The 41,514-nt window shown below is 73.0% G+C and carries 30 protein-coding genes, 1 tRNA gene and 1 pseudogene; 9 read left to right on the top strand and 23 right to left on the bottom strand.

The window, feature by feature from the left end:
* On the bottom strand, positions 1-3,097 hold a 3,097-nt coding region (locus AB0O82_RS29825; RefSeq protein ID WP_363587014.1), incomplete at its 3' end, for an SdrD B-like domain-containing protein.
* Between the two features lie 461 nt (positions 3,098-3,558).
* Here AB0O82_RS29825 and AB0O82_RS29820 point away from each other — a divergent pair.
* Positions 3,559-3,787 (top strand): annotated as a pseudogene (locus AB0O82_RS29820) (transposase); the annotation flags it as partial.
* A gap of 671 nt (positions 3,788-4,458) precedes the next feature.
* On the opposite strand, the gene AB0O82_RS29815 reads toward AB0O82_RS29820, so the two are convergent.
* A complete protein-coding gene (locus AB0O82_RS29815) occupies positions 4,459-4,803 on the bottom strand; it encodes a hypothetical protein (RefSeq protein WP_363587013.1) in 345 nt (114 codons plus the stop codon).
* Positions 4,804-5,171: 368 nt separating this feature from the next.
* On the opposite strand from AB0O82_RS29815, the gene AB0O82_RS29810 reads away from it, so the two are divergent.
* Entirely contained in the window at positions 5,172-6,332 is a 1,161-nt protein-coding gene (locus tag AB0O82_RS29810) for a hypothetical protein (RefSeq protein WP_363587012.1), read from the top strand.
* A gap of 622 nt (positions 6,333-6,954) precedes the next feature.
* Positions 6,955-8,205, top strand: coding sequence for a tyrosine-type recombinase/integrase (locus AB0O82_RS29805; RefSeq protein WP_363587011.1), 1,251 nt, complete (start codon positions 6,955-6,957; stop codon positions 8,203-8,205).
* A 391-nt stretch (positions 8,206-8,596) separates the two neighbouring features.
* Here AB0O82_RS29805 and AB0O82_RS29800 read toward each other — a convergent pair.
* The 7 genes from AB0O82_RS29800 to AB0O82_RS29770 all read right to left on the bottom strand — a co-directional run bounded on the left by AB0O82_RS29800 (position 8,597) and on the right by AB0O82_RS29770 (position 14,800).
* Positions 8,597-8,670, bottom strand: a tRNA-Pro gene (locus AB0O82_RS29800).
* A gap of 156 nt (positions 8,671-8,826) precedes the next feature.
* Positions 8,827-10,023 carry an MFS transporter gene (locus tag AB0O82_RS29795; RefSeq protein ID WP_363587033.1) on the bottom strand — a complete coding sequence of 399 codons (1,197 nt, stop codon included), beginning with the start codon at positions 10,021-10,023 and terminating at the stop codon, positions 8,827-8,829.
* Between the two features lie 275 nt (positions 10,024-10,298).
* Positions 10,299-11,090 carry a DUF1684 domain-containing protein gene (locus tag AB0O82_RS29790; RefSeq protein ID WP_363587010.1) on the bottom strand — a complete coding sequence of 264 codons (792 nt, stop codon included), beginning with the start codon at positions 11,088-11,090 and terminating at the stop codon, positions 10,299-10,301.
* Positions 11,091-11,358: 268 nt separating this feature from the next.
* Entirely contained in the window at positions 11,359-12,225 is an 867-nt protein-coding gene (locus AB0O82_RS29785) for an acyl-CoA thioesterase II (protein WP_363587009.1), read from the bottom strand.
* Between the two features lie 235 nt (positions 12,226-12,460).
* Positions 12,461-13,159, bottom strand: a complete 699-nt coding sequence (locus AB0O82_RS29780) for an alpha-ketoglutarate-dependent dioxygenase AlkB (RefSeq protein WP_363587032.1) — start codon at positions 13,157-13,159, stop codon at positions 12,461-12,463.
* 106 nt (positions 13,160-13,265) lie between these two features.
* Positions 13,266-13,670, bottom strand: a complete 405-nt coding sequence (locus AB0O82_RS29775) for a transglycosylase family protein (RefSeq protein ID WP_363587008.1) — start codon at positions 13,668-13,670, stop codon at positions 13,266-13,268.
* A 332-nt stretch (positions 13,671-14,002) separates the two neighbouring features.
* Positions 14,003-14,800 carry a transglycosylase family protein gene (locus AB0O82_RS29770; protein WP_363587007.1) on the bottom strand — a complete coding sequence of 266 codons (798 nt, stop codon included), beginning with the start codon at positions 14,798-14,800 and terminating at the stop codon, positions 14,003-14,005.
* 606 nt (positions 14,801-15,406) lie between these two features.
* Here AB0O82_RS29770 and AB0O82_RS29765 point away from each other — a divergent pair.
* Positions 15,407-16,240, top strand: a complete 834-nt coding sequence (locus tag AB0O82_RS29765) for a hypothetical protein (RefSeq protein ID WP_363587031.1) — start codon at positions 15,407-15,409, stop codon at positions 16,238-16,240.
* A gap of 223 nt (positions 16,241-16,463) precedes the next feature.
* Positions 16,464-17,219, top strand: a complete 756-nt coding sequence (locus tag AB0O82_RS29760; protein ID WP_363587006.1) for a hypothetical protein — start codon at positions 16,464-16,466, stop codon at positions 17,217-17,219.
* Positions 17,220-17,368: 149 nt separating this feature from the next.
* On the opposite strand, the gene der is transcribed toward AB0O82_RS29760, so the two are convergent.
* The 4 genes from der to AB0O82_RS29740 all read right to left on the bottom strand — a co-directional run bounded on the left by der (position 17,369) and on the right by AB0O82_RS29740 (position 22,218).
* Positions 17,369-18,823: a ribosome biogenesis GTPase Der gene (gene der, locus AB0O82_RS29755; protein WP_363587005.1), complete on the bottom strand. Its 1,455-nt coding sequence runs from the start codon at positions 18,821-18,823 to the stop codon at positions 17,369-17,371.
* Positions 18,824-19,054: 231 nt separating this feature from the next.
* Complete coding sequence (gene cmk, locus AB0O82_RS29750) at positions 19,055-19,768, bottom strand: (d)CMP kinase (protein ID WP_363587004.1); 714 nt, start codon at positions 19,766-19,768, stop codon at positions 19,055-19,057.
* 190 nt (positions 19,769-19,958) lie between these two features.
* Positions 19,959-21,053, bottom strand: a complete 1,095-nt coding sequence (locus AB0O82_RS29745; protein WP_363587003.1) for a DUF4419 domain-containing protein — start codon at positions 21,051-21,053, stop codon at positions 19,959-19,961.
* Between the two features lie 79 nt (positions 21,054-21,132).
* Positions 21,133-22,218: a prephenate dehydrogenase gene (locus AB0O82_RS29740; protein WP_363587002.1), complete on the bottom strand. Its 1,086-nt coding sequence runs from the start codon at positions 22,216-22,218 to the stop codon at positions 21,133-21,135.
* A 397-nt stretch (positions 22,219-22,615) separates the two neighbouring features.
* Between AB0O82_RS29740 and AB0O82_RS29735 the strand changes: the two genes are divergently transcribed.
* From AB0O82_RS29735 to AB0O82_RS29725, 3 genes are all read left to right on the top strand, one after another.
* Positions 22,616-25,024: a DUF4139 domain-containing protein gene (locus tag AB0O82_RS29735; RefSeq protein WP_363587001.1), complete on the top strand. Its 2,409-nt coding sequence runs from the start codon at positions 22,616-22,618 to the stop codon at positions 25,022-25,024.
* 3 nt (positions 25,025-25,027) lie between these two features.
* Positions 25,028-26,575 (top strand): mucoidy inhibitor MuiA family protein, encoded by a 1,548-nt coding sequence (locus AB0O82_RS29730; protein ID WP_363587000.1) that lies wholly within the window; start codon positions 25,028-25,030, stop codon positions 26,573-26,575.
* A 79-nt stretch (positions 26,576-26,654) separates the two neighbouring features.
* Positions 26,655-27,017, top strand: a complete 363-nt coding sequence (locus AB0O82_RS29725; protein ID WP_350883713.1) for a DUF952 domain-containing protein — start codon at positions 26,655-26,657, stop codon at positions 27,015-27,017.
* 47 nt (positions 27,018-27,064) lie between these two features.
* Here the strand turns inward: AB0O82_RS29725 and AB0O82_RS29720 are convergent, their stop codons facing one another.
* The 10 genes from AB0O82_RS29720 to AB0O82_RS29675 all read right to left on the bottom strand — a co-directional run bounded on the left by AB0O82_RS29720 (position 27,065) and on the right by AB0O82_RS29675 (position 40,138).
* On the bottom strand, positions 27,065-28,048 hold the full coding sequence (locus AB0O82_RS29720) for a helix-turn-helix domain-containing protein (protein WP_159398525.1): 984 nt from the start codon (positions 28,046-28,048) through the stop codon (positions 27,065-27,067).
* A gap of 315 nt (positions 28,049-28,363) precedes the next feature.
* Positions 28,364-29,710 carry a pseudouridine synthase gene (locus AB0O82_RS29715; RefSeq protein WP_363586999.1) on the bottom strand — a complete coding sequence of 449 codons (1,347 nt, stop codon included), beginning with the start codon at positions 29,708-29,710 and terminating at the stop codon, positions 28,364-28,366.
* A gap of 63 nt (positions 29,711-29,773) precedes the next feature.
* Complete coding sequence (scpB, locus tag AB0O82_RS29710) at positions 29,774-30,394, bottom strand: SMC-Scp complex subunit ScpB (RefSeq protein WP_363587030.1); 621 nt, start codon at positions 30,392-30,394, stop codon at positions 29,774-29,776.
* Between the two features lie 323 nt (positions 30,395-30,717).
* The gene (locus tag AB0O82_RS29705) at positions 30,718-31,584 is read right to left on the bottom strand and encodes a segregation/condensation protein A (RefSeq protein ID WP_363586998.1); all 867 of its coding nucleotides are present in this window, start codon (positions 31,582-31,584) and stop codon (positions 30,718-30,720) included.
* Positions 31,585-31,817: 233 nt separating this feature from the next.
* Entirely contained in the window at positions 31,818-32,405 is a 588-nt protein-coding gene (locus AB0O82_RS29700; RefSeq protein WP_363586997.1) for a hypothetical protein, read from the bottom strand.
* Positions 32,402-33,568 (bottom strand): ParA family protein, encoded by a 1,167-nt coding sequence (locus tag AB0O82_RS29695; protein WP_350883705.1) that lies wholly within the window; start codon positions 33,566-33,568, stop codon positions 32,402-32,404. Before AB0O82_RS29695 ends, AB0O82_RS29700 begins: the two co-directional genes overlap by 4 nt.
* 398 nt (positions 33,569-33,966) lie before the next feature.
* Positions 33,967-35,082, bottom strand: coding sequence for an alanine dehydrogenase (gene ald, locus AB0O82_RS29690; protein ID WP_363586996.1), 1,116 nt, complete (start codon positions 35,080-35,082; stop codon positions 33,967-33,969).
* A 261-nt stretch (positions 35,083-35,343) separates the two neighbouring features.
* The gene (locus AB0O82_RS29685) at positions 35,344-37,542 is read right to left on the bottom strand and encodes an AAA family ATPase (protein ID WP_363586995.1); all 2,199 of its coding nucleotides are present in this window, start codon (positions 37,540-37,542) and stop codon (positions 35,344-35,346) included.
* Between the two features lie 175 nt (positions 37,543-37,717).
* A complete protein-coding gene (locus AB0O82_RS29680; protein ID WP_363586994.1) occupies positions 37,718-38,365 on the bottom strand; it encodes an NUDIX hydrolase in 648 nt (215 codons plus the stop codon).
* Positions 38,366-38,458: 93 nt separating this feature from the next.
* On the bottom strand, positions 38,459-40,138 hold the full coding sequence (locus tag AB0O82_RS29675) for a CTP synthase (protein WP_363586993.1): 1,680 nt from the start codon (positions 40,136-40,138) through the stop codon (positions 38,459-38,461).
* Between the two features lie 759 nt (positions 40,139-40,897).
* Between AB0O82_RS29675 and AB0O82_RS29670 the strand changes: the two genes are divergently transcribed.
* Positions 40,898-41,514, top strand: a 617-nt coding sequence (locus AB0O82_RS29670) for a trehalase-like domain-containing protein (RefSeq protein ID WP_363587029.1), incomplete at its 3' end; no start/stop codon positions are given.

The following is a 41,514-nucleotide window of genomic DNA, read 5'->3' as shown; positions in this document are numbered from 1 at the left end:
AACCCGTTGGAGACGGCGAGTCGGTCGGAGTCGGCGTAGGAGTCGGCGAACCCGTTGGAGACGGCGAGTCGGTCGGAGTCGGCGTAGGAGTCGGCGAACCCGTTGGAGACGGCGAGTCGGTCGGAGTCGGCGTAGGAGTCGGCGTGGGAGTAGGAGTCGGCTCCTCCGCCGTCACCAGTCCCATGTCGAGGTCCAGGTTCCGTGTGCCGCCCGTCAGCTTGACGTTCTGGGTGACACCCGTCTGCGGGTCCGCCTCGGAGTCCAGGGCGCGGTCCGTCCCGGCCCCGCGGATGGTGACCTTGGTGCCCTTGGGGATCGTCGCCAGGTAGAAGTGGACGGCGTACTCGCCGTTCGGCAGTCGGTCGAACAGGTAGTGCCCGGTGGCGTCCGTCACGGTCTCGACGGGCTTGCCCTCCTTGTCCCGGACGACCCGTCCGGACGCGTCGAGCAGTTCGACGCGCACGCCCGGCACCCCGGGTTCGCCGGGCTGCTGGATGCCGTCCTTGTTGAGGTCGTTCCAGACGAAGTCGCCGAGCGCGTTGTCCGGCGCGGTGGGCCACTTCACGCCGACGCCGACCTTGGCGGGCTCGGCGGGCAGCAGCGGGTGGCCGGTGGCGTCGGTGGCGGTGTAGGCGAAGCTGTTCCAGGCGAAGTCGGACTCACCGGCGTCGATCGAGGCGACCGTCGGCCAGGTCAGCGTGAACAGCCCGCCCGACGGCAGGGTGCCCGGTCGGCTGACCCGGAACCAGGTGGCGGCCCCTGGCCCGGGGAAGTCCGTGCTCCACGTCGCGTTCTTGTCGCAGGGCCCGGGCGAGGCCAGCTCGCCGGGCAGGCACGGTTTGGCCGCGGTGGTGTACTCGATCTTCACGGTCGGGTCGCTGGAGACCAGCGGCTTCACCAACGAGGGCCGCCAGGCGGAACCACGCGCGATGTCCGGCCGCAGCACGTACGCGTCGCCGCGCACCGGCATCCTGTCGTACGCGACGAACTCGGTGACGGGGTCGGGCGAGTCGTTGCGCACGGTCATCCGGTAGGAGACGTCACCGCCCGGGGTGGCCGAACCGATGCTGACGTACTCCTTGTCGAGGTCGCCCTTGACCTCCTTGAAGGAGCGCAGCACGGCCGGGACCTGCACCTCGACCTTGGAGGAGGCGTGGCACATGGTCTCGGTAATGTCGCCGTTGCCGTTGAGGTCCCGGTCGTCCTTCACGCCGCTGTCGGAGCCGTAGTAGAAGCAGGAGACCGGGTCGCCCTTGCCCTCGGCCGTCACGTAGACGTCGTTGGTGAGCGTGCCGGGCCGGGCGCTTCCGGCCACCTGGACGTCGATCAGGGTGCGGTAGGACAGGTCGTCGTGCAGGTACGTCATGTCGGGGCTGCCGACCGGCCAGGTCAGCTTGAGCAGCTGGCGGCCGTCCGGGCCGGGCAGCACCTGGACGGACTGCGGGGCGGGGGCGTGCGGCGGGCTCGGGTCGGGGCGGGCGCTGCCGTCGACGTAGACCATGCCGGGCGGCAGCAGGTCGTAGAGGACCAGCGGGCGGTCGAGCGTGCGGCCGGTGCGGTTGAACGGGGTGACCTGGAAGGTCGCGACCGCGCCGGGCGCGAGGACGGCTCCGGAGGTGGTGGTCTTTTTGGCGCCCAGGTTGGTGGTGGCCTTGACGGTCGTGTCGGCGCAGGCGGAGGCCGAGGCCTGGCCCCGGGCGTCGGTGCCGAGCACGTTGACGCAGTTGTGCAGCGGCGCCGGGGCCGGGCGGCCGTCGTGGCCGGTGGCGAGAACCTGGGTGCTCAGCAGGACGGCGTTGCCCGGGCTCCAGCCGGTGGGGATCGGACCGGTCCAGATGAAGCGCAGCCCGTCGAGCCGGCGGCCCTTCGGGATGCCGAGGACGTCATTGGCCGGGTCGCCCCTGCCCTCGGCGAAGGTGATCCGCCGCGGGGTGGAGCCGTTGAGCGGCTTGCCCGGGGTGAAGGTGTACCAGGACTGGTCGTCGAGCCGGTAATCCAGGCGCAGGTTGATCCAGGTCGGGTTCCACGGCTCCAGCTGGATGGCCTGCGGGGCGAGCCAGTTGTAGAGGCCGGGGGTGGTGCCGTCGCCGGGCTCGGTCATCATCAGGCTGGTGGCGGGGCCGGCGGTGTTGCCGGCGTGGAGGGCGATCGTGGCCACGTCGCCGGAGGCGGTGCTCTGCTGCCACAGCTTGGAGGCGGCGACCTTGATGCCGGTGGTGGGCGGCTGGAAGACGGGGCTCTCGGTGGTGGCGGTGGAGAGGTCGCGCATCGGGTCGGGGCCGAGCGGGTCGCCCTGGAGGACGACGCTGTTGGGTGACTTGGTGCCGTTGGGGAACGAGGCCTGCGGGTAGTCGACGACGAGGACGCCGGGGTTGCGGCAGCCGGCCTGGTGGTTGCCGGCACGGAAGGCGCCGATGTCGTAGACCCAGGTGGTGGAGCCGGGCGGGTTCTGGGCCCAGCCGGGCGAGCGGCCGGTGTCGACGACGGCGCCGGGTGGCAGGGTGTCGACCAGCCTGGCGGCGTCCAGGTCGACGTTGGGCACGCCGTCCTTGGAACAGGCGCTGAACTGGTACGTCACCTTGCGGCCGTCCTGACTGCTGGTCTGCACGCCCTTGGTGACGGTGTAGTCGGGCTGGACGACGGCGGTGGTGTCGGCGGTGCCGGTCTGCGGTTTCTCGCCGTCGGCCGTCAGGACGGCCTTGTTGGTGCTCTTCGTCCCGTTGGCCGTGGTGAAGTTGGGGTAGTTCAGGACGACTTTGGCGGTGGCGGTGGTGCCGGGAGTGAGGTCGAGCAGCTTGACGGTGAGGGTCTTGCCGACGCTGCCGACGGCCGGCACGGTCGAGCCCGCGACGTCGACGGTCGAGGGGTCGGGGGTCCAGCCGACGAACTCCATCCCGTCCGGGAGGGTGTCGGTGATCAGCCCTCCGGCACAGTCGGTGACCGAACAGGTGTAGCGCAGGCTGTAGGTGACGCGCTCGCCGGGCGCCGGATTCGCCTTGTCCACCGTCTTGGTGAAGCTGACGGCGGCTTGGGCTGACGGCGCGGCGAGGGTGCCCGTCAGCAGGGTGCCGCCGAGCAGGCTCAGGGCGACCGCCATGCGTGGCAGGCGTGAGGGTAGGTGAAGCTTCCACATGCCCGAATTTAATCGTTTTCTTATACTTTTCCGCCAATCGGGGGTAATAGTCAGCCAACTGCCACCCGCCCGAGCCGTACGGTCGACCCCGGCAGCAGCCTTCGTGGATGACATGTGATCACGTCATGTGCAAGCCGGGGAGCAAGGTGTCGAACCCACGCACGGTGTCGAGTGGCATGGGTTTGATGCTCCCCATTCCGCGCTCGGGGCCGGATCGACCGCACGAAGCCGAGCTGGTGCTGATCACGATGGCGGATGCCCGGGGAAGCTCCTGATCCTTCGAGCCGCCGGCCATGCCCCCCGGTTACCTTCTTTGCGGCCCCCAAAACGGGGCTCCTGACCTCGGGCCCGGCATGACTGTTCGCCTGTTCCGGGGTGAGCGATGTCACCGGGAGGCCGACGGTACGACCTCGTGAGGGATCAGCATGATCGACACCGGCGATGTGGACATCTTCCTCGACCTGGACGTCGGCAAGGGCGAGCACCACGGCACCGCCGCACCCCGGACCGGCAAGCGGGCCATCGATAAGCGACTGCCGAACAGCGAACCCACGATGCGACCGTGCTGGACAAGCTCACCGCCAAGCACGGCACCGTCCCGGTCGTGGTCAACCAGCCCGCCTCATCGGCACCCCGCCCCTCGCCGTCGCCCGCCTGCTGCCGCGCCGCCTGCACGCCCCGCTCGCCGAACTCGACATCCACTGAGCGCGGCGACTGCTGCGGCGGTACCCCCCAGCACACCCGGGCAAGCCACAGCGATCCACCGGATCAGAAGCACGAGGATTCGGCGAGGCGCCGTCATCAGCGATGTCCTGATCGCCGCAATGACCCCCTCTGGACGGACGCGCCTGCAATCACGTCCCCACTGGACGGTTTGCACGTCTGGACCCACGCCCGGACGGGCATTCCGCCATCACCCTGCCGACGGGCCCGGCCGAGACTCCCCCACGAGTTCAACCGGGCCTCCGGCCGGCGACCGGGCCCGGACGCGACTCCCCCCACGGAGCGGCAACCGGGCCCGCATGGCGTTCAACCAGCGACACGCAGAGTACATGCCACATCCACCCAGCGCTACCTCACGGGGAAGTCCGAGCCCGCTGCCGCGACGGGCCCGACCGCCCGCCACAGGCGCCGCAGCCGAAGCGAACTCCCCCACCAGCCCCGGCCCCAGCGGCCTCGCCGGTCCGGTGTCGATGCCGGTGTGGATACGCGCGCCGATGCCCATCGTGACGACCAGACCGGTGGAGTAGTCGGAGGTCTCGGCCGGGATCTGCCCGTCGTCGAGGATTCCGAAGAAGTGGTCGACGACGCGGACGTCGGTCCATTCACTTGACACGGTGCCACCTTCCCCATCCGGCGTTGATGTACTGACCACGGTGATCGTCATGCATTCGCGGCGGGTCGCGGGCCGGTGGCTCGCCGAGCACATGCGTGCCGGCCTGGTTGTCGACGCGGCCAAGCTCACCGACGTCCTCCATGCTCCCGCTGTCCGGGGGCAGGCTCATCGAGCGGACGAGCCGCCCGTCCTCCCACACTCCGAAGGCCAGCCAGGCGGCAGTGCCGTGCATGTGGTGGAGCACCATCCGCCGGCCGCGGCCCGCCGCGACCAGCTCGTCCGGGAGCCGGGATGGGAGGTCGATCATGACCCGGTGATCGCAGATCAGCTCCACCCCGGGCCAAATCCCCGCATAGGCAAGGCCCTTCGGGGGGGTAGACCCCGTCCTACAGGTCGGACTCGGCGGCCGCGTCGACTGCCCAGCCCGGGTACAGGCACCGCCTCATCTTCACCGTCCGCTCCCGGTCCGGTGCGCCGACCTGCTCCAGCAGACCCCGGCACCGCCGCGTCGGCGTACACAAGCAGACCGGTCCTGGCCCCCACGGCTTCCCCTCACGGCGAAAGCCCACGGCGTGATCGCAAGCCACTCGTCGGCACCGGCACAGGACCCGCAACCGAGCTTCCCGAAATGGCGACACCCGGCGGTGCGTCAGAATGTTGTACGGACCGACGATGTGCCGGCGCAGCCAGAGGCAGGGCTCCATGACCCGCTACAGCATCGACCCCGAACGACACGAGCTGATCGCAGCCTGGGGAACCGGCGAAGGCGATCTCGCCACCCGTATCGCCGCCCTCCCGGCCGGCACGGACACGGACGCACTGATGCGCCTGGCCCGCGCCCTCACCCACCTGTCCGAGGCCGCGTGGCGCACCTACACCCACCCGGCCAGCGCCGCCGCCTCCCCGGCCCCCAGCTCCGAGGGCTGGCGCCGCGCGGAGGAGCGCAAGGCGTTCGACGAGGTCCCCGGCGCTATCACGCGGCCCAACCTCTCCCAGGACGGCATGCTCGACGTCGAATACAGTCCCCTGGTCGAATCCGCGCACCGCGCCGGCCGCGCCCTGCACGCCCTCGGCAACGCGGACCTCACCGACGCCGTCCTCACCGAAGTCGGCACCGAGCTCGCGGCGGTGGAGAACGCCGAACTCGGCGACCTCACCGGCCGCGCCCGCCAGGCCGTCCTCCTCAGCCGCGAGGGCGCCTCCCCCGTCCAGGTCGCCGCCGCCGACCATCTCCTCGAACAGGACCCCTTGGGCCCCGCAGCACTGTTCACCGAGATCGACCCCACCGCCGCCGTCGCCGCAGCCCACTGGCTCGCAGCCGCAGCCGCAGCCGCAGCCGCAGCCGAGGTCGCCGCCGTAGCCTCCGGGCACTCCCCCTGCGCCGTGCTCTTCGAAGCCGACAACATCGAAGCCCTCCCCCACGAGACCCCCACCCTCGTCCTCGGTCTCCTCGAAGACGGCGCCTCCCCCTACGACGCCGTCACCGGCCTCGTGCGCCACGCCCTCCACATCACCGACGGCCTCCGCCCCGACCCCGCCGGGCTGCGCGAACAACTCGAAGACATCGACGACGACCTCGCCAAGCACACCGGCCCGGACACCGACCCCGAGGACACCGGCCTGCGCCTGACTCCGCTCGACCCCAAACGACCCGCTCCCGACCTCCTCGAAGACCTCCTCGCCGGCATCCACGGCTGCCGGCTCCTCCACGAGGAATACGACGAACTCGACGACGAAGACACCTTCGGCGAAGACGAGGACCGGGACGACGACGAGCACACCGGACAGCCCGGCATCGACCGCAGCCGATTCGCCCACCTCGTCCGCGAAGCCGCAGCCGCCAACCGCGACCGGCTCGTCTGACCGTCCGGCCCGGCCGCACGAGGAGCCGGTCCGGCCCGCCCGTAACCTCCACAAGGGCACATCCGGACACGGGCCAGCCGATGGGATGCTCCCCGACGTCGGCACGCCCACCCTCCTCGACCTGGAGCCGGCAGCGACCCGTCCGAACCGATTTTCAGTAACACTGCGTAACCAAATCGAGGCCATGGAACACCCGGCCTGCAGGCCGAACAGGCCCCCAGAGGGCCGGATTCCATTATCACTTACATGAGCTTCCGTCAATAGAAAGTGAGCCGCCCCTTCTCACGCGGTCGCCGCTTCAGACCCCTCTCCGGGGCCCGCTTCGGGGCCCGCTTCGGGGCCCGCTTCGGGGCCCGCTTCGGGGCCCGCTTCGGGGCCCGCTTCGGGGCTCATGGTTACGCACCGTAGTAATTTCCGGGTACTCGCACCGTCCCGTCCGAGGTAGCGCGACGGTCCTCCCGTGTTTTGGCACGCCCAGGTGCGGGTCCTCACCACAAGCCGCAGGTCAGGGGCCTGATCCGGCATTGGTGATCGCATGGTGGTCGCAGACGACCATCCGGGCGGTCGTGCCGGTAGCCTCCGCGAGTCGATCAAGAACCGATGACCGCTGGAGGAACAAGAAGTGCGCAAGTCAGGACGGCCGGGCCGGGTCTACCGCCGTTGCGGATGCCGGGACGCCGACCGGCGCCAGCTCGGGGCGTCATGCCCGCGCCTGGCCGAGGAAGGGCACGGCACGTGGACGTTCGCCGTCGACATCCCCTCACCCACGGGCCGCAGGCGCACCGTACGCCGCGGCGGCTTCGAGGACGACTTCGCCGCCGAGACCGCGCTGCGGCGCTTCCTCGAAGGCCGGCGGCTGGGGTTCGACGCCGACCCGCACGAGACGGTGGCCGCCTACCTCACCAAGTGGCTCAAGGGCATGGAGTTCCTGCTCAAGCCCACCACCTACGCCCGCTACCGCACCTACGTGCTCTGCGAGTTGATACCCGTCTTCGGCAAGCTGCGCCTCGAAGAACTCGCCCACGACCACATCGCCGCCTACACACACGAGCAGCTCGAAGCAGGCCGCGGACGCCAGGCCGTCTACCACTGCCTCGCAACCCTCTCCAGCGCCCTGGGCACAGCCGTCCGCACCCACCGCCTGCCCTTCAACGCCGCCCAGCCCCTGCCCATGCGCCGACCCCGCCCCGACGAACGCGTCCCCTGGACCGCGGAACAGGCCGTCGCCTTCCTGAGTCACTGCCGCAACGTCGACCCCGCCTTCGCCGACCTCTTCGAGGTCATCACCGGCACCGGCCTGCGCAAGGGCGAGGCACTCGGCCTCCAGCGCCCGTGCGTGCGGCTCGACGACCGCGTCATGTACATCCGCCACACCTTGTCCGCGGTCGACAACCACGAACTCGTCCTGACCGCGCCGAAGACCAGGAAGAGTCGCAACTGGGTGCCCCTGTCGGAGCGCGTCGCCGCCGCCCTCCAGCGTGCGATGGACCGCAGCACCGCCACCGTCAACGGCCACGTCTTCCAGGGCCCCGACGGCCAGCCCCTCCACCCGGCCGCGGTCCGCCGACGCTTCCACGAGCTGCGCGAACAGGCCGCGCTGCCCCACGTCACCATCCACGACCTGCGCCACCTCGCCGCCACCCTCGCCCTGGAGGGCAACGTCTCCATGGCCGTCATCTCCAAGACCCTGCGGCACTCCACGCTGTCGACCACCGCGAACATCTACAGCCACCTGACCTGGGACGTCGCCAGGGCCGCCGTGAACACCATCGAGGCCAGGCTCCACCTCGTCGAAGCCCGCACCGGGCACGACCCGGACGCTCCCGTCCACGACGTCGGCTTGCCGAACCCGCTGTTCAGTCACGCGGCCTGACGGCCGCACCGCTGAAGCCGGCTCGGCGCTCCCAGCCGCTCCGGCCACCAGGACCGACAAGCAGCCGGGATTCCCGGCTCACAGCTGACACCCGATAAACGTGCGGACCGTCGAAGCAGATGACGCCGCAGGTTCTGTCGGCATGCCCATTTCCCGCGAATCCGGGCCCGTTTCGGCGCCGAAGAGGCAACTAGTCCGCGATCGACGGCACGCGGATTCCCGGATGAATGAACAAATGCCCCGTCACGGCCAGGTCGGAGGGGCTCAGCCTGCGGAAACACGCTCAGCAAGGCGATGTGAACGAGCGTTCACGACCACCTTGCGACCACCAAAGGAAAAGGCCGCTCCTATCATCTCGATAAGAACGGCCTCCGACCTGCAGAAATGCCGGTCGGGACGACAGGATTTGAACCTGCGACCCCTTGACCCCCAGTCAAGTGCGCTACCAAGCTGCGCCACGTCCCGTGGTCTCGGTGCCCGGTAGCGGGGCCTGGGGGGCTCTGCTGTGGGCTTCTCGACCTTGTCTCCGGTTGTCCCGGCGACGTGGAAAACAATACAGCACGTGGAGGGGTGCTCGCTGCCGGGTTGGGGGTGGGCGGGTCAGGGGCGGGTCGGGGTGGGTCAGGGGGTGGGGTGGCGGGCGTCGTAGGTGAGGAAGGCGGGGCGGCGGGCGGCGAGGAGGACGACGGCGGCGACGCAGGCGAGGCCGCCGGTGATCACGGAGGTGGCGGGGTTGGTGAGGGCGGCGACGGCGCCGGACTCGAAGTCGCCGAGGCGGGGGCCGCCGGCGACGACGACGATGAAGATGCCCTGGAGGCGGCCGCGCATCTCGTCGGGGGCGGCGACCTGCATCATCGTGTTGCGGAAGATCATGCTGACGGTGTCGGCGCAGCCGGCGACCGCGAGCAGGAGGAGGCCGAGCCAGAGGTTGTGGAGGGCGCCGAAGGCCGCGATGGCGAGGCCCCAGGCGGCGACGGCGACGAGGACGGCGGCGCCCTGGCGGTGGATGCGGCCGACCCAGCCGGAGAAGAGGGCGCCGGTGAGGGCACCGACGGCGGGGGCGGCGACCAGGAGGCCGACGGTGCGGGCGTCGCCGCCGTAGAAGGTGACCGCGATGGCGGGGAAGAGGGCGCGCGGCATGCCGAAGATCATCGCGGCCAGGTCGGCGAGGAAGCTGGTGCGCAGGTTGGGCTGCTCGCGCAGGAAGCGGAGGCCGTCGAGGACGGAGGCGCGGCCCTTGCGGTCGCCGAGCGGGCGCATGGCGGGCAGGCGCCACATCGCGTAGAGGGTGCCGGCGAAGGCGACGGTGTCGACCAGGTAGGCGGCCTGGGTTCCGTAGGCGCCGATGAGGACGCCGCCGATCATGGGTCCGACGGTGAGGCCGAGGTTCATGCTGACGGTGTTCAGCGCGTTCGCCGCGGGGAGCTGGTGGCTGGGGACCAGCCGGGGGATCATCGCGGAGCGGGCGGGCGAGCTGAGGGCGAAGAAGCCGGCCTGGGCGGCGACGGCGGCGTAGAGGACGGCGACCTGGCCGAGGCCCGCCAGTGCCTGCACTGCGAGGACGGCGGAGACGGCGGCGAGCCCGGCCGAACCGATCAGGCCGAGCTTGCGCCGGTCGACGGTGTCGGCGATCGCGCCGCCGTAGAGGCCGAAGGCGACGAGCGGGAAGAAGGAGAAGAGGCCGACCAGGCCGGTCGCGAAGGCGGAGCCGGTCTCGTCGTAGACCTGGACGGAGACGGCGACGGCCGTCATCTGCTGGCCTATGGAGGAGACCGCCTGCCCGAACCAGACCCGGCGGTAGTCGGGGTGGTCGCGCAGTGGGCTGAGGTCGGCGAAGGCCCGTCGGTACCAGGGGAGGGCCTCGGTTCCGGCCGGCGGAGAGGAGGCGTCGGAGGGTGGCTCCTCCGCCGGAACACCGGCGGTGGCCGGGGCGGCCTCGAACGCCGCGGCAGGGGTGGGCGCCGGGGCAGAGGCAGGCGTCGGGGCGGGATCGGACGCCGGGGCGGGATTGGCAGGATGATTGGTCGACACAACCCTCCATGGTCCGCCCCGGCCTCCCCGCTCCCCGCACCGGGGCCGGGCAGCGGCCCGTCCTACCTGGTCAGGACCTGCTTCTCCCCTGCCTCCACCGCGAAGTCGAGCCGGTTGCCCGGCGGCGGGAACGGGCAGATGAAGTGGTCCGCGAAGGCGCACGGCGGCAGGTAGGCCCGGTTGAGGTCGAGGACGGTGCGGCCGTCCGCGTCCGGGGCGGGGAGGGTGATGAAGCGGAACCGGTAGGTGTCGATGCCGCTGGTCGCGTCCGCGATGACGCCGGTGAGGCGGTCGCCGGAGCGGCTGACGGTCAGCTCGCGGTGCTCGCCGGCGACGGTGAAGGCGATCTGTCCGGTGACGGCGAGCGGGCGCTCCTTGCCGTCCGCGTTGGGGACGAGCACGGACTGGGCGCCGTCCTGCTCGAACGGGGTGAAGACGGCGGGGACGGCCCACTCCGGCGAGTACGGGTAGGCGGAGATGCCCGCGAAGGCCGTCCGGCGCGGCGCGGCCGGGTCGAAGACCCGCAGGGCGAGCTCGCCCTCGCGCTCGATCGGGACGAGCAGGACGTCGCCGAGGGTGGCGGTGTCGGCGGCCGGATCGGTGTCGGGGCGGAGCAGCGCCTCGCCGTCGACCGGGCCGTCGGCGCCGCCGACGGTGATGCCGTCCGCGGCCGCCGCCCGGACCCGGACGCCCTCGGCGTCGGCCCACCAGCGCCCGGGCAAGCCGACGATCTCGGCGGGTTCGGGCTCCAACCAGTGCGTGCCGGTGAGTGCGAGCTGGCCGTGTGGCGCGCTCACCGACGCCGCCCGGCCGTCACTCCAGTGCTTCCAGTCCTCCGCGGCCGTCGCCGTCATCGGTACACCCTCCCACTGCGGTCCTCGGACGGCCCGCCGTTCGGGCCGTCCAACTCGGTCACCCACCACAACGCCGCGCACCCGGACGGATCATTCCCGCCTGCCGGAACCGCCACAGGGCGGCCACCGGACGGCAACACGGCGTCACGACGGCAACACCCCGGACACGACGCCCGCCAGGACGACGGCCGGCCCGCTCGGCCGACGCCCGGCACCCGGCACCCGGCACCCGGCACCCGGCCGCCGACGCACCCACGCGCCCGCCCCGTCAGCTGCCGGCGCCCAGCGGCCGGAACAGCCCCTCCTGCACCACCGACACCACCAGCCGCCCGCTCCGGTCGAAGATCTGCCCGCGCGCGAGGCCGCGCGCGCCGTGGGCGATCGGGGACTCCTGCTGGTACAGCAGCCAGTCGTCCGTACGGAACGGGCGGTGGAACCACATCGCGTGGTCCAGCGAGGCCATGTCGAAATGCCGGGTGCCCCAGAGCGGCTCGACGGGGGCGCGGACGGCGTCGAGCAGCGTCATGTCGCTGGCGTAGGTGAGGGCACAGACGTGGATCAGCGGGTCGTCCGGCAGCGGGCCGTCCGTCCGCAGCCAGACGCCGCTGCGCGCCTCGACCCCGGCCAGCTCCTCCTTCGTCCAGCGCAGCCGGTCAACGTAGCGGATGTCGAAGGGCTGGCGGCGGCTGATGAACGGGGGGAGTTCGCCGAGTCGGGAGCCGACCTCCTCCAGAGCGCTGGGCAGGTCCTCGGGCGCGGGGACGTCCGGTATGGGGTGCTGGTGCTCGATGCCGCCCTCTTCGGGGCGGTGGAAGTCGGCGGTGAGGGCGAAGATCGACCGACCGCCCTGGATGGCGAGCACCCGGCGCGTGGTGAAGGAGCGGCCGTCGCGGATCCGGTCGACCTGGTAGACGATCGGCACGCCGGGCACCCCGGGGCGCAGGAAGTAGGCGTGCAGCGAGTGGACCGGACGGTCGCCGTCCACCGTGCGCCCGGCCGCGACCAGCGCCTGCCCGGCGACCTGGCCGCCGAACGTCCGCTGCAGCGCCTCCTCGGGGCTGCGCCCGCGGAAGATGTTCAGTTCGATCTGCTCCAGGTCGAGCAGGTCGACAAGGTCATCGACGGGGGTACCCATGCGTGCGCTTCCTCTCCAGGCCCACGGCCCCGGCGGAGGTCTTCCGCCCGGCTCCGGTGCCCGTCCTGATCGAATTCTCCAACCCACTCGAATTCTCCGGCGACCGGGGTCATTCCCGCCCACCGGGCCGAAGGAGCCGATTCACTCGAACGAGTAAGCGAGCGGCGAGCAAGCAGTAGGGGGAGAGCGGACGAGCGGCCGCCAGGCGGACGGACGAACGAACGCCCACCCGGACTCAGGCCTCCCCCGCCGCCAGCCCCGACTGCCGCACGGTGATGTTGAGTCGGCCGACCAGACCCAGCGCCGGATCCGCCGTGCCGGGCAGCGTGCGCACCACGCCGTGGTAAGCGAACCGGGCCGGGCCGCCGAACACCAGCAGGTCCCCGCTGCGCAGCTCCAGGTCGGTCCACGGGCGGGTCCGGGTCTCGGTGTTCCCGAGCCGGAACACGCAGGCGTCGCCGAGTGAGAGCGAGACCACGGGCGCGTCGGTCCGCTCGTCGCGGTCCTGGTGGAGGCCCATCTTCGCGCCGTGCGGGTAGTGGTTGACGATCGCGATGTCGGGTTCGTACGACGCGGCGCCGGCGATCTGCCGGGCGTCCGTCCCGTAGGCGTCGGCGACGGCCCGGCGGGCGAGGCGGTCGAGTTCGGGCGGGAACGGCTTGACGGGCGTGCCGTCCTCCGCGTCCCTCCGATAACCGTACGGATACCAGTGCCATCCGAGGCTGACCATCCGTACGGACATCATTCTGCCGGTGGGCATCCGCACGGCGTGCAGGCCGGCCGGTGGGCGGGCCCACTCCCGGCAGGCGGCGACCAGGCGCAGCTGGGCATCGGCGTCCAGCCAGCCGGGGAGGAGGACGGCACCGGGGGCGGGCTCGGCGCGCCCGCGCGCGGCAGCGGACCCCGACCGGCCGGCCGGGACGGCACCGGGCAGGTCACCGAACAGTTCGCCCTGGATCACCCCACCATCCTCCCGCACCGCCACGGCCGAAGCCCGGCCGGCCTCAGAATCCCTGTCGGCCTCACAAACCCGGCCAGCCTCAGAAACCCGGCCGGTCTCGGGAGCCCGGACCGCCACCGGGGGGCGGGCTGCCGCCGGGGGCCGGCGATCCGCCGATCAGCCCCAGCTCCCGCGCGCAGTCCGGCCACGCCTCCCAGCCCTGCCGTCGGAGGATCTCCTCGCCGACCGTCGTCTGCTCCCGGCGGCTCGCGTGGTCCGGCCGGTCGGCGAAGCGCAAGCCTCCGGCGACCTCCCAGGTGGGCGGCCAGATCTGCAGGCCGCCGTAGTAGCCGTTGCCGGTGTCGGCCTGCCAGTCGCCGCCGCTCTCGCACTCGGCGAGGCCGTCCCACACGACGTCCGCGACCCGGACCGCCGCACCGGCCCGCTCCCAGGGGATCGCCGCCGACCCCGCCAGCAGCACCACGGCGACGCCCAGCCGAAGCACGACCCGGCACATACGCTCGTCACACGGAGGCAGCACAGCAGCCGACCCTAGGCTGGTCGCCGCACGACCCTCCCCAACGACACTCCGAACGCGCCGAACGCGCCAGAAACACCAGAGACGCCAGAAGCACCGGAAACGCCAACGGCCGCTCCCCCGCACAGCGGAGAAGCGGCCGTGGTGTCAGCACAGCGCCGGGGCCGGGAGGCCCGCTGAACCGAGCTCAGGCCGGGGACGTCGGACACCCGACATCAGGCGGCAGACCCCGGAGAGCCGGTGTCAAACGCTCAGCTACTCAAACACTCAGAGGCTCAGAGGCTCAGAGGCTCAACTGATCAGACGCTCAGGGTCTGGCCCGGGAGGATCAGGTCGGGGTTGCCACCGATGACCTTGGCGTTGTTCTTGTACAGGTCGTGCCAGTCCAGGCCCTGCGCGGCGGCGATCGAGCTCAGGGTGTCACCGGACTTGACGGTGTAGCTGTCGCCCTTGGCCGGCTTGGCGTCGTTCGAGCCGGTCCAGCCCTTGGCGCCCTTGGCGGCGTCGTTCTTCGGCGCGGCCTTCGGCGCGACGTCAGCCTTCGGCGCAGCGGCGGCCTTCGGGGCGGCGGCCTTCGGCGCGACATCGGCCTTCGGGGCAGCGGCGGCCTTCGGGGCCTGGGTCTGCGCCGGCTTGGCGGCCGGGGCAGCCGGCTTGGCGGCGGTCGAACCGGCCGAGGTGTCGACGGCCGCCGGGGCGCCGCCCTTGGTCAGGCCGGCCTTGACGGAGCACACGGGCCAGGCGCCCGGGCCCTGCGAGGCGAGGACCTTCTCGGCGACGGCGATCTGCTGCGCCTTGGTGGCCTGGTTGGCCTGCGAGGCGTAGGCGGTGCCGCCGAAGGCGGCCCAGGTGCTGGAGGTGAACTGCAGTCCGCCGTAGAAACCGTTGCCGGTGTTGATGGCCCAGTTGCCGCCGCTCTCGCACTGGGCGACGGAGTCCCAGGTGGAGACGGAGGCGGCGGAGGCCGAGGTGGCCGTGACGAGGCCGGCCACCGGCAGGGCCGCGACAGCGGCGCCCGCCACGACAGCCATCCGGACGCGGTTGCGCTTGGTGGCCGTGGAGGTGGTGGCAGCGGCGGTCTCGTGACGGAAGGTCATGGGGTTCCTCTCGAAAGCCCCGGGCGGGCATGCGGAACCAGGCCCTGGAGAGGGCCGCGTTCACTTGCCGCGTCCATCGGGCGACCGTGCACGTGTCGGACGTGCCGCTTGCCGCCCCGGCCACCCAGCCGCTCACCGGCGACCTGTTCGAGCGATCGCGTCGGCGGGCACCTGCCGCATCCGGCGGGAAGCCGGAGGGGCGGTGCGTCGGGGGTGAACCCGGGTGGCGCTCGTTGCGCCGCCAATGAAGCTACGAGCCGGTCGGCGGGGAAACCAAAACTCCACCGGTCTGCCCAGCTCAGCCAAGGGTTACCGGCGGTAATGACCGCACAATCTTGCCCGAAATGCCCGTTTTAGCCGTCGATTCGTAGATCAAACATCACGGCGGCGTGACTCACCTCACGGTTTCATTCCGGCAGGCCTGCCACCGACATCGACACATTGCGACCACGAGAACACGCGGCGCGGTCGGATCAGAGGCAATTCCCGTCAGCCTCGTCGACCACCCGTGACGCCTGACACAAGGGCCCGTTGGTCATGGCGACCTCCCCGTACCCGCCCCCCGACCGCCAACCGCACCCACCAAGAGGAGAACCCGTGCCGCGCATGCTCGACGTCAGCGACGAGGTCCGGTCCGAGATCGGCGACGACGAGGCGGACCGCCTCCTCGGCGGCGACCGCGCACCCGACAGCTACGAATGCACCTCCTGCCGCACCTCCGGCGACACCCACGCGGAGCCCACCAGCACCGTCCTGTTCGTCGGCGAGGAGACCGCCGTACTCGCCTTCGCCCACGCCCGCTGCATCCCGTCCCAGGTGGTGCCGGTGGCCGAGGAGCAACTGGTCGGCGCCGTCCGCAGCATCAGCCAGGCCCAGACCGGCGCCCCGGCCGCGCCCGCGCACCCGCTGGTGCCCATTCCCGCGCCGACCCCGGCGACCGCCCCCACCCCCCAGCCCAGCGCGCCGGGCCAGGCCGCCATCCTCGGCATCACCTGCGGGCTGGTGCTGCACGGCAAGGTCGGGCACGCCTCGCTGGTCGTCGAGCCGACCGGCCCGGTCGGACGCCCCGGCAGCACCTCGGGCGAGGACGAGTTCCTCGACCTGCTCCAGGACGCCGGCTTCCAGGCCATCACCGACCTCGACGAGACCCCGGACCAACTGGGCGGCTGGTCGGTCCTGGTGGCGATGGGCAAGCTGCACGCGATCCTGCAGCCCGCTGCCGCCGGCGGCAGCACCGGCTGGTGGCAGGCGCACCAGCCGCTCCAGGTCACCGACGCCTGGCGGATGGCCGCGAGCCAGCTCTCCGAGGTCACCATGTACGCCGTCCCGGCCGGGATGGTGGGCCGTCAGCCGCGCGAGGACCTGCTCCGCCAGGCGCTGGAACGGGCGGTGGCACTGGGCCAGGTGGTCGCCGCCTCCCTCCCCCTCGCCGGCACCTGAGCCCCTCGGCACCCAGCCCCAGCAGCGCGCGCCCGACCCAGCCGCGCCCCCGCCCCAGCAGCACCCAGCCCCAGCCCCAGCCGCGCCCCAACCCGCCGGCACCCGGGCTCCACGCCCGGGCTCCGCACCCGCCGGAAGGCGGCCTCCCCCTCGGCACAAGCCGCCTTCCGGCCGGGCCCCGGCAACCCCGCATCCCTGTGCCCCCTCACTCGTTGGCCCCTGTGTGTACAGCTACGACGTCTCCGCGTCCCCCGGCCGGTCCACCACCGCCCCCCGCTCGATCCCCGGCATGCGCCCGTCGTACGACGCGGAGCACCCGCACTCGACGACGCCGATCTACGACGAGCTGTACTCCGAGTACCGGCGGCTGTTCCGCGCGCTCCCGGGCGACCGCTCGGGCGAGGAGGACCTGAAGTTCACCGGCTTCGCGGTCCGCGACGGTTACCCGGTGCTCGGCGAACCGCGCCCGTACCCGCCCCAGCACCAGGCCTTCCACAGCTACGGGGGACAGGCGCCCGGCCTGCCGCAGTACATGCCGAGCCAGCAGCACGGCCACTCCGCAGGGCACGCCGCCAACCACGGCGTCACCGGGCACTCCGGCCACGGCGCCACGAGCCACACCCACCACAACGCCACCGGCCACACCCATCACGGCGCGATGGGCCACACCGGCCACAGCGCCCCTCAGCCGCACCCGCACGCCGAGCCCGCCGCCCCGACCAGCGACGGCTTCGGCCAGGCCGCCCCGGCGGCCACCGCCCCTCAGCACACCCCGCCCCCGCCGCCCCAGTTCACCAACGGCCAGGGCTGGGTGGCCGCCGGCTACCTCGGCCCGATCCCGCACGCGATGCCCGCGCCGCCCCCGGCCCCCGCCCCGGCCATGGGCACCGCCACCGGCGTCGCCACCGCCGCACCCACCGGCGGCCGCCACCGCCAGATGCTCTCCCTCCCCCCGGGCCGCAACGGCGACCACCACTGAACCGCCCGCCTGCGCACCACCCCCACGGCGCCCGCACAGCGCCCGCACGACCCCGTACACGCGACGAGGGCCCCGCCACCACCGTGACGGGGCCCTCGCCCACACCTGCTGCCGGCACCCACCGACTACTGCCGGTGGATCACGACGTCCTACTTCCTCTTGCGCTTCTCCCGGACCCGCACCGAGATCGAGATCGGCGTCCCGACGAAGCCGAACTCCTCACGCAGCCGGCGCTCGATGAAGCGCCGGTAGCCGGCCTCCAGGAAGCCCGAGGCGAACAGCACGAACCGCGGCGGACGGATGCCCGCCTGGGTGCCGAACAGGACGCGCGGCTGCTTGCCACCGCGGATCGGGTGCGGGTGGGCGGCCACCAGCTCGCCGAGGAAGGCGTTCAGCCGCGCGGTCGGGATGCGGGTCTCCCAGCCCTCCAGCGCGGTCTCGATCGCCGGGACGAGCTTCTCCATGTGCCGGCCGGTCTTGGCCGAGACGTTGACCCGGGGGGCCCACTGCACCTGGACGAGGTCGCGCTCGATCTCGCGCTCCAGGTAGAAGCGGCGCTCCTCGTCCATCTGGTCCCACTTGTTGTAGGCGATGACGACGGCGCGCCCGGCCTCGACGGCCATCGAGATGATCCGGGTGTCCTGCTCGGCGAGGGTCTCGCTGGCGTCGACCAGGACGACCGCGACCTCGGCCTTCTCCAGCGCGGCGGAGGTCCGCAGCGAGGCGTAGAAGTCGGCGCCGGCGGTCAGGTGGACGCGACGGCGGATGCCGGCGGTGTCGACGAACTTCCAGGTCTTGCCGGCGAGTTCGATCATCTCGTCGACCGGGTCACGGGTGGTGCCGGCCAGCTCGTTGACGACCACCCGCTCCTCGCCGGCGACCTTGTTCAGCAGGCTGGACTTGCCCACGTTCGGGCGGCCGATCAGCGCGATGCGGCGCGGGCCTCCGGGGGCGGCGTCGCCGAAGGTCTGCGGCGGGGCCTCGGGCAGCGCGTCCATGACGGCGTCGAGCAGGTCGCCCGAGCCTCGGCCGTGCAGCGCGGAGACGGGGTACGGCTCGCCCAGGCCCAGCGACCACAGGTAGGCGGCCTCGGCCTCGGTGGACGGGCCGTCGACCTTGTTGGCGCACAGCACGGTCGGCTTGCCGGCCCGGCGGATGAGCTTGATCAGGGCTTCGTCGGTGTCGGTGGCGCCGACGGTGGCGTCGACCACGAACAGCACCGCGTCGGCCTGCTCGATGCCGAGCTCGGCCTGCGCGGCCACCATCGCGTCGATGCCGAGGACGTCGATCTCCCAGCCGCCGGTGTCGACGACCTTGAAGCGGCGGCCGTTCCAGCTGGCCTCGTAGGTGACCCGGTCGCGGGTGACGCCCGGCTTGTCCTCGACGACGGCCTCACGGCGGCCGATGATGCGGTTCACCAGGGTCGACTTGCCGACGTTCGGGCGGCCGACAACGGCCAGTACCGGCAGCGGTACGTGCTCGGCGCCGTCGAAGCCGTCCACGCCGTCGACGTCGAAGCCTTCCTCGGCGGCGATGGCCATGAACTCGGCGTAGTCGGCGGCGTCCAGTCCACCGTGGCCGGTGTCGGAGTGCTCTGCGGTCATGTTCGTCTGTTCCGTTTCCCGGCGCGGCCCTTCCCAGGGGCGCGCCGTGCGTACCTGCCCCGCTCGGGGCAGCGCGATGGTTTTCTCCGCGGCACCTCGGCGGCACCGCAGCTCATTCGGCCGTTCCGGCCATTCCGGTTGTTCAGGCCGTTCCTGCCGTTCAGACCATTGTGGCCGTCCAGACCGGTCCGTCCTTCAGACCGGTCCGTCCCTTCAGGCCTGTCCGTCCTCTCAGACCGACGACATCCCGGCCCGCTCCTCCACCAGCGCGGCGATCCGGTCGATCACCTGCTCCAGGGTGAGCTCGCTGGTGTCCACCAGGACGGCGTCCGCGGCCTGGGCCAGCGGGGCCGTCTTCCGGGAGGAGTCCGCGGCGTCCCGGCGGGCGAGGTCGGCGGCCATCGCGGTGATGGTCGCCTCGTCGACGCCCTTGGCGCGCAGCTCGGCCGCCCGGCGCTCGGCCCGGGCCTGCTCGGAGGCGGTCAGGAACACCTTGACGGTGGCGTTCGGGAACACCACCGTCCCCATGTCCCGGCCCTCGGCGACGATGCCGCGCTCGGCGACCTCGGCGCAGCCGCGCTGCAGCTCCACCAGCCGGGAGCGCACCGCCGACACCGCGGAGACGGCGCTGACCTGCGCCGTCACCTCGGGGCCGCGGATCGGTCCGGAGACGTCCTGGCCGTCCACCGTGATGGTGGGACCGTCCGCGTCCGTGCCCGACACGATCACCGGCTTGCCGCACGCGACGGCCACCGCCTCCGGGTCGGCCACGGCGACGTCGTTGGCCAGCATCCACCAGGTCATCGCCCGGTACATGGCTCCGGTGTCCAGGAAGCTCAGGCCCAGCTGGGCCGCCACCGCCCGCGAGACGGTCGACTTGCCCGAACCGGAGGGTCCGTCGATCGCGACGACGACCGGGGCGTGCGCTCGGTCGGCAGTGTCCACGGGGCCGAACCTCTCTCTGGGCGTGAAAGCCGGGGCCTGGGGAGGCAGACGGCAGGGGGTTGTCTCCCTCAAGGTTAATGGACCGCCGCCCTACCCACTCCGCCACCCGATCAGCCCAGTGCCAGCCCCCTGCCGGCCCCCCTTGGCTCCGGTGACAGCCCCGGTATCAGCGCCGATATCGGCCCCGGTATCAGCCCTGGTCGGGGCCCAGGATCCGCAGGACGGCGTTGCCCAGCCGGGGCCGCAGGTACTCCCCGTCCCACTCGATGCCGAGGATGCCGGCGGTGAAGGCCATCGGGATCTCGCGGCCGAGGTGGTCCCAGACGAACGGCACCTTGGAGACGTGCGAGGGGAAGTCGTTCACCGCGAAGGAGTCCCGGTGGTACGGGTTGGCGTCCGCCTCCCGCCAGCCGAAGGACTGGCGCAGCCGGGGCCCGTCGGGGGTCTGGGTGTGCGCGAGGAAGGCGGTGAGCCAGCCGGTCACCCGTGGGCCGCCGGACATCGACCGCCACTTGAAGAGCGAGCGCCAGAACTCGTCGTCGACCGTCCCGCCCGCCGCGGTCGCCGCGATCTCGTCGAGCACCGGGCGCAGTTCGGCGAACCACGGCGCCAGCCAGTCGAAGCGCTCCGCCAGCCCGGCGACCCGCGCCACCAGCAGCGCCCAGTCCCCGGCCGTGCCCTCCAGCCGGATCCGCGGGATGCCGCAGCGGGTCTCCCAGCGGAAGGCGTAGTAGGGGCTGACCACGTCCATCAGCGCCACCAGCGCGGAGGAGGCGTCGTCGGGCGTGGTCGTCGAGAACGCCGGCTGGAACAGCTCCACCAGCTCGGCCCCGACCGCCGCCGCCAGCGGCTCCCGCACCAGCCGGATCGACCGCGACCAGTCCGGGCCGGGCGCCGCCAGGGCGTCGTCGCGGACCACGATCACTTCCCGGCGCCCCTCGGCACCGCCGAACAGCGCCCGGTACCTCGGCGCGTACATCCGCGCGTGCACGGCCACCTCGTGCACCACCGCGTACCAGAGCACGTCCGGCGACAGGCTGAGCGGCAGGTGCTCCGCGAAGGCGGCGTGGACCGCCCGCACCAGCAGGCTGCAGGTCGGCTCCGGCTCGGTGGACTCCGGGTCCGGCGGCGTCGGCCGGGGCAGTTCGACCAGCGCTTCGACGCTGCGGTGGTGGATCCGGAAGTCCCCACCCACCACCGCCCGCAGGAACCGTTCGTTCCCCAGGTCCACCGGCCGGCCGTAGGACCCGTGCCGGGTCTCGCCCAGCGGCAACTCGATGATCATCCCTGCTCCCCCTCAACCGAACCGCTCGACCGAACCGCTCAACCGAAGTCCCAGAAGCCGACCGGCCCCCGCAGCCCGATCAGTCCCGGACGCTCCACCCGCTCGCCCGCAGCGCCACCGTGAGCGGCTTGACCGCCCCGGGCGCCACCGACAGCTGGACGAAGCCCACCTGCTGGCCGGTCGAGTGCTCGATGACGACGTCCTCGATGTTGACCCCGGCCGCGCCGACCTCGCCGAACAGCCGGCCCAGCTCGCCGGGCTGGTCACCGAGCACCACGGCCACCGTCTCGTACCGGGTGGGCGGCGCGCCGTGCTTGCCGGGGATGCGGGCCTGGCCGGTGTTGCCGCGCCGCATGACCGCCTCGATCCCGGCCGCGCCCGCCCGGCGCTCGCCCTCCTCGGGGGCGTCCAGGGCGCGCAGCGCGGCGACGGTCTCCCCGAGGTCGGAGGCGACCTCCTCCAGGATGTCGGCGACCGCGCCGGCGTTGGCGGAGAGGATGTCGACCCACATGCCGGGGTTGGAGGCGGCGATCCTGGTGACGTCCCGGACACCCTGCCCGGAGAGCCTTATGGCGGTCTCGTCGGCGTGCTCCAGCCGGGCGGCGACCAGCGAGGACACCAGCTGCGGGGCGTGCGAGACCAGGGCGACGGCCCGGTCGTGCGCGGTCGCGTCCATCACGATCGGCATCGCACCGCAGAGCGCGACCAGTTCCAGGGCGGCGTTGAGCGTCTCGGTGTCGGTGTCGTCGGTGGGGGTGAGCACCCAGGGGCGGCCCTCGAACAGGTCGGCGCGGGCGGCCAGCGGGCCGGAGCGCTCGCGGCCGGCCATCGGGTGGCTGCCGATGTAGTGGACGGTGTCGCAGCCGAGCGCGGCGACCTCGATGCGCGGGCCGGCCTTGACGCTGGCGACGTCGGTGTACCAGCGGGCCAGGTTGCGGCGCTGGCAGTCGGCGAGCACCTTGCCGACCAGGGCGGGCGGCACGGCGATGATCGCCAGGTCGACCGGGCCGTCGGCCGGCTCGGTGATGCCGGCGCCGAGCGAGGCGGCGGTCCGGGCGGCGTCCGGGTCGGCGTCCTCCAGATGGACGGTCAGCCCGCGGCCGGCCAGGGCGAGCGCGGCGGAGGTGCCGATCAGTCCGGTACCGACGACGACGGCAGTGCGCATGGCGGGTCGCGCTCCTTCTCGAATTCTCGGGCTTCGCGTTCCGGGCTGCCCGACCTCGCCGGTTCTCGGTCCGGTCGGCGCCCCGGCACCGGCCGGGAACACCCGCGCCCCATCCTCTCGCATCCGCCCCACCCACGCCCCCACCGCCCACCCGCTGGGCAACCACGGCGGCCCCGTCCCCGTCCCACACCATGCGGAGGCACGCCGGACACGGCGGGCACCACAGGACCGCGAACGCGCCAGGCCGCCAGACCGCCAGACCGCCAGACCCGCCAACGGGCACACACGCCGCACCCCGCGAAATCCGGCGACGCCCGCACCGAAGCGGGGCAGACTGGCCGCCCGGGCACGGCGCGGGCGACACGCGGAACACGGCACGCGAACGAAGGGGTTGCGCATGGACGATCAGCACAGCGGCGACGATCAGCACAGCGGCGACGATCAGCAGAACGGCGAGGCCCGACACGTCGGCGAGGCCGGGCCCCCGAAACCCCCCGCCGTCCCCGCCCACCCGTCGGTCCTGGACTCCGTCGTGGTCTACGCCGAGGGCGCGGTGTGCCGCCGCCGGGCCAGCGTCCCGCTCCCGGCCGACGGCCGGCTGCGGCTGACCGGTCTGCCCTCCTCCCTGGACGGCCGCTCGCTGCGCGCCCGGGTGCTCGACGGCCCGAGCGGGACGGCGGTCACCGAGGCCCGGCTGGAGCTGCTCGCCGAGTTCCACGAGCCGACCGAACTCCCCCGGCTCCGCCGCGAGTTGGACGAGGCCATGGAGCGCCAGGGCGCACTCACCGAGCGCCGCCGACTGGTCCTGACCGCGATCGCCGAGACCTCCGCCCTGCGCGCCGTACCACCGCAGCGGCGGCCCGAGGAACCGCTGCGGCGGACGCCCGCCGACGCCTGGCTGGAGCTGGCCGACTTCGTCGACGAGCGCCTGACCCGGCTCCAGCGACGCGCCGAGGAGCTCACCAAGGAAGTCGAGCTCGCGGACCACGAGCGCGAATTGGCCGCCGACCGGCTGGACCGCGCATCCACGGCCGGCCCCGCCCACCCGGTCGGGACCGCCGCCACCGTCCTGCTCACCCTCACCACCGCGCAGGCCTCGGCGCTCTCCGCACAGCCCGCCCCGGAACCCACCATGGAATCCGCCCCGGAATCCGCCGGGGAACCCGTCGCCCCAGCCCCCGAGAAGCCCCCCGCCCGGCTCGACATCGAGCTGGAGTACGGCGTCCTGGCCGCCCGCTGGGCGCCCGCCTACCGCCTCTCCTACCGCCAGGGCGCCGACACCGGCCGACTCGTCCTGCGCGCCTCCGTCGCCCAGCAGACCGGAGAAGACTGGACCGGCGTCCGGCTCGCCCTCTCCACCGCCGACCTCGACCGCCGCACCGACCTGCCCCGGCTCCGCTCGCTGCGGATCGGCCGCAGCCAGCCCGCCCCGCCGCCGTCCGGCTGGCGCGAGCCCCCGGCCGGCCTGGCCGACCTCTTCACCGGCTACGACGACGCGGGAGCCGGAGCCCGCCCGGCCCCGCGCCGCAAGGCCCCGCTCGCCGTCTCGACCCCCGGCCCGTACGGATCCGCCGCCCGGCTCAACCGCCTCGGGGGCGCCCGGCCCGCCGGTCCCCGGCCCGCCGACGCCGGCCTCGTGGCCGACGCCGCCCGGCTGGCCGCCCCCGCCGGGCGCGGCGGCACCCTGGACATCGACGAACCCGCACCGGAGCCCCCGCCCGCCCCGAGCGGCTTCGCCGGATACGGCGGTGCACCCGCCGCCGCCCCGATGCCCCAAGCCCCCCTGCCGCAAGCCTCGATGTACCAAGCCTCGATGCCCCAGGTTTCGATGCCCCAGGCCCCCGCGCCGCCGCCCGCCCCCGTGGCACCGGGCGGCGCGCCCCCGCCGGACCTGCACCCGCTCGCCCGCCGCGCCCGCCGAAGCGGCGGCGGCACCGAGGCCCCCGGCACCGGCTTCGCCCCGGACGCCTCCCTGCTCGACTACCCCGGCCTCGTCCTGGCAGGCCCCGACGCACCCGCCGCCCACCGCGGCACCCTGCGCCCCCAGGCCGAGCAGACCGAGCAGGCCGACCACTACGGGCCGGCGGCGATGCCCCCGGGTGACACCGGCGGCGAGCGGGTCCGCCATCTGGCACTCCCCCGGCACGCCGTCCCGCCCCGCGAGTCGGCGGGCTCCTTCGATCACCGCTTCGACTCCGCCGCCCCCGCCGACATCCCGTCCGACGGCACCTGGCACACCGTCACGATCGACGAGATCCCGGTGTCCGTCCGCCCGGAGTACGTCACCGTCCCCACCGTCGAGGAGAAGGTGTACGCCACCCTGGTGCTCGCCAACCGGACCGACCGCGCCGTGCTGGCCGGCCCGGTCGAGGTCACCGTCGACGACGAGTTCCTGCTCACCGCCGCCCTGCCCACCCTCGCCCCGGGCGGGCTGCGGAGCCTGGGCATCGGGGTCACCGAGAGCATCGAGGTGGCGCGCCGCACCGAGCTGCACGAGTCCACCGCGGGCATGCTGAGCAGCAGTACCGTGCTCGACCACCGGGTGCGCGTCCAGCTGGCGAACCGGCTCGGCCGCACCGTCACCGTGGAGGTCCGCGAGCGCGTGCCGGTCACCTCCGACGCCGAGATCCGGATCGAGGAGCGGGCCGACTGGCAGGCCCCGGCGGTCTCCACGCCGGACTGCCCGCCCAGCACCCGGCTCTGGCGGGTCGAGCTGCCGCCCGGCGGCCGCACCGAGCTGGACGGCGGCTACCAGATCAAGATCCCGGCCGGAAAGGCCATCGTCGGTGGAAACCGGAGGAACTGAACGATGACCGGAACGACCATCCCCCTCCCCGTCACCGCCGTCACCTGCCTGGAGGACCGCAGCCAGGTCGAACGCACCACCACCGTCAACCTCGCCGCAGGCGTCCAGCGGCTGCGACTGGGCCCGCTCACCGCGCTCGCCGTCGACCGCACCCTGCGCGCCGAGACCACCGCCCCCGGCACCCGCGTGCTGGACGCCCGGATCGTCCGCGACTGGATCCCACGCGCCCCGCTGCCGCCCGGCCCGGAGGACTCCCGGCTGCGCCACCGGCTGCACGAGCTGGAGACCGCGAGCCGCCTCGCCGACCAGACCCGCGCCCGCCTGGAGGCCCGGCTGGCACTGCTCGCCCAGCTCTCCGCCGACCTGCTGCGCGAGATCGGCGAGGGCGCCGGGATCGGCGAGCTCGAACGCACCCGCTGGTCCCGCGAACTGGACCGGGTGGACGCCGAACGCGAGCGCCACGGCGAGGAGCTGCGGACCACCCACTCCCGGCTGCGCCGCCTGGACCAGGAGCGCTCGCAGGCCCTGCTCACCCTCGACCAGGCCGAGGAGGAACCGGCCGAACTGGTCGCCCACCTGGAGCTCACCGTCGAGGCGGCGCAGCCCGGCCCGAGCGGGCTGGCCGTCACCCATCTGGTGCCGTGCGCCCTCTGGCGCCCCTCGTACCGGGCCACCCTGGACGGCGGAAGCCTGCGGCTGGAGTCGGAGGCGGTGGTCTGGCAGCGCACCGGCGAGGACTGGACCGGTGTCCGGCTCACCTTCTCCACCGCCCGCTCGGCCCTCGCCACCGACCCGCCCGCCGTCGCCGAGGACGTCCTGATGCTGCGCGAGCGCACCGCGGAGGAGCGCCGCACGGTTGAGGTGGAGCTGCGCGAGGAGGCGATCAGCGCGCTCGGCCCGGCCGCCGGGGTACCGGGGGTGGACGACGGCGGGGAGGTCCGGGTGCTGCCCGCGCCCGCTCCGGCCACCGTGCCCTCCGACGGCCGGGCGCACCGGGTGCCGCTCGGCGCCTTCACCGGGCAGGCGAGCAGCGAGTACGCGTGCGCGCCGGAGCTGTCCCCGCTGGTGACCCAGGTGGTCCGGTTCCGCAACACGGCCGGGCACCCGCTGCTGGCGGGTCCGGTCGAACTGGTCCGCGGCAGCGGCTTCACCGGCCGAGGCGAGCTGGGCTTCACCGCCGCCGGGGCCGACGCCGAGCTGGCGTTCGGCAGTTCGGACGGCTACCGGGTGGTCCGCGAGGCCGAGGAACGCCAGGCCACCGCCGGGCTCACCGGCCGCCAGACGACCACCCGAACGGTGCGGCTGCACCTCTCCCGCTTCTCCGGCCCGGAGGAGCGGGACGAGCAGGTCGTCGCGGTCCGCGAGCGGGTGCCGGTCTCCGAGGTGTCGGCGGTGGAGGTGCGGCTGCGCAAGGAGGAGTGCTCCCCGTCGCCGGACGCCTTCGACGCCGAGGGCATCCTCCGCTGGGACGTCCCGCTCGGGCCCGGCGCCCGTCGGACGGTCACGCTGGTCTACGAGGTCTCCGCCACCGCCAAGGTCGCCGGACTCTGAGGAGCCCGGCCTCCGCCGCCGTCTGAACACCGGTCCGCTCGTGACGACCGCTCAGGACCAAACCGGGTAGAACAGGAACATGATCCTCCACCTCGCACCCCTGGACGACTGGCTGTCCGACCCCGGTCGGCCGTACACCACCGCGTCGTTGCTCACCGACGGGTTCATCCACTGCTCGGCGGACGAACAGACGGCACTCGCGGTGGCCAACGCCTTCTTCGCCGACACTCCCGACCCGCTGATGGCACTGCTGATCGAGGAGTCACAGGTGGAACCGATGGTCAAGTGGGAGGCCCCGCACGGCGCACCGCCGCCCGGGGCCACCCCCGGCCTGCTGTTCCCGCACGTCTACGGACGACTCAACCGCTCCGCCGTCAAGGGCCTGCTGAAGGTCGAACGCGGCCCGGACGGCCGCTGGGCCGCCCTCACCCCCTGGAGCTGACGCCCGACCCCCGACGTCCGCCCGGCCCGGTGCACAGCCAACTCCTGTCACAACCAACCCCGCTCCCGGGCCGCCATACCGGCCTGGAAGCGGGTGGTGGCGCCCAGCGAGCGCATCAGGCTCTGCAACCGGCGCTGGGTGGTGCGGGCGCTCCAGCCGAGCGACCGGGCGATCGACTCGTCGGTGAGGCCGGCCGCCAGCAGGCCCAGCAGCTTGCGGTGGTCGGCCTCCGGCTCCAGCGTCGCGTCCCCGGTGCCGATCGCGGCCTGCAACTGGACGGCGCGCTCCCACTCCGCCTCGAACAGCGTGTCCAGCGCCTGGAGCAGCGCGGAGGGGTGGATGACGTACGCGGCGTCGAGGACGCTGTCGCCCACGCTGATCGGGATGATCGCCATCCGGTCGTCCGAAATGATCATCTTCATCGGCAGCGACGGCCGGACCCGGGCCTCCTCGCCGTCCGCGACCCCGGCCAGGATGTTCCGCTCCAGTCGGCCCGGCCAGGCCACCGCGTCCCGGTCGTAGACGGTCCGCAGCCGCAGGCCCTCCCGCAACCGCCGCCGCTGCAACGGGATCGGGGTCACCGGATCCTGGATGTACGGCGGGCGGTCGAAGCCGCGGACCTGGTACTGGCTGGTCTCGGTGATGTGCTCCAGCCGCTGCGCGATCGCCTCGCCACCGGTCAGCACCTCCACCGAGTGCGCCGGATCGGTGTACCGCGAAGCCTCCCGGAAGGCGTCCATCAGACGGTGCATCTCGGCCCGGGCGTGCCGCAGTTCGGACTCGCGGTGGCCGATCAGGGTGCCGATCGCGACGTCGGGGGCGACCGGCAGGTAGCGCTGCCGGTCCACCGGCGCCCGGGTCGCCATGCCCTGCTGCGCCAGGCGGTCCAGGGCGCGCACGCTCTGCTGGAGCGTCAGGCCGCAGCCCTCGGCCAGTTCCTCCGCGGTGGACTGCGGATTGGCCACCAGCGCCGCGTAGACCTGTCCGTCCGGCTCGGCCAGTCCCAGTGCGCTGAGTGGTGCATCCGACACGACGCCGTCTCCCCGTTCGCCCCCCACCGGCGCCGGCCCTGGCGCAGTCCCGCCACTGGGCGGATGGTGGTCCGGTGGCAATCCTCTGCCACGGATCATGGCGCTGACAAGGCCGTGACCAGGGGTTGCGCCCCGCCTCGCACCCCGCCCACCCCCACCGAACGACCGAGGGCCTCCCCGCCTTTCGACGGGGAGGCCCTCAGCAGAAGCCCGAATATACCGACCGGTCTACAGACTCCGGGGGAGAATATACCGACCGGTCTACATAGCCCAATCGGAATATACCGACCGGTCTATAGAAATATACCGACCGGTCTACAGACCGACCTCGCGCATCAGCTGACCGACCTCGGGGTTGGTCAGACGGCGCAGCCAGCCCGACTTCTGGTCGCCCAGCGCGATCGGGCCGAAGTGCGTGCGCACCAGCTTCTCGACCGGGAAGCCGGCCTCGGCCAGCATCCGGCGGACGATGTGCTTGCGACCCTCGTGCAGGGTCACCTCGACCAGGTAGTTCTTGCCGACGTTGGAGATCACCTTGAAGCTGTCGGCGCGCGCGAAGCCGTCCTCCAGCTCGATGCCCTGCGCCAGCTGCTTGCCCAGGTCGCGCGGGATCGGGCCCTGGATGGCGGCCAGGTAGGTCTTGGTCACGCCGTACCGGGGGTGGGTGAGACGGTGGGCCAGCTCGCCGTGGTTGGTGAGCAGGATGATGCCCTCGGTCTCGGTGTCCAGACGGCCGACGTGGAACAGCCGGGTCTCCCGGTTGGTCACGTAGTCGCCGAGGCACTGGCGCCCGTCCGGGTCCTCCATGGTGGAGACCACGCCGGCCGGCTTGTTGAGCGCGAAGAACAGGTACGACTGGGTGGCGACGGTCAGGCCGTCCACCTTGATCTCGTCGTTCTGCGGGTCGACCCGCTTGCCCTGCTCGGTGACGAGCTTGCCGTTGACCTGGACCCGGCCCTGCTCGATCAGCTCCTCGCAGGCGCGGCGGCTGCCGATGCCCGCCCGGGCCAGCACCTTCTGCAGGCGCTCGCCCTCGGGCTCGCCGAAGGTCTTGGGCAGCTTGACGGCCGGCTTGTCGTGCCGGGCGAGGACGGCGTCCTCGATCTTGGCCTGCAGCTCGCGCGAGCGCTGCGGCTGGCGGCGCGGGTCGCCCGGGGCGCCCTGGCCCTCACGGCGCGGGCGCGGGGCCGGGCTGGGGCGCCGACCGGAGTAGCCGCCGCGGGCGGGGGTGGCGTTGGGGCCACCGCCGAACTCGGGGCGGTCGTAGCGCCGCTCCTCGGGCCGCAGCGGGCGGTCCGGGTACCGGTTGTCGTCGCGCCGGTCGTCCCGGCGACTGTCACGCCCGTACGAGCCGGAGCCGCCGCGCGAACCGGCACCGCTGCCGCCGCCGTACGAACCGCCGCGCGAGCCGGAGCCGGACCCACCGCCGTACGAGCCGCCGCGCGAGCCGGAGCCCGAGCCGGACCCACCGCCGTACGAACCCCCACGCGAGCCCGAGCCCGAGCCGGACCCACCGCCGTACGAACCCCCACGCGAGCCCGAGCCCGAGCCGCTGCGGCCGCTGCCGCTGCCGCCGTAGGAGCCGCCGCCCCGGCCCCCGCCCTGTCCGCTGCGACCGCTGCCGCCGCCGCTGCCGTTCCTGCCGTTGCCACTGCTACGCATCAAAGTGTCCGTACGTCGTTACCGTCTGGGATGTGCGGTCGTTTCGGCCGACCTCACCGCCCCCTACCGATCAGGCGCAGCCCGACCGGCCTCGCCACTGCCGCCCACGGCCTGCACGGCAGCGGCGGCGACCGCCTCCGCGATCATCGTGCCCTCCAGGGACTCCGCTTCCACGTCGTCGACCTCGGGCAGGAAGGGAGCAAGCTCCGGCAGCTCGTCCAGGCCGCGGAGCCCCATCCGTTCCAGGAAGTAGTTCGTCGTCCGATACAGGATCGCACCTGTTTCGGGCTCGGATCCGGCCTCTTCCACCAGTCCTCGCTGTACCAGGGTACGCATCACGCCGTCACAGTTCACACCGCGGACGGCGGAAACCCTCGATCTGGACACCGGCTGCCGGTAGGCGACGACCGCCAGGGTCTCCAATGCGGCCTGCGTGAGCCGGGCCTGCTGGCCGTCCAGCAGGAAGCGGTCGACGGCCGGAGCGCAGGTGTCCCGGCTGTAGAACCGCCACCCGCCGGCGACCAGCCGCAGGTCGAATCCGCGGCCCTGGGCGGTGTATTCGGCGGCCAGTTCGCGCAGCGCAGCGGCCACCTGCGCCCGGGGCCGCTCCAGCACGCCGGCCAGCCGCTCCTCCCCGGCAGGCTCGTCGACGACCATCAGGATCGCCTCCAGCTCGGCCTTCAACCCGGCCCCGGGCGTCTCCTCGCCCCCGGCCGGATCAGCGACGCCGACCACATCAGTGACGCCGGAGGTCGACGGGGCCGACTTCTGGTGCACGACCCGGGCCTCGCCCTCCGCCGACGCACCCACGGACGCCGCTACCGGCTCCACCACCGACCCCGCCGCCACCGGATCCGTCACGGGCCCCGCCACCGGCTCCGCCAGCAGCTCGAAGGCCGGCTCCAGCCACTCCCCGGCCCGAGGCCGCCCCGGCAGCCCGAGCGGGCGCCGCACCGGCCGCCCGCCGACCCCGCTCCCGCTCGGGCTCGGGCTCCCGCTCCCACCACTCATCGACTCTCCTCCCGCTCCCGCTCACCCACCGGCCGGTCGAACTCGTCCGTCACCTCGACCGCGCCCCGGTCCTCCTCCGCCACCCAGCGCACCAGCAGTTCGCCCAGCGCCTCCGGCTGCTCGAAGGCCAGCACCCGCTCCCGGTACAGCTCCAGCAGCGCCAGGAAACGGGCGACGACCACCAGCTCGTCCGACGCGTCCTCGACCAACCGCTGGAACGACGCCTCGCCGAGCTCGGTGAGCAGCCCGACCACCAGCCCGGCCTGCTCGCGCACGCTGACGGGCGGGCTGTGGATGTGGTCGACGTACACGACGGGCTTCGGCTTGGGTTCCATGGCCCTGGCCGCCAGCTGCGCGAGCCGCTCCGGGCCGATGGTGATGACCACCTCGGGCAGCAGCCCGGCATGCCGGGGCTCCAGCCCGACGGTGCGTGGGCGTCGGGCCAGCTCGGCGGCCCAGCGCTCGCCGAAGAGGGCCGCCGCCCGCTTGTACGCCCGGTACTGCAGCAACCGGGCGAACAGCAGGTCACGGGCCTCCAGCAGCGCCAGGTCCTCCTCGTCCTCGACGTCGGCGACGGGCAGCAGCCGGGCGGCCTTGAGGTCGAGCAGGGTCGCGGCGACGACCAGGAACTCGGTCGCCGCGTCCAGGTCCCAGTCCGGGCCCATCGCCCGGATGTGTGCCATGAACTCGTCGGTGACGGTGGCCAGCGCCACTTCGGTGACGTCGAGTTTGTGCTTGGCGATCAGACTGAGCAGCAGGTCGAAGGGGCCTTCGAAGTTGTCCAGCCGCACCCGGAAGCCGCCCCGCGGCTGTTCCTCGGTCGCGTTCACGGCGGTGGTGGGTGGTTCGGCGGTGCTCGGCATGACGGTCCATCTTCACCCGGCCCGGCCGCCCGCCCCGCCCCCGGGGCCGTCGACACGCCGTCGTCACGCGGTCGACGCCTCCCGGCGTCGGCCCTCGGCATCGACATCGACGCCACCGCAGGACGTCACCACAGGACGTCGACACGCCACACCAGGGATGCCACACCGGGACCGCCGCACCGGAGGCACCGCACCAGCAGCACCAGAGGCACCACTGACGGCCAGGAAGGGGCCTAGCGGCCGCGCAACCGCCGGACCAGGATGGAGGCCTCGCCGCGCTGCTCCAGGTCCGCCAGGACGACCGCGATGGCCTCCCGGACGATCCGCCCGCGGTCCACGGCCAGGCCGTGCTCACCGCGCAGCACCAGCCGGGCGTGCTCCAGGTCCATGAGCTCCTCGGCGGACACGTACACGGTGATCTTCTCGTCGTGCCGCTCGCGCCCGCTGGGGCGGCGCGGCGCGCGGCCGCGCGGCCGGGCGCGCCCGGTGCCGCCGGCCTGCTCCTCGGCGGCGCCGGGGTGCTGGCGGCCGGCCGGCACGGTGCCCTGGGGCCCGGCGGACGAGGCGGAGCGCTGGGCCGGCGGCTGGGCGCCCGCCGGGGCGCCGGCGGCCGGCTGCTGGTCCTGGGACGGCTGCCGCCCGGCCTCGCCGGTGCGCTGGGTGTCCTGAGCGTCCTCGGCGCCTTCGGCGCCGTCCGTGCCGTGGACGGTCCGCGCGGTCTCCGCTCTGGCTGCCTCGGCGGCCGGACGCGGCGCGAGGGACGGCGACAGCGCCATCCCGCCGGTGGTCCGGAACAGCTCGTCGGCCCCCGGGAGACTCACTCGGCGGGGCGGCACCGGTCGAGCACCTCCCTGGCGAGCTGGCGGTAGGCGGCGGCACCGACCGAGTTGGTCGCGTACGTGGTGATGGGCTCGCCGGCGACGGTGGTCTCCGGGAAGCGCACGGTCCGCCCGATGACGGTGTGGAAGACGTGCTCGCCGAACGCCTCGACGACGCGCGCCAGCACCTCGCGGCTGTGCACGGTGCGCGAGTCGTACATGGTCGCGAGGATGCCGTCCAGGCGCAGCTCGGGGTTGAGCCGCTCGCACACCTTCTCGATGGTCTCGGTCAGCAGCGCGACGCCGCGCAGCGCGAAGAACTCGCACTCCAGCGGGACGATGACGCTGTGAGCGGCGGTCAGCGCATTGACCGTCAGCAGGCCCAGCGAGGGCTGGCAGTCGATGATGACGTAGTCGTAGTCGGGCAGCAGCGGCTTCAGCGCGCGGGCCAGCGCGGACTCCCGGGCCACCTCGCTGACCAGCTGCACCTCGGCGGCGGAGAGGTCGATGTTGGACGGCAGCAGGTCCATGCCCGGCACGGCCGTCTTGAGCAGCACTTCATCGGCCGTCAGGCCCCGCTCCATGAGCAGGTTGTAGACGGTGACGTCGAGCTCCATCGGGTTGACGCCGAGGCCGACCGAGAGCGCGCCCTGCGGGTCGAAGTCGACGAGCAGCACCCGGCGGCCGTACTCGGCCAGCGCGGCGCCCAGGTTGATGGTCGACGTGGTCTTGCCGACGCCGCCCTTCTGGTTGCACATGGCGATGATCTGCGCGGGGCCGTGCTCGGCCACCGGGGCGGGGATCGGGAAGTACGGCAGCGGGCGGCCGGTCGGGCCGACCCGCTCGCGGCGCTGGCGCGCGGCGTCGGGGGCCAGCGTGGCGGCGTACTCCGGGTCCGGCTCGTACTCGGCGTCCGGGTCGTCGTAGGCGCCGTAGGCGAACTCGCCGTAGGCCAGGCCGTAGGCCGCCAAGTCGGCGTCGTGATCGGTCACCGTGGTCACCTGCGCTGTGTTCTGGCGTGCTTCGAAGGTGCGGAGTGCGACCGAGCCGACCTCGGCCGAGCCCACGGAGGGCTGCCGGGCCCCTGGCTCCTCACTCGGCTGGCCGGCGGTGCGCTCCGCCAGTCCTGGCTGACCACCCCCGGGAGCAAATGTCGACTCATTCACAAGTCGTCTTACCTCCTTGGGCATCCAGGACTCTATGTCGATTCGTCAGCGTGGCAGCATGCCGACGGTTTGCGACTCTAGGCCGTTCAAGGCGTTCGCAGCAACACAATCCACGGTAGTGGGCCGGATGTGTCGACTATCGGGCGGGCCGATGTCAAGGGATGAGTAGGCCGTTGACCCTAACGTTTCTGCGGTGGGGTGACACGACCGACAGAAATTGACGACAGAGCGACCCGTCCGCTCCACCACCCGTTCACGGGCACGGCGAAGCCCCCGGCCCGAGGGGATCGGGTCGGGGGCGAACGACCGCCGGGCGGTCTACCGGATCGCAGGATCTCTGGATCACCGGATCGCAGGATCAGCGGATCTCTGGATCACCGAATCGCAGGATCACCGGATCAGGCGAGCACGCTCTCCAGCGAGACCGACTCCAGGCCGAAGGCCTCGGCCACGGCCGGGAAGGTGATCTGGCCCTCGTGCACGTTCAGGCCCTTGGCGAGCGCCGGGTCACGGCGCAGCGCCTCCTTCCAGCCGCGGTTGGCCAGCTCGACGACGTACGGCATCGTCGCGTTGGTCAGCGCGTAGGTGGAGGTGTTCGGGACGGCGCCCGGCATGTTGGCCACGCAGTAGAAGACCGAGTTGTGGACCTGGAAGGTCGGCTCGGCGTGCGTGGTGGCGTGCGAGTCCTCGAAGCAGCCGCCCTGGTCGATGGCGATGTCGACGAGCACGGAGCCCGGCTTCATGCGGGAGACCAGCTCGTTGGTGACGAGCTTCGGGGCCTTGGCGCCCGGGATCAGCACCGCGCCGATGACCAGGTCGGCCTCGATGACGGCCTTCTCCAGCTCGAAGGTGTTGGAGACGATGGCCTTGATCTTCGTGCCGAAGATGCGGTCGGCCTCGCGCAGCTTGTTGATGTCGCGGTCGAGCAGGGTCACCTCGTAGCCCATGCCGATGGCGATGGTGGCCGCGTGCCAGCCGGAGACGCCACCGCCGATGACGACGGCCTTGGCCGGGTGGGTGCCGGGCACGCCGCCGGGCAGCACGCCGCGGCCGCCGGCCGGGCGCATCAGGTGGTACGAGCCGACCTGCGGGGCGAGACGGCCCGCGACCTCGGACATCGGGGCGAGCAGCGGCAGCGCGCCGTTGCCGAGCTGCACGGTCTCGTACGCGATGGCGGTGGTGCCCGAGGCGATCAGCGCGTCGGTGCCGGCGCGGTCGGCCGCCAGGTGCAGGTACGTGAAGAGGGTCTGGCCCTTGCGCAGCCGGTGGTACTCGGAGGCGATGGGCTCCTTGACCTTCAGCAGCAGGTCGGCGGTGGCCCACACCTCGTCGGCGGTGGGGAGGATGGTGGCGCCGGCGGCCGCGTACTCCTCGTTGGGGATCGAGGAGCCGACACCGGCGTTGTCCTCGATGTAGACCTCGTGTCCGTTGCGGACCAGCTCATGCACGCCGGCGGGCGTGATGGCCACGCGGTACTCGTGGTTCTTGACCTCGCGGGGGATGCCGACCTTCACGGCTAAACACGTCCTCTTGCCATGGGGGTCCCTACCGGAGAAGACCGGCGGGCGACGCGCACGTGGGGAAGCCTCCGGGGCAGCCCGGGGCGGGGATCGCTGCGCGACTGAGTTCGAGTGTAATGAAGCCCAGTCGGCGTGTCAGCCTTCCAAAGTGAATAAATCTGCCGAACACATTGGCAGGTTCGTAGGCTTCCCTTGCGATCTTCCCACCAAAGATGTGTTAACCGGGCATCTTCGACAATACCTCCGAAAGACCCCTCACCACCCGGCGTCGACCCGTTCCCGCAGGTCCGCGAGGGCGGCCCCGACGGCCTCCCGGCCGCGCTCGTCGCCGAGCCTGCGCAGCACCGCCAGCGCGGCCCGGTACTCGCGGTCCGCCTCGTCGAAACGGCGCTGCGCGGCGTGCGCCTCGGCCACCCGGGCGAGCAGCCGGGCCTCGGCGGCGGGCTCCCCCATCGACTGCCGCAGGCCGAGTGCCCGCCCGTACCAGTCGGCGGCGCGCACCGCGTCGCCGAGCGCCCGGTGGCAGCCGGCCGCACCCTCCAGGGCCCGGGCGCAGAGCGGTTCGTCCCCGGCCGTGCGGGCGTGCTCCAGGGCGGCCCGGTAGTGCGTGACGGCCTGCTCCCAGCGGCCCGCGGCGGCCTGTAGGTCGCCCAGGTTGAGCAGCGCGGCCGAGGCCCGGCGGGGTCTGCCGTGCCGCTCGGCGACGGTCAGCACCAGTTCGTGCAGCCGGTAGAGGTCGGCGGGGGCGGCGGCGCCGGTCAGCGGCAGCGCCCGCAGCAGCGCGGTGACCAGCCGGCCCGCCGAGCCGTCCAGGTCGCCCTGGCCGATCGCGTCGGCCACCGCCCCGAGCAGCAGGTCCCGCTCGCCGAGCAGCCACTCCCGGGCGTGCTCCGCCGAGCCCAGCCGCAGGGCGGCGGGCAGCGGGTCCGGCCCGGGGCCGCTGCCCGCCGGGTCCAGCAGGGCGCGGGCCGACTCGGTGAGCCGGACCAGCCGCTCCAGCAGCCTGGCCCGGGCGAGCTCGGTCTCGGCGGGCCGGTCCTCCTGCTCGCGCAGCCGGACCAGCCTCGGGTAGAGGCGCCCGGGCACCCGGTAGCGCGGGCTGCCGTCGGCGGCCGGCGCCTCCTGGCCGAGCAGCTCCCGTTCGGCCAGTGCGGCGAGCGTCACGGCCGCCTCCGGTGCCGGGCAGCCGACCAGGGCGGAGGCGGTGCGCGGGTCGGCGGTCTGCGCCGGGGCCAGGGTGAGGGTGCGCAGCATCCGCGCCTGGGCGGCCGGGAGGGTGCCGTACAGCAGGGTGAACGCGCCGATCAGCGGGTCGCTGTCGGGGACGGGCACCGGCTCGGCCGGCTCCGGGCCGGGCTTCACCCAGGCCGCCTGCTCCCCGGCCGTCTCGCCGGCGGCGGGCTCCGGCGGCGGGCCCTCGGCCGGCTTCTCCCCCAGCGGTGGGGGCGTCGCGGCCTTCCCGGGCGTCGACACCTGGGCAGCCTTCGGCCCCTGTACGGACTTCGCGGCCTTCCCCGACGCCGCGCCCTGTACGGGCTTCGCAGCCTTCCCCGGGGCCGCCCCCTGTACCGGCGTCGCGGCCTTCCCGGGCGTCGGCGCCTGGGCGGTCTTCGGCCCCTGTACGGGCTTCTCCGCCTTCTCCCCCTCCCCCTTCGGCACCGCCGACCGTGCCGACTCCTCGCCCACCACCCGGGTGAGCTCGCGCGCCGCCTCGGTGACGGCCGCCTTCGGGTCGCCGCGCAGCCATCCGGCCATCAGCCGCAGGGCGGCCGGCCGGGCCGCGCAGGCCTCCGCCAGGTCGGCGCCGCCGACCGGGTCGCAGGAGATCCGGGTGCCGCCGACCAGGTCGGCGAGCAGTTCGCCGGAGGCCTGCCGGTCGAGCCCGCCGAGGATCACCGGGTCGATGTCCTCGATGCCGGTGAGCGGCCCGGCGGTGGTGGCGAGCACCAGGCAGCCGGGTTCGTCCGCGAGCAGCGGCCACAGCTGCCCGGCGTCCCGGACGTCGTCCAGCACCAGCAGGACCCGGCGGCCCACGAGCGCCTCGCGCAGCGCGACGCAGGCGGGCTCGTCCCGCCCGTCCCCGGTGGCGCCGGGCAGCGGCACGGGGGCCTCGGGATCGAGCTGCTCCAGCAGCAGGCGGGCGGCCCGGGCGGGCGCCACCCGGCCGCCGTCGGGGGCGGACAGACGTGCGAAGAGCACACCGTCGGGGTGGTCCGCGGCGGCGGTGCGGGCGAAGCGGACCGCCAGCGTGGTGCGGCCGGAGCCGGGGCGACCGGCCAGGACCAGCACCGGGCTGCGGCCGGTGGCCGGGCGCGCGGCGGCCGCCCGCAGCGCGGCCAGTTCGGTGCGCCGCCCGACGAACAGCGCGGGCCCGGCCGGCAGCCGGTCGAGGCCCGGAACGGCCCCGACGGGCGCGTCGGGGCCGGGGTCCATCGTCGCCGTCTTCCTCGCCACCCGTGCCACTCCCGACGTCATCCGGCCTCAGCGGAGGCGGCCCGGGACGGGCGCCCTGTCTGCGAAGCGTAGTTCGACCGTCCGGCTCAGCCGAGGTGACATCCGGTCGTACGAACCGGTAAATCACCCTTGCGGATCAACAGCAGGGTGCTCAGGAGGCGTACGGGCCGTTCGCTCACCCCTCGAAGGGCCGGGCCGGCCAGGGCGAGTCCGCCGGGCGCAGTCCGTCCAGCCCGTCCGGTCCGGTGAGCGCGGCGTGCACGGCGAGCGTGCCGGTGACCAGGGTCGGGTTGTGCAGCCGCCCGGCGTGGATCAGCCGGATCAGGTCGGACACCGGCACCCAGGCGACCTCGATCTCCTGTTCCTCGCCCTCCGCCGCGTAGCGCTCGCCCTCGGCCTCCGCGAGGTCGGTGGCGAGGAACATCCGCAGCGCCTCGTCGGTGCCGCCCGGGGAGGTGTAGTAGTCGGCGAGGATGCGCCAGGTGCCGGCCTTGCAGTGCGCCTCCTCGTACAGCTCGCGCTGCGCGGCGTGCCACGGGTTCTCGCCGGGCACGTCGAGCAGGCCGGCGGGCAGCTCCCACAGGCGCTGGCGGACGGGGTGCCGGTACTGCCGCAGGATCAGCACCCGCTGCTTGTCGTCCAGGGCGAGCACGGAGACCGAGCCGGGGTGGGTCTGGTAGTCGCGGCGGGCCCAGCTGCCGTCGGGCATCCGGACCTCTTCGCTGCGCACACCGGTGACCTTGCCCTGGAACGGCGTCCGGCTCTCCCGGACCTCCCACTCCTCGGCCACGTCGGCGATCCCCTGGTCGCGCTGCTCGTCCATCGCTCTCCCCTTTTCGTCAGTACGACACAATCTAACGCCGGACGGCGGCCCCGCGGGAATCGCGGGGCCGCCGTCCGGTGAACGACCGGCGACTTACTCGGCCGCGGTGCTCTTGATCTCGATGGCGGCCTTGACCAGACCCGCGAACAGCGGGTGCGGGCGGGTCGGGCGGGACTTCAGCTCCGGGTGGGCCTGGGTGGCCACCAGGTACGGGTGCACCTCGCGCGGGTACTCGACGTACTCGACCAGGTCGCCCTTGGGGGAGAGGCCGGAGAACTGCAGGCCGGTCTTCTCGAGGTCCGCGCGGTAGGCGTTGTTGACCTCGTAGCGGTGGCGGTGGCGCTCCTCGACGTACTGCTCGCCGCCGTAGACCTCACGGACGATCGAGCCCTCGGCGAGCTTGGCCGGGTACAGGCCCAGACGCATGGTGCCGCCCAGGTCGCCCTTGCCGTCGACGATGGCCAGCTGCTCGGCCATCGTGGAGACGACCGGGTGCTTGGCGGCGGCGTCGAACTCGGTGGAGTTGGCCTCGGGCAGGCCGGCCAGGTTGCGGGCCGCCTCGATGACCACGCACTGCAGACCCAGGCACAGGCCGAGCAGCGGGACGCGGTTCTCGCGGGCGAAGGTGATGGCGCCGACCTTGCCGTTGACGCCGCGGTCGCCGAAGCCGCCGGGGATGCAGATCGCGTCCACGTCGCCGAGCTGCGCCCGGGCGCCCTCAGGCGTCTCGCAGTCGTCCGAGGTCACCCACTTGATCTCGACCCGGGCGTTGTTGGCGAAGCCGCCGGCGCGCAGCGCCTCGGTCACCGACAGGTAGGCGTCCGGCAGGTCGATGTACTTGCCGACCAGGGCGACCTTGACGATGTGCTGCGGCTCGTGGACGCGGCGCAGCAGGTCGTCCCAGGTCGTCCAGTCCACGTCGCGGAACGGCAGGTCGAGCCGGCGCACCACGTAGGCGTCCAAGCCCTCGCCGTGCAGGACCTTGGGGATGTCGTAGATCGACTTGGCGTCGATGGCCGCGACCACGGCCTCCTCGTCCACGTCGCACATCAGCGAGATCTTGCGCTTGATGGCCTGCGGGACCTCGCGGTCGGCGCGCAGCACGATGGCGTCGGGCTGGATGCCGATGTTGCGCAGCGCGGCGACGGAGTGCTGGGTGGGCTTGGTCTTCAGCTCGCCCGAGGGGCCGATGTACGGCAGCAGGGAGACGTGCACGAAGAACACGTTGTCCCGGCCGACCTCGTGGCGGACCTGGCGGACGGCCTCCAGGAACGGCAGCGACTCGATGTCGCCGACGGTCCCGCCGACCTCGGTGATCACCACGTCGACGTCCTCGGTCGCCATCCGGCGGATCCGGGACTTGATCTCGTTGGTGATGTGGGGGATGACCTGGACGGTGTCGCCCAGGTACTCGCCGCGTCGCTCCTTGGCGATGACGGTGGAGTAGACCTGGCCGGTGGTGACGTTCGCCGAACCGTGCAGGTTGGTGTCCAGGAACCGCTCGTAGTGGCCGATGTCCAGGTCGGTCTCGGCGCCGTCGTCCGTGACGAAGACCTCACCGTGCTGGAACGGGTTCATGGTGCCCGGGTCCACGTTGAGGTACGGGTCGAGCTTCTGCATGGTGACGCGCAGGCCGCGGGCCTTGAGGAGCGCGCCGAGGCTGGAGGCGGTGAGGCCCTTGCCGAGCGAAGAGGCGACACCCCCGGTGACGAAGAGGTGCTTGGTCGTCACGGCGCGGCCGTTCGCTGCCTTGCCGGAATGGGGCTGTGCCAAGAGGGGGCTCCCGTGGGTCGCGTGTCGAAGGTGACGTGGGCGGGATGCTCTCGACTCGCCGAACGACGGGAGGCGGTGCGGTGCACGGCACTCGGGGGGTCGTCGATTCGGCTGGTCCGGGGCGTTTGATCCCACCGGTCCACGGGATACCAGGGTATCAGTGACGCGACCGGGACGCCTTCCGGCCCGCTCGCGGCGCCCCGGGGGCGTGCGCGGGGCGCACCACCGGCGCATCATCCGGCGCAGCAGTCACACCGGTCGCACCCCGGCCGGACCGGGCCACTTCGGAGCACTCCGTTCGGGCCATGACAGCCCCTCCACTGGGACCAGCCGGAACTGATCCGTCCGGACCATCCTGCCCGGCGTCCTCGCGATGCACGGCATTTCCGCCGAATTGTGGCGCCACACGAGGCTGCGCCCGCGTGCTTCGCCCCTTTCGTCCGTCGTAAGCTGCACGGACGCATCGCCGACAGCACGAGCACGCGGAGGGCGTGGGAGGTCAGGACACTCCCGGTCCCCGATGCGCGACCGGACCTCCCCGTATTCCAGCTCCTCCCCTCCCACCCCAGGGGCTCGACCGAGCCCCGCGCGGACACTCCAGCAAGGCCCGCCACCACCCCTCGGCGAGCCGGACGTCCCGGGGTGGGCTCCGGCCCCGCAGACCGCTCGCTCCCCCAGATCGCCGATGCGTCGTGACCACATTGCGAACTGGAGATCCACGTGGCCGGCCGTATCGAGGACTACGCACTCATCGGGGACATGCAGACCGCTGCCCTGGTCAGCAGGGACGGGGCGGTGGACTGGCTCTGCCTGCCCCGCTTCGACTCTCCGGCCGTGTTCGCCGGCCTGCTCGGCACCGATGAACACGGCTTCTGGCGGATCGGTCCGGCCGAAGCCGTCGCGACCGAAGTCCCCACCCCCGCGGCACCCCCCACCCCGGCCGCCCCCGCCCTCGGCCTCCCCCGCTTCACCGACACCGCCGATCTGAGGGTCCCGCCGCCCACCGCGGCCGCCCCCGCGGTGCCCGCCGACCGCCGCCGCTACCGGGGCGACTCGCTGGTTCTGGAACAGGAGTGGGACACCCAGGGTGGCACCGTCCGGGTGATCGACTTCATGCCGCCGCGCCCGCTGGCCGGCCGCGACGCCGTCCCCCAGGTGATCCGGATCGTCGAGGGCGTGTCCGGCACCGTCCGGATGCGCTCGGCGGTGCGGATGCGCTTCTCGTACGGGCGCATCGTGCCCTGGGTGCACCGGGTCGAGCAGGCCGGCGGCGGCCACCGGACCGTCGCCGTGGCCGGGCCCGACTCGGTGTGGCTGGACGGCGAGTCCGAGACCTACGGCCGCGACCTGACCACCTACGCCGACTTCACCGTCAC

This window comes from Kitasatospora sp. NPDC088264, assembly GCF_040685715.1.
Lineage (GTDB): Bacteria > Actinomycetota > Actinomycetes > Streptomycetales > Streptomycetaceae > Kitasatospora.
Note: the sequence above shows the minus strand (reverse complement) of the source record. Positions and strands in the feature narration are given on the sequence as shown.

What these genes read in the sequence shown, in the direction of transcription:
- AB0O82_RS29745 (WP_363587003.1), bottom strand. Translation starts at nt 21,053, where the DNA reads ATGATCATCGAGTTGCCGCTGGGCGAGACCCGGCACGGGTCCTACGGC.
- AB0O82_RS29785 (WP_363587009.1), bottom strand. Translation starts at nt 12,225, where the DNA reads ATGGGTACCCCCGTCGATGACCTTGTCGACCTGCTCGACCTGGAGCAG.
- AB0O82_RS29680 (WP_363586994.1), bottom strand. Translation starts at nt 38,365, where the DNA reads ATGGACGAGCAGCGCGACCAGGGGATCGCCGACGTGGCCGAGGAGTGG.
- AB0O82_RS29705 (WP_363586998.1), bottom strand. Translation starts at nt 31,584, where the DNA reads ATGCCGAGCACCGCCGAACCACCCACCACCGCCGTGAACGCGACCGAG.
- AB0O82_RS29725 (WP_350883713.1), top strand. Translation starts at nt 26,655, where the DNA reads ATGATCCTCCACCTCGCACCCCTGGACGACTGGCTGTCCGACCCCGGT.
- AB0O82_RS29790 (WP_363587010.1), bottom strand. Translation starts at nt 11,090, where the DNA reads ATGACGGCGACGGCCGCGGAGGACTGGAAGCACTGGAGTGACGGCCGG.
- der (WP_363587005.1), bottom strand. Translation starts at nt 18,823, where the DNA reads ATGACCGCAGAGCACTCCGACACCGGCCACGGTGGACTGGACGCCGCC.
- AB0O82_RS29765 (WP_363587031.1), top strand. Translation starts at nt 15,407, where the DNA reads ATGCTCGACGTCAGCGACGAGGTCCGGTCCGAGATCGGCGACGACGAG.
- AB0O82_RS29715 (WP_363586999.1), bottom strand. Translation starts at nt 29,710, where the DNA reads ATGCGTAGCAGTGGCAACGGCAGGAACGGCAGCGGCGGCGGCAGCGGT.
- AB0O82_RS29735 (WP_363587001.1), top strand. Translation starts at nt 22,616, where the DNA reads ATGGACGATCAGCACAGCGGCGACGATCAGCACAGCGGCGACGATCAG.
- AB0O82_RS29740 (WP_363587002.1), bottom strand. Translation starts at nt 22,218, where the DNA reads ATGCGCACTGCCGTCGTCGTCGGTACCGGACTGATCGGCACCTCCGCC.
- AB0O82_RS29770 (WP_363587007.1), bottom strand. Translation starts at nt 14,800, where the DNA reads ATGACCTTCCGTCACGAGACCGCCGCTGCCACCACCTCCACGGCCACC.
- AB0O82_RS29810 (WP_363587012.1), top strand. Translation starts at nt 5,172, where the DNA reads ATGACCCGCTACAGCATCGACCCCGAACGACACGAGCTGATCGCAGCC.
- AB0O82_RS29730 (WP_363587000.1), top strand. Translation starts at nt 25,028, where the DNA reads ATGACCGGAACGACCATCCCCCTCCCCGTCACCGCCGTCACCTGCCTG.